This is a genomic window from Dolichospermum compactum NIES-806 (assembly GCF_002368115.1).
Lineage (GTDB): Bacteria > Cyanobacteriota > Cyanobacteriia > Cyanobacteriales > Nostocaceae > Dolichospermum > Dolichospermum compactum.
The window spans coordinates 144,561-202,231 of sequence record NZ_AP018316.1 but is presented as its reverse complement, the minus strand read 5'-3'; the positions used below and the strand labels follow the sequence as shown (position 1 = coordinate 202,231).

Genomic DNA, 57,671 nt, shown 5'->3' with positions numbered 1-57,671 from the left:
AGGGGTTCTGGTCTAGCGGGAAGAATGTAGAAATCACTGGTAGCTAAAGCACTTCGAGTCAAGAGATTATAACCGGGAGCGCAATCTAAAAGAATAAAATCATATTCATTCCGTATGGGTTCTAAAATATCTCTAATTAAGACCCTTTCAAAGCGATTCCAGATAGTTTCAAAGTCCTGTTCTCCTAATGCTACTGATTGATTATGCAGCATTTCTGAAACCAAAAATTCATCATATAAATCTATGTCTCCTGGTAATAAGTTTAATCCAGTCAGGTTACAAATTTGAGGTTGAATGATGTCCCCAATTGTAAATTTTGCCTCTGGTTCAGGGTTGATAATTTGATCTAGTAAATATCTAAATGTCTTTCTTTGTTTGCGACGTTTGGCAAAATCAACAGGTGACATTAAACTCAGTGTGGCACTGATTTGACTATCTAAATCTAAAACAAGTACCTTTTTTCCGTGATTTTTGGCTAAACAGGTGGCTATATTCACGGTAATGGTGGTTTTACCGACTCCACCTTTCATGTTTGCGGTTGCAATTACATATCCCATTTTAATTCCTCTACTGACGCTTTCCCAATGATATAGCGTTCATATTATCTAATAAATTTTAACTTTGGTTATGTTACTTAGATCCCCGACTTCTTAGAGAAGTCGGGGATCTTTTTAAGGTAGTTTAATAGTTTGTGCTAATAAGCTTTGAAGACGTTGTCCGTGCGAACCACCTTGGTAAACTAAATCACCTTTGCCTAATAAATAGGCTGCTGTTGTTTCTTTTCCACCCAGAATAATACATGAGTCTGCTTGGCTGGAGGTACGCAGGGCGACTCGTCCAGGTAGGTTAGAACGGATAATTGGGGTGACAATACTGGCTTCTGGACGTTGTGTGGAAATAATTAGATGAATACCGGCGGCTCTTGCCATTGCGCCTAAACGTTTGATACTTTGTTCTAAGATGGTGCGAATTTCTTTTTCTGCCATAAAATCGGCATATTCATCAAATATACAAACAATACGCGGTAAAGCTGGGGAGGAACGTTGATTATAGGTGGTTAAATCTGCACATTTAGCTTTTTCAAATTTCTGATAACGAGATTCCATCTCTGCAACTAGTTCCTGCATTAATTCTACGGCGCGATCGCTATCTTTGACAACTGGTGCATATAACGACGACATTTGTTCAAATTCGGGAAATGTTACCCGCTTGGGGTCAACTAAGGCAATTTTAAGATGTTGGGGAGAATGACGATAGATTAAACTGAGAAGTAAGGATCTCAAAAACTCACTTTTTCCGCTGCCTGTTGTTCCCCCAACCAAAAAATGACAAGTATTCGGATCTGATAAATCAGCCTCTAACAACTTCCCATCAATACCCACTCCAATAGCAATTTTTACGGGTGCTGTTGGGGGTAAAAATTGCTTTTGAATAAAATCTTCAAATTTGGCAATTTGTCTATCTTGACGCGGTAAATCAACACTGACATAACCAGCTTGGGGAGCAATTAAAGGGGGATTTTCTAACCCTAATTGTACTTGTAAATCTGTGGATAATTTCAAAATTGAAGGAACTTTCACACCTAAATGTGGTTTAATTTTCACCCGAATAAATGCCGGACTTACATCAGCACCATAATAATCTACATTAACCTTAAAAGATTCTAGAATTGCCACTAAAGATGCGCCAATTTCATCAGCATTAATAGATGGCTCGGGCTTTTTTCTAGGAGGTTCTGTATCTGAATTTTGATCATGATTAGATTCAACACCAAAAAAAGTCTGACACTTTTGTTGTTGGGGGCAAATTTCACACAAATGAGGTTGAGTTGTCGCAGGTGGTGGGTTAGGATTGGGAGATTCCCAACTCAACCATTGTTGCATTTGTAATAATTTATAGGGAATTAATTGATGAACCGTATTTTCTAGTTGTTCCCAAGAATATTTGTATTCTTTAAATTCTGGTAAAACACAATAAACAGCAGAATCAATAGGTGGTTTTTTCCGCTTCGATAACATATAACTATAGAGAGAAACTTGCGCTAATTGTGCTGCTGAATCTACAGGTTGATAGGTTTTAAATTCTACCATACAAAGGCGTTTAAGTTCAAAATTAAAAACCAGACAATCAAACTCACCTCTAATTAATTGTTTTGTCCCATTAGGTAAATCAAAGTAATATTCTAAACTGCGTTCTTCAGAAATAAAAGTATTCTGAATAACCGTTTCTGCACTGCAATAACGACGATTGATGATCAACAATTCAGTAAACTTTTTAATTAATCCTTGTAAACCTTGCCAAACTTGTAGTAATACAGGTGCTTTACTCGCGTCTTTTGCAATTGCATTTTGTAAATAGGGAAAGAACTTAATTTGATAGAATAATTGTTGAATTTTTGATGTTAGTTCATCTACATTTAATTGTGTTGCAGATGGATTTAATAAAGTTTTAAATCTGGGTTCAATTAGCAGTAAATTAATAAAATTATCCGCTAGTTGGTGAAAGATATTACCAATACCAGTAATGGTATCTTTAGAAGAGAATATTGCTTTACAATTAAAATTATGATTTAGATAAAATAGTCGCGGACACTCAAAAGCTAATCTAACTTTAGTAGGAGTTAAAGAAGAGTTTTCAGATTTATTATTTACCATATTAAATATCTGATTCATAACATCAGGATTGGATATTTCCAGTAAGCGACGATGAACAGCAGCGAGATAAACTGTATCCATTGCTGCATAGTTTAACTGTTTTTGACTCAGGGGACGTTTTCCCCAATCACCTTTTCCTTCTTCTGCGTCTACATTAGAAAAATGGCAGAGTTCAGCAGCTAGAGTTTTTAGTTTTAAGTTGGTAGTTTGTAAAACTTCTTTGGTGATTTTTCTAGCTATTTTGAAGGTACAAGTCACATTTTCTGCTAGTTCTTTTCCTAGATATTTTAAATCAAAACCAGCATTATGAAAAACTTTCTCAATTTGGGAATTAACCATGATTTGGTTAATGAAATATGCAGCCAAATCAGGTTTATCTAAAACATCAAAAATATAAGCAAATTCACCAGTTAAGTCTGTATAATCAGCCAATACCTGAATTAGTGCTAATTTTGGTTTATCGGTATACCAATCAGCAATTTCCGTATCTATCCATAGAGTTTTAGATAGGGACAGTTGGAAAATTTGCTTGTAAATTTCAGAAGATTCTGTCAGGTAGTGCATTGGCTGATCATTTTATAAAAAACAAGTGAATTTAAGCAATTAAACAAATTAATCGATCTGGTAATTTAGCTTTTGGGTTCATAATCTTAACTTTCTTTTCTTGACATAATAGATCAATTAAATATTGAATATCAGTTTCTTTCACATCAGGAAATTGGCTAACTGCTTGTGAAATTAAAGTAGGTACTCCCATAAATGCTTGAGTTTTCACGAGATTTAATAGGAAATTTTTAACAGGTCTTAAATCTTTTCCTTCTTTACCATTTGTTTCTGACTTTCGATTTGATTTAGCAACAATATCTAAATCCTGTAATAAAGTACATTGATTCAATATCTCAGATTCATTAATTAAAGTTTCTAGTCTTTGTAAATTAATCGTTTTTCCACCAATTACTAACTCTTGAGATTTGGCAGAATTTACCAAACTTTGATATGTTGCCAAGTAGTGAATAGAAGACAGACTTGGTTTAATATGAACATGATTAGTATTGGTAAAAATCTGTCTATAGAGTTGATTTCCAGCCAGATTTGGTTTTCCTAAATCTCCAGCACGAATTAAGTGCATAGTTTGACAGAGATTTTTTTGAATTACTATTTGACAAGCATTCATTACATGATAAAAACTGGTCATATTGGAGTCTTCTGTCCAAACCATACCCAATTTTTGCCGATTTGTAGGATGTTGATAACTCAAGGAATAACTAGCATATTTTCCGCTTAAAAGTTTAGACTTAACTCCCTGTATTTTTAAAGTAGATATAGACTGCTGCAACATCTGAATTAAATCAGGTGATGATAACAAAGAAATCTTGGTAATTTTCCCCTGGCTTTTTGTATATTCGTGCTGCCATAATAATTGAAATTCTGCTTGAATTGTATCTTGATTATCTTGATGTCGTGGTGGAACAATAATTATAGGTTTAGGAATAGTTTTTTCATTGGGTGTTGTCACCTTTATTTGTATTGTAACTGTTTCGGGCTTTGGTTTTTCATCTAATAATGAACCTTTATATTTTTGATATTCATCACGACCTAGAGTTAGTGCATTTCTAGGTTTAGTTTTACTACCGGGGTAGTTTTTCTCCAACATTTCCCGATTTAGTGGAAAAATAGGAGATTCAGGTCTGGGACTTGCTAGTTGATGTAATGGTTTTAAGTGATAAGTCCAGAGTGCTTCTGCTTGTTCTAGTGTAATATCTTTTAGCCTAGTTTTTCTATTTATTCCTACTGTATCAGCTAAGAAAATTCGGTCAAGATGCCGATTCCAATTATTAGTAATAACGCTAATTATCACCAAAAAGTTTTTTAAATTATTTCCATGAATTGTTGTATTGACATTTAAAAAAGGTTGTATATCCAGGAGACCTTCTAGTAATTGGGGCATAGTTTCTAAATTGTCAAAACATAAAACAATCGGTTGGGTTTGCGTAGAAATTCTGCCAAAGTTTGCTAAGATATTTTTTGCAGCATCTTCTGTATCAATGAAGGTCTTGACCTTGATTGCCTTCATAGAATCTTCATTTAAATCATCACCACGCAGCCATTCACAAGCTAAATCATATAATTCTGGATTTGCGAGATCATGCAGCACTCCAAAAAACATATCAGGGTTATAAATACCTGCTTTTTTATAAGTATCTTTCAGGTGTTTGATAAATTTTTGCCGATTACTTTGTAATGCTTCCCAAAAATTATCATTAAATATTCTTTGTTTTATATCACTTCTTGTAAATGCGGTTAAACTTTTCAGCCACAACATTAACTGTGATTCCTTTTTACCTTCAGGAACTTGAATTAAACTATCAACAGTACGACGTAAAATATGCCGCCAAATGTGGGTACTATCAGGCCAGTCACAGAGAATATAAGCAAAAAATGCTTTGCTATTAAATGAGCGTTTAATCCGTCTTAGTAAATAAGTTTTGCCAGAACCAGATTCACCTTCTAGTAAAACTGTACGACTACGATGATCTTGACCCACTAAATCTAGTAATTCTTCAATTTCTATGATTGCATTTTTATGAATTGACTCAACCATAAGTAATGAGTCTTCTTCGTCAGACCAAAACTCTAAATGTTTCATTTCGATGTCAAAAGGGTTGACCTCGCGTTTAATGATGTCGTTAATGTCTGTCATAGATACACATTTGTGAGAGGAGGAAGTGATGAAAAAATGAAAAATATTGGAAAACCTGTTAATTAACTATGATAAAGAACAGTTGTCCACCAATATTTTGAGGAATTCCCGCGTCAATTTGTTCTGGTGTATAAGCACTAGATTCTTGTAAGGTACTAAAATCAATTTTGTCACTTTTTTGCAACCGATACAACGCCTGATCTAAATCATCTCGTAATAAAGGCGGTTGTAACTTTTGCCGTAAATGGAAAATTGGTAAATAATTCTCTGTACCCAATTCCCGATCTAATTTCTTGATAGTCTCTAAAATTTCTTCATCACTGATATTGCTAGTAATATCAGAATGTGATTCTACATGATCAGGAGTAGAAACTTGTTCTGACTTCAACCGCAAATTCTTCCGTAAAAACCGCACATAATTACCCAGCAAATTAAAGTCTATATTTGCTTTTCCTTCGGGATTATATTCATCCCGCAAAACTTCAATTCCTCTTTCCGTTAACCAAACTTCAGCTTTAAGTCTTTTCATCTTGATTTCAATAGCAATCAAACCCCGTTCACTCAAGGTTTTTAAAATTGCGTCCCGTTCATCTGATTTTAGCGATGAAACTTTGATTTCACTGGGGGCTATTTTTCCAGAACTCTTACCTATCTTCTCCATTACCTTGAGTTCTTTATCATCAATAGGTAATTGTGCCGAGTCGAGTTTCAGTAGTGCTTGACCAGGAGGTAAAATCTTGACTGTGGCAATTTCGCGGGAATAGTCTACATATTCCAGTTCCCCCAAATCTCGACAAATTTTGTTTTTCTCACTTTTAAAACTATCAAAAGTGCTAGAACTCAAGCCAGTACGATAATTGGGACACCCCAACAGCTTTAAGATGAACTTTAACTCTTTCGTTTCCATACGGTTAGTCTTGCTGTATTCGATACTTGACTACTTTAGCGCGAATCACAAAAAAATAACACACAGTTTCCATATTAACTCTAATAAGAGCGATTTTTCACTAAAAACTCAAAATATTATCCAAGTTTTCACTGATTACGTTCTAAGTAAACGACAGGTTTTTTCTAGAGTTTTTCTACAAGCTTCCATGACAGGAAAAAACTGGGAAGACTTGGATCTTCTATCCATTGGACTTTTTTAGAAAAATTTTATACAGATATTAAATGAATTCCACCACATAAGGTATTATCTCTATTTCCATACCAAAACAATCACAAAATGAATACTGTTTAAACGAATGGTATGAACTGCAAATAAAACATGAAAATCTAAAAAGTAAACATCATACCAAAGACAAAAACTAAAATAGACCTGATTTCTCTCTACACCTCCGCGTCTCTGAGTGAGAAAAAATTATAGAGTAGAATAAAAACCGGCGTTGGTGAATTGGGGTATGAAAGTCGAAAATTCCATCTCTCAAACCCTTACTCTCTGCCCCTGGAGCGTCTCTGCGTGAAATAAAATCATACTTTTACTCAGCAACACCTAAAAACCTACCCTAATCAACAATTTGCTAAAATCAAATTCCACTCATTTTGAGACAAAGGTATTACCTCTATTTCCATAGCAAAACAATCACAAGCTGCGGCTATTAAAGCCTTAATTATTGTTTCTTGATTGATAGTTTCTGGAAATTGGATAGGATGAAAAAACTCTTGATTAAATACCTTTGCAAACAACTCCGGATCTGGATTTAACCGCATAGAACCATGCTGAAGAACTGCGTCACCTTTCCGTAATTGAGCGCTACCAATCAGTTTAGAACCATCTGCTAAGACTAAATCTGCACCTGTGGCTGTTCCAAAACAATTAGGATTGTGAATATAACCGCGTCCAGCTTGACCATAGTACAATTCTATATCGAGCGATCGCCATCCTTGAATCAAAAACTCACAAATCTGCCCATACACATCCAAACGATTTCCCCTCAGTCCAGACGTGACGACAGAGTAAGTTAAATCACCTTGATGTAAAACAGCCCTACCACCTGTAGGACGACGCACCAAATCCAATTTCTCCCCTTTCCACGGCAAATTATGCCAAAATTCAGGATACTGACGTTGATGATAACCCAAAGAAATTGCGGGTGGCGACCAAGTATAAAAACGTAAAGTCGGCGGATGTTGCCCCGACTCATGTTGTGCTAATAACCAGCGGTCTATAGCCATCTGAACATCACCAGCGGCTGCTAAAATGGGAATAAGTCGCCACACCTGCGGATCAGGCATTAAATATCACATCCCTCAACTAAAATTATCGAAACCTAAACTGCACCAAACTCAGATTGCAGATATTCATCATTATCATCAGCGATAGTCGCAACAATAGTAATGATGCGGGAAACTTCCCCTGGTGACAACTCCGCTAAAGTGCGTGTAGAAATCACCACCACCTGATGATCAATAATGCCAAAGCGGGATTCAAAGGTACTTACACAATTTAACTCTAAGAGATATCGTGTTAATCTGGCTTCATCTCGTACAGGTAACTTCAGCACCGCAGCCCAGACCGTGATTGTATCTTCATCAGTAATTCCCGTTAACTGCACAAATACTTCTACACTGCCATATTGGAATTTCCACAGATATTCCCCCTCAGAACCATGACTAACCATTGCACTTTGATCTTGTGCCAGGGTATCAATTACATTTTCAATAACTTCCACATGATTTGGGGCTGTGGTTTCTTGAATAACTTCATCCAGTAACTCATTTGGAGACGGGGTTTCTAGGTAGCTGGCCATACAGATTTTTCTCAGTAATATATTCACTGCTTTAATCTACTATTATGCTACCAAAAATGCCAGCATCTAATCTACCTGTCTTCCCAAGTCAAAATAGAAGAAAACATTGATGAAGATCACAGCCATGCAAATTACTATGACATAGGCTAGACTTATTGTTGCACAGGTAAAACTTGATTAAGTTCTCAATTATTTTTTCCCGGTTTCAGGGGTTCACATCCAGAACCATTAGATGTAAGTCACGTTCACCTTCATTGGGCTTTAACTTTAGGTAAAGATTTGTAGATTTATTATCTATTGTGTCTCATTAATGATGTTAATGCCCATTTTGCTCATTTTACATCATTAAATTTCTGCCGTCGGTTACATAAGCTACTAATTTTAGTTAAAATAGGTAATCCAAAGCAGTTTATTTTGGTGTAGCGCAAAAATTACTCGCTAGTTTAGCGTCACAAGATGTAAAAATCAGGAAAAAGGAACAATTTGCTTATTTTTAGCATCAAGGGATACGGAACTGTGAGTTAAATCGTGAGTTACATAATGTACGCAAATTCATCAAAACTCAAGTTGAGAAATTGGGGTGCTATCTGTTAAAGGGTTCTAGAATCTGACGTAAAAAACCGAAAAAACCCCAAAAACTTTTTTGAGATTTTTCCGGATTAGCCAAAAAATCTGCGATTATTGTTACACTGATTTTAATAAGCACTATGAATATTAAGCTTGATCACAGCACGCCATGTCATTTAACTTCCTTCTTCACCTTACTCATAAAAGAAGGTATTTCCCCTAATCAAATCGTTTTGGGTATTGTTCAATTAGCCACCCAGACCCATGAATTAGATGGCATGATGGCATCAGCAGATTGTCTCCGGTTGCTACTGGTACTGATGCCAGCAAAAACTTGTGCCAAAGGAGTTTCTGAGTATATATCATCTTTAGCCGCAGAAGGTATTACTACCTTAATATTATTAGATGCTCTGAGCCTAGCTTGCTATGTTTGTGGACAATCAGATGAAGCTAACCTAGTTCACTTGACTTACAAACGACTACAAGCTGATGCTATCATCTCCCAAATGCTTCGTGATTAAAAACTAAATTGTTAATTTTTCATCCTTTTTCTAACATTCAACTATTCTCCAGTTAACTTCTACTTGTACATGACAACTTTGTACTTGATAAATTCGTGTGTTCATGACGCAATTAGTCGGATTGATTAATATAATTTTTTGGCAACTGTTATGGAATGGCTATTAGCTTGGCTATGATTTGAATATTGCAATATTTTTTTGAGTTTGACAGCACCGCATCTATCGTTTATCATCTGGGTTGGAAGTCTCTAGCACCGCTACGCAGAAGTCAAAAATCAACAATCAAAAGTCAAAAGTAATATACAGTAGGCTTTTTGGTGATTAATAATTTTTGAGTTATTTACGCCGTGCTGTACTGGTGGTGGGGTAATCCCTGCATCCATAACTTCTCAACCTTCTCTTTCACCCTGTTGATATTCCATTAAAGCTGGAAACTAAAATGGTTATCTGCCAAAATGCCAAAATATGAGATCATGAGGGGAACATTTCTGGAATTCTATATTTTGCAAGTGAAGCGAGCATTTGGTTTGCCTGGTTTGGATTTATAATTTCACCTTGATTTCATCTGGAGTTGGCATCTTGTGAGATGAACAGTATCGAGCTAATCACAATGCTTACTTACTCTCCAAACCCAACCTTCAGAAGCAACTTGCCAAAATCACCCCTATTTGCAAAGGTGACGGACGCATTAGGTAAAGTTCCTATTGTCCGATTAAATCGAATTCACCCAAGTTGTCAACAGCATCATTTATATTTAAAACTAGAATCTTGTAATCCTGGTGGTAGTATTAAAGAAAAAAATGCGGCTTATCTGGTGAATGAAGCCGAAAAACAGGGTTTATTGCGAGCAGGTGGGACAATTGTTGAATCTAGTTCTGGTAACTTTGGTATTGGGTTAGCAATTGTGGGCGCTACCAAGGGTTACAGGGTGATGATTGTGATTGATGCCAAAACCCCTGTCACCATGCGAAGAATGCTTAATGCCTACGGTGCAGAATTGGTAGAAGTGCCTTTAAGTGCGGCTGATGCTCAAGGTTCAATGCAGGTAGCAAGAATGGCAAAAGCTCAGGAATTAGCTACAAATCTTCCTAGCGCTTGGTATCCTTGTCAACATAAAAATCCTAGTAATACTGATGCCCATGAACTTTGGACGGCGCGGGAAATTGAAACTGCTTTTGGTGGTGCGCCAGATGCTATTGTGATTGGAGTGAGTACAGCCGGACAATTAGGTGGTATCAGTCGCTATTTTAAACGGTATTATCCCCAAACCAGAATTATTGGTGTAGATGTGGCAGGATCAGCAATTTTTGGTACGCCCAGACACCCCTATAAGATGACTGGACTGGGTTTATCTTTCGTTCCCCCGAATTTTAACCCACAGGTGTTAGATACGGCTTATAGCGTGGATGATGCTTTGGCGTTTTCTGTTTGTCATGCTTTGGCTAAACAGGAAGGTATGCTTTTAGGTGCTTCCACTGGTGCAATTGTGGCCGCAGCTTTAGCAGATGCTCAAAGATTTACTCAGCCCCAAACTATGTTACTACTTAATCCTGATCGGGGCGATCGCTACCTGGAAACAGTTTACAATGCTGATTGGTTAACAGCACAAGGAATTAATATCCTTCAAAATAGCAATTTGACGGCAGCAATTGCTAATCTTCTACCTGTACCATTGGATATTGTCGGTAGGAGTCAAGTGTGATAGAGAGAATTTTTCTCACGCAGAGGCGCAGAGGCGCAAAGAGTAATAGCTTAAATGGTTTATTTTTGCGCTTGTTGCACACATAGGGTCGTGATGATATGAAATTAAAAGAAATTCAATCTCAATCTGTTAGTTTAGGGAGTTTATGGCGGGAATTTTTGCCTTTATCCCTCAGTGATGTGACTATGGCCTGTGGTGATCCGATGATGACTACTACATTAGCTCATCTTCCTGATGCTCAAGTAAACTTGGCGGCTGTAGGTATTGCTAAATCTTTGGCGATATTTTTTGAAAGTCCTATTATTATGATTTTGCACGCTGCTAACGCTTTAGCCGGTTCTGAAGATTCACGGAAAGCATTATGGCGGTTTACATTATTTGTAGGTGCGGGACTGACTTGTTTATTGAGTTTGTTAGGATTACCGATCATTTTTAACTTTGTGGGGGTGAGTCTGTTAGGCATTCCATTGGCAATGTTAACTACTGTCAGTCAAGTATTATTACTAATGGGAGGTTGGCCGTTAGCGATCGCTTGGCGGCGTTATTTCCAGGGGTTATTAATTTATCATGGTCAGTCTCGTGCTGTAGCCAAAGCCAGTATTTTCAGGTTATTTACATTAGCATTAGTCCTCACGGGTGGATTTTTCTTCCCCATATCTGGTGGTGTACTTGCTGGACTTGCCCTCATCAGTGGGGTGATTGTTGAGGCAATAGCTGTAACAATTTTTGCTCGGCTTTCTGGTGCAACTATACCGCCACAAATAGAACAACCTAATTTACCCCGCAACTTAGCACAGGTGTGGAAGTTCTATCTACCTTTAGCTAATTCTATGATGGTGGTTTGGGGCGGAAGGGCGATATTAGTTAGCATTCTTGCCCGCGCTGAAGATGCGACAATTGCGATTGCTGCTTGGTCTGCGGCTTGGGGATTAGTTCTGGTAATTGCTAATTCTACTCGGATGGTACAGCAAATGGTGATTAAATATCGTCATCAAGTGAGCGATCGCCAACTGCTGAATTTTGCTATCAGTGTCGGTGCTGCTTGTTCTAGCTTACTATTATTAATGAGTGTAACACCAATAGGCGATCGTATAGTTCAAAGTTTCATTGGTAATGATATTATCTTAGCTAACAGCATCAAACCTGTACTTTTAATTTGTACAATTGTGCCATTATTTGTGGCTTTACAAAATGCAACTCAGGGGTTTTTAGTCAGTGAAAATCGCACAGGTCACGTCAATCTATCTACTTGGTTAGGAACAGGAACTTTATTAATAATTGCTACTTTAGCTATTAACAAAGGCATGAATGGGGCAATATCTGCCGCTATTGCCATGATTACATCTATGTTAGTTGAAGTTACTTGTTTACTTTGGAAACGAGCGGCAAAATCACAGTAAATGTACTGCCCTTATTTACATGACTTTGTACTTCTAATTTACCTTTGTGAGTTTGGACAATAGCCAAAGTAATAGCTAAACCTAATCCCGAACCACCAGTATTGCGAGAACGATCTGCATTAACTCGATAAAAGCGCTCAAAGATGTGGGTAAGATCAGAATTAGAAATACCAATACCTGTATCTTTAACAGTAACTACACCTTGATGATCATTAGTCGTCAGACTAATTTTTACTTCCCCAGATTCAGGAGTGTATTTAATGGCATTACTAACTAAATTCAACAACATTCGATAAATTTGACTTTCATTACCCTGAATATAAAAACCAGATTCATCAGGAATATGACTAGATAATAAAACTTGTGCATCCATAGCCATTGGCATTAATTCTTCTTCTACATCTGCAACTAAATCATTCAAACAAATTTGCTGTAACTTAGCTTCTTGTAATCCACTTTCTAATCTAGATAATAATAACAAATCCTGTGTTAATGTTACTAATCTTTTAATTTGTCTCTTCAATGCTTTTTGAGTTTCTGGGTTAATTGAATTTGTTTCGATAATTGTTTGTAAAGATGTAATAGGAGTTCTTAATTCATGTGCTGCGTCAGCAGTAAATTGTTGTAATTGTTGATATGATTTTTCAATTGGCTGCATAGCTAAACCTGCTAACCACCAACCTGCACCACCAATAATGATCATAGAAGAGGGAATACCCAATCCTAATAACCAATGTAAACTATTCATATAATCATTTAATCTTTGTACAGTGCGTCCAACTTGTAAATATCCCCACAATTGATTATTGTTGATTTTTAAGGGCATTAAATGTAAATGATATAGTTCACCATGACGATTTTTGATATCATAAGAATGATTGAGGTAAATATTAGCAGGAAATTCATCTGGATTATTACCAATAGCCGCAATAGCTTCTCCTGATGGTGTTAAAAACCTGAGATAATATCCTTCTGCTAATAAATTCAGTAAATCTGATTCTGATTTAATGGGTAAACAATATTGTTGTTTAAAACAAAGTCCTGGTAAAGATTTTTGAGTAGTAATAGATAATTCTCCAGGAATTTTTAACTCTGTTTTTAATTGATCTTCAAATACCTTACCAAAAACTTCTAATTCTCGATCAACCGTGCGAGTAAAAGCTTGTATCATCACACTGTGAGCGATGCAACCACATAGTAACAAAGTTGATCCCATCACACCAGCATAGGTAATCGCTAATTTAAACCGAGAATGATTAAAGAGTGAATTATTAGGTATCCAACCTTGGATTTTACCTATCTTCTTCCTTTCTTCCTTCGTGTCCTTCGCTGCTTCGTGGTTCATTTAATTAATATTCTTATGTGGTCTCGTTGAACCAAGAATCCCCGTGTCTTTAGATCGGGGAGTGTCAACTTATGCACTATCCACAAAAACGATAACCAAAACCTCGGATAGTTTCAATTGCTTTAGAAAAAACACATTCTGATAATTTGCGTCTTAATAATCTCACTTGTGCAGCAACAACATTACTCACAGTATCACTTTCAAAATCCCACAATCTAGCGCGAATTTGTTCATGAGTTAGTATTTGTTGAGGATGTTGCATAAAATACTCTAAAAGTTGAAATTCTTTAGCAGTGAGAATAATTGGTGAAGAATTTTCCGCTGCTAAATTCACAACTGAAAAATTACTATAATCTAAAATTAAACTACCTACTTGTAACTGCGGTGGTTGAAAATTTGGTAATCTTCTCTGTAATGCTCTTACCCGCGCCAATAATTCTTCCATACCAAAAGGTTTAACAAGATAATCATCTGCACCTGCATCTAAACCCGTAACACGATCATTCATGCTATCTCTAGCTGTTAATAACATAATTGGTAATTGATTTTTTTGCGCTCTTAATCTTTTACACAATTCCAATCCCGACAACTTTGGCAACATCCAGTCTAAAATCGCAATTTCATATCTTAGTGGTATGGTATTTAGGTAATCCCAAGCAGTTTGTCCATCTTCAGCCCAATCTACTATATAATCGCGTTGAATAAGAGCATTATGAATACCACTACCTAAATCATGTTCATCTTCAACTAATAGTAACCGCATAATATTAATTATATATAAATCAGCACAGAATAATTATCATCCATATTTATCCGCGTTTATCTGCGGTTAATTATTCTTAAAATCCTATTATGTGCAGCTTCATTTTAATTTGGTTTAGAAGTGTTTTACGAAATATTTCTAGTACAGGTCGGCGGAAATAAATAGACCATTCCAAACTACTGGAAAGCTCATTGTATATTCGTTTTGACTTTTGACTTTTGACGAACGCCCTGCGGTACTAGTTGGTTGCTGATTATTTATGTCAGAAAATTTTTATTTCCATTAAAAAACGCCTGGGAGTGTTGCCGTGTTTCCACCCCAGACGTTTTTTAAACTTGCTCCTCACACACAAATCTAACTTATCACTCTTTTTTGAAAATAGCAAGTACCCCAGACAACAATTTTAGAAATTGCTTGAAATAGGGAACAGGTAACAAGATTTTTACCACTGACCTAATGTAAAAAGTGGCGTACACCAGTTAGAACCATTAATAAACCGAGTTCGTTAGCGGCTTTGATAGAGTCTTTATCCTTGAGACTGCCTCCGGGTTGGACAATGGCGGTAATTCCGGCTGCTGCTGCGGCTTTGACGGTATCATTGAAGGGGAAGAAGCCGTCACTAGCGAGGAATGCTCCTTGGGCTTTTTCTCCGGCTTGTTCGAGAGCGATTTTTGTCGAACCGACACGGTTCATTTGTCCAGCGCCGACACCTAAAGTTGTGCGATCGCTCGCAATGACGATAGCATTAGATTTAACGTGCTTGCAAACTTTCCAAGCAAACAGTAATTCTGCTAACTCCCTGGGAGTAGGTTGACGTTCAGTAACAACTTGCCATTGACTAGGATCAGCAATGATATCATCAGCAGATTGGACTAAAAACCCACCTGCTACAGCTTTCACAGTTTCTTTCGGTCCAGTCAGCAAATCTGGTAAAATCAAAACGCGGACATTGCCTTTTTTAGTTAAAATTTCCTGAGCTTCCTCGTCACAACCAGGAGCAACCACGCACTCTAAAAACGTCTTTGTTAATTCCATCGCTGTCGCTGCATCAATAGGACGATTTAAAGCCACAATACCGCCAAAAGCCGAGATAGAATCAGCATTAAAGGCTTTTTGATAAGCGTCAAAAATTGTGTCTGCTTCCGCAGTTCCACAAGGATTAGTATGTTTGATAATTGTCGCCGCAGGACTGGTTGTAAATTCAGCAATTATCCGCCGTGCAGCTTCCAAATCTACCAAATTATTGTAACTGAGTTCCTTACCTTGCAGTTTTGTCGCTGCTGTCCAACCTGTAGCTTCACTCCCCGTTTGATACCATGCTGCGGGTTGGTGAGGATTTTCCCCATAACGCAAAGATTGGAGTTGTGTACCAGAAATGGTAAATTCTTGTGCTTGTGTGCCAGCTAAATAGGCTGCTATGGCATTATCATAACTAGCAGTATGCAAAAATCCCTTTAAAGCACATTTTTGGCGAAACTCTAAAGATGCCTCTCCATTTTGGCGTAATTCTTGCAAATACTCACCATATTGAGCAGGATCACATAATACCGTCAAATGGGCGTAATTTTTGGAAGAAGCCCTTAACATAGCCGGGCCACCAATATCAATTTGTTCCACCGCGTCAGCTAAAGTCACACCTGGTTTAGCAATGGTTTCCTCAAAAGGATAAAGATTAACAACGACTAAATCAATGGGACGAATTTGATTATTTTCCAAATCCGTGACATCTTGCGCCACATCTCGCCGTGCTAAAATCCCCCCGTGAATGCGAGGATGAAGAGTTTTCACCCGACCGCCTAAAATTTCCGGTGAACCCGTATAATCAGAAACCTTAGTAACTGGTATTCCCGCATCTTTCAGGGTTTTGGCTGTTCCCCCACTGCTGATGATATCAAAGCCAAATTCTTCAACCAAACTCCGGGCTAAATCAATTACACCAGTTTTATTAGATACACTCAGCAGGGCTAAACGCGCCATAATTCCCTAGATTCCTTTGGACTAAATTGCAAACAGAAGAACATTTTACCGAAAGGGTGTTAAAAGTTCATACCAAATTAAGATGAAACTGCATGGAATCAGATTTATAAGATAATTAAACGCAGATGAACGCAGATAAACGCGGATGAATGAATTTGATGATTCTATGCCGCCTCACATAAAAATCATCTAAAATAATTAGGGCTTTAACCTCAGAAAACTGGATAATTCGGGCAGAATCCAAACAAAGTTATGATTAGTAGTGTATAGAAAACCGGACTTGTACTAGCTTCGGTCTCAATAGCAAAGGTTTAGAGATGTTTACTTCATCGGAAACTCCTATAATTGCAGCCATTGTGCTGATAGCGTCCGGCATTTTAGGCTGGGGCTTTTATCGTGCCAGACCTTTTGGTAAACTAGGCATCCTCGCCTGGTTACAATCAGTTGTCTTAATGACTCCCTGGCTTTTGTTCTTTGGATTATTTGCCGCTGGGATTTATATCAATATTGTTGGTATCTTGTTCCTGGTGGTAGCTTCCGCTGGATTGTATATTTTCCTGGGTAGAAAATTACGGGAAGCAGGTCAAGATGCTATTCTCAAGCAACGGGCAACAGAGCGACTTGCAGCCCAAGGTGATAAAGATAGTTCCGTTAAAGTCCCAGAACTACAATTAGAACCAACGCCCATACCCGAAGCAGATTTAAGTCTGATTAGAGGTATTTTTGGCATTGACACATTTTTTGCCACAGAAACTATTCCCTACCAAGAAGGAGTGGTTTTTAAAGGCAACTTACGCGGAGAACCAGAAGCCGTTCATAACCGACTGACAAAAAGTTTACAGGAACGCTTAGAAGATAAATATCGCCTATTTTTGGTAGAAAATACTGACGGAAAACCTGTCATCATTATTCTCCCTAGCCGCACAGACCCTCAACGCGCCCAGTTAGCACAAAAAGCTTTTGCAGTGATTTTGTTGATAGCAACTATCGCCACAAGCTTGGAAGTGGGGGGTATATTACAGAATTTCGATTTATTTAGCAACCCTGAACGCTTTGCAGAAGCTTTACCTATTGCTTTGGGTTTATCGGTAATTTTGATCTCTCACGAAGTTGGACATTGGTTATTGGCGCGTCGTCACCAAGTCAAATTAAGTTGGCCGTTCTTTTTACCAGCGGTGCAAATTGGTTCTTTTGGGGCAATTACTAGGTTTGAATCCCTTGTCCCTAGCCGTAAAGCCTTATTTGATATTGCTTTGGCAGGACCGGCTTTTGGGGGGATTACTTCTTTGTTATTGCTGGTGATAGGGTTGCTACTTTCTCACCCAGGGAGTTTATTCCAATTACCCAATCAGTTTTTTCAAGGTTCAATTTTAGTCGGTAGTTTGGCACGGGTTGTCCTGGGTTCGGCTTTACAGTCTCCGGTGGTGAATATTCATCCTTTAGTGGTTATTGGTTGGTTGGGATTAGTTATCACTGCGTTGAATTTAATGCCCGCTGGCCAACTAGACGGGGGGCGAATTGTCCAAGCGATTTATGGACGCAAAACCGCAGGGAGAACCACTTTTGCGACGATAGTGTTACTGGCTATTGTATCTTTGGGTAATCCTTTGGCGATGTATTGGGCAATTGTGATTTTGTTTTTACAACGCGATTTAGAGCGCCCTAGTTTAAATGAAATTAGTGAACCAGATGATGCTAGGGCGGCTTTATGTCTTTTGGCGTTGTTTTTAATGATTGCTACTCTTTTACCTTTAACTCCGGCTTTAGCTGGGCGTTTGGGTATCGGTAGTTAGAGACTTCCAAATAAAAAAATACCCCCTCAACGAGGGGGTAGGGAGCAGGGGGAGGAAAAAAGACAAGGAATGGTATATTTTATGAATATTTCTTGACTTAAAACCTTTCCAATTAATCATGTATAAAAATAATGGTTTCGCTTTTCAATTACTACTTTTATTGCTGTGGATAGTAATTGGGGTAATTTTGCGCTTTACTAACTTGACAGCTAAACCGCTGTGGATAGATGAATTTGCCACTTTAGTTTTTAGTTTAGGTAATTCTTTTCAAACAGTACCCTTAAATCAAATAATTTCTGTTGATACTCTCTTGCAACCACTACAACCTCATCAAGATAAAGTCATTGGTGATGTAATAAATTCATTACTTACAGAAGATACTCACCCCCCTTTATATTTTGTACTAGCACATCTATGGGTGAAATTATTTTCTAGCGAAGGTGGATTAGTTTCATTATTTGCTGAACGTTCTTTTTCAGCTTTTTTAGGAGTGATTTCCATTCCTTGTACTTATCTATTAGCTAGGTTTAGTTTTTGTTCTCAAATAGTGGGACAATTAGCAGCAACAATGATGGCTATTTCACCTTTTGGTATTTCTCTTGCTCAAGAAGCTCGTCATTACACTTTAGGAATTTTATGGGTAATTGCTAGTTTAGCCTGTTTGGTAATAGCGATTAAGCAAACGTTAAAACGCCAACCTTTATCTTTGTTATTAATCCTCCTCTGGATAGGGGTAAATAGTTTGGGTATTGCTACACATTATTTTTTTATATTCACTCTTTTATCTATAGTTATAACTATAGTAATTTTTGTGTGGTTACTATGGAAGGAAAATCAACCAAATTCAAATTATCCTACATCAAATATTATCAAATCTATTTTTAATAGCTTACCTCTGCATTTTTGGCAAAGAATTTCTCTGGTAACTTGGGGAACATTAGCAGGGATATTAGTTTGGCTACCAGCTATCTACCAAAATCGAGAATATGGAAATTTAAGTTCATGGTTAAAAATCAATGATGGAAATTGGTTTTCATATATTAACCCCCTCTTTCAAGTTTTAGCTGCTTGGATACCAATGATATCTTTACTACCTGTGGAAGCATTACAGCGAGAAGTAGTAATTATTTCCGTGATTTTAATGTTGGTATTTTTAATTTGGGCAATTCCCATTTTATGGAGAGGATTACAATTTTACCAAAAACAATTAGCTACTACTAAGATAACTCAGGCTTTTCTTAGTGTGGTTATAGGAGTTAATTTATGCTTTTTTATAGTTACTTATTTATTTGGTACAGACTTAACACGCGCACCTAGATATGCCTTTGTTTACTTTCCAGCAGTCATGGTTTTATTAGGTGCTAGTTTGGCATTTTCTTGGCAAAATCCCGACCATTTTCATAAGTTTGGCATAAAGGGTAAACAAGCTGTAGTCATAATTTTGTTAATGGGTTTTTGTAGTAGTCTGACAGTTGTTTGTAATTTAGCTTATCAAAAAAGTTATCGTCCGAATATTTTAGTTCCCATTATTACTGAAAATTCAACTTCTCAGCCGTTAATTGTCACTATCCATCATAATTTAACAGAAACAGGAGAAATGATGGGCATTGCTTGGCAATTTAAGTTTAATAATAGGCAAGTTAAGCCATCTTTTTTACTCATTCATCCTCATAAAGATGATAAACAATTCAATATTTTGGAAAATACTATTCAAAATTTATCTAAACCTTTGGATGTATGGTTAGTCAATTTTGAAAAAGAGACAGGTTTAAATAAATGTGTAGCTGATAATAAATTATTACCACCTGTTAATGGTTACAAGTATCAACATTTCCGTTGTTAATAAACTGATAGTATCTAGAGTGCTGGCAATATTCTAAATGAAACAAGAGGCAGAGCCTCTGAATAGCATTCCCAGTCGGAGACTGGGAACGAGATTATTACCAATTTTCTAGGGTTTCCAATTTGCTAATAGGTTGGGGTAATTTGTGGGTGTGGGGAAGATTTTTTGCCATGTTTGTTGGCGTTGTTGGGGGTTTTCTTGGCTCATGTTCCAGAGGGTTTCGTAGAAGAAGAAGGAAATACCAGCAAATTTTCTCTCTCGTACTTTTTCTATTTGGGTTTTGATTTGTGCCATTGGCACTGTACGGTTTTTTAACCCACTTAAAATGCCGATGCTGACGGGAATATGGGTTTGGGCTTGTTTGACTTCGGGATATTCTAATTCGCTGATAAAGACGTTTAAATCATTGCGATAAATCTGTAAAACTAGGTCTTCGACTATTCCCATTCTTTCCCATTTTTGCCAATCGGCAAGGAAGTATTCGTAGGAAAACCGCTGGGGATTAGGAGCGACAGAAACGATACAATCTTTTTTATTTGCTTTAATTGCTGTAAATACTCGCTTCATGAAATCGGTGATTTTGTTGGCTCGCCAATTTACCCATTCTGGATTTTTGAAGTCTGCGGGGGGAAGTTTTCCTTGGTGTTCTTTTTTGTATAATGCTGTGGTGTAGGCATCATATCCTAGTTCTGATGGTAAGCCGAAATGGTCATCAAATTGAATGCCATCAATGTCATAGTTTTTGACTATTTCTACTATCAAATCTTGAATAAATTGTTGCACTTCGGGACGAAAGGGATTTAACCAAACTCGGTTATGTATGCCTTCTTTGACTATTTTTGTGCCATCTCTGCGGTTGGTGAGCCAAGTAGGACGATTTTTTGCTAAAAGGGAATCAGCAGGTGCCATGAAGCCAAATTCAAACCAGGGAATGACTGTTAAATTTTGTTTATGTCCCTCGCTGACTATTTCTTTGAGCATATCTCGCTTTTGCAGTCCGGGGGTGGGGTCTACTGCTTTACCGATGATTTTGGCGGCGATTTTGCTAGGATAAAGGGTGTATCCCCAATTCCAGACGGCGGGATAAACGGTGTTAAAGTTGAGTTGATGTAATGTTCGTAAACTTTGTTTTAGTCTGTTACTCTCAAATAAAACGTCACTATCAATATTTGTTAACCATACTCCCCGTAATTCTGTGGATTTAGGAATTTGAGCATTTAGGGGGAATGATAGTATGAGGAAAGCAACCATAATCACGGCCATCATAGCTGCTAAAAATCCCAGTTTTCTAGTTTGACGTTGCCATTTTAGAAATATTTTTTTCATTGGTTATACTATTTTAGATTGTTAAATTTACTGTATTATGCTTTGTAATGTAATGCACCATTCTAAATCTTGACCTACTACATCGTTATAAGTCTCACAAAAATGCACAACCGGGCTTAAAAAAATGGCGTGTGATTTGTCTACGCAAATATAGTGTTTATTTATGACCCACAGTTACACAACGAAATACCAATGTATTTCCAAAGAAAATAAGCTAGAATCGGGACGACACGAAAAGACAGTGGGTGGAAAATATAAATATGGCAATTACAGTAGAAAAATCACTTAATTTGCAAAATGGTCCTAATTGGCCATCCTTTGAAAAGTTTCGCACAGAAGGTGGAAAAGCTCTTGAATCTGTAAAAAGTGGGACAGTTGCCACATTAAATACTAAAACTGGACAATACCGCATTCTTGAAGAACAGGATTTTCAAAGTCTATTAGGTTTAGCTCGTGATGTTGATCGTTTGCGCGGAGGGTTGCGTGTAATATCTCACTCTGTGCGTGTTGTACAAAAACATCGTGATGTTGAGAGCATTGATTTATTAATAGAAGCAATTGCTATGTTAGGAGGTTTACCTGAACTTCCTACTCGTAATAGTTTCGAGCCTTTAATGCCAGAAGATGGTATAGATGTAGATGAGGATGATGAAGTAAATCTCGATCCTACTACAATTAAAAGACCTCTTAATTATTAGAGGTTTACTCATGAGTACAATTCTCATTGATAGATATTAGGGTCGTTATCAAGTTATCAATGACCCTAATATTATTACTATATAGATGACCGCATTTTTACTTCATCTTCACCAGCACGAACTAGAATTGAGCGAACCATTGAGCCAAAAATACGCCATCCTACTAGACTTAAACTTGCGTGTCGTTGCGCTAACAACAAATCATCTAAATGTATTTGTACTATTCCATCAAATAGTAATGAATTTCCAACTATATCAGATGAATCATCCGCAAAGGGTGGAAGATACATCCGCTGTGTGGATGTAAACTGTAACAATTGCGAAAGAGTTGTTTTGGCTTCTGAATTTTGATTACTTATGGGTTGAACGCGCAGTAATGCTGCATATTTGCGTCTATCTTTCACGAGATCGCAAGTAGAACTAGCTATTGCAAACTTGGTATTTTCAATACGCTCTCCTAGAAAGTAAGCTGCATTTGTACTTACGATGTCACCTTGTAAAAGTGTAAAGGAGTCTTTTTCTGGATCTGCCAAACCCCTTGCAACAACATCCTGATAATAAATTGGCTCACGAATAAGTGCCTGATTAAATACATCTTGACGATATTTTGTCTTCTTGAGATTTTTAGAAAATTGTTGGATAGTTTTAATAGCCTGATCATCATGAGAATAATTTTGTAAATATCTTTCTAGTTCTGGTAAATCTTTTGGTATGTTTGTTTCTGCTTCTGAAAGCAATTCATTTTGACTATTATTTGTAGTTTGATTCATATTTTTATATTTAGAGATTTCTACGGTATAAAATCATCTTCTATATCCTATCATAAGTAGGTGAACACAATAAAACCAATCTGTGTAAAGAAAAGTAAAATCGCCCAAACCCTCTTCAATCTTACCTCTTGCCTTGCTATAACGACAATTTTCAACGCCAACCTACTTAGGCAGAGTAATTTATGGTAAATTCCAGAAGAAATTGACAATTAAGTATTTCAAACCCATGCAAGTGGGTTTTGCTTAAAAAAATCAAACAAATAATGCGCCATTTCTAACTTAGAACAAGCTGGAATTTCTACCTCTCTTCCTTGCTTATCTAAAAACACAGCTTGATTATGATCACTCCCAAAACCACTATCAACTTTATCAATAGGATTCGCTACAATTGCATCTAATTTCTTTCTTTGCAATTTCTCTTTCGCTGGAGTAATAATATCCCCAGTTTGTGCTGCAAAACCAATTAAATATTGATGGGGTTGTTTGCGTTTTCCCAGTTCAGCGACAATATCCGGTACTGCTGTCAGAGGAAGATTTTCAGGAAGCGATCGCTTGGGCAATTTTTCGCTACTATAATCTCTAGGCTTTACATCTGCAACTGCGGCTGACATGATAATGATATCTGCATTGGCTAAATGGTTGAACATCACCTGCTGCATTTCCTCCGCACTGACAACCGCAATTGCTTCTACTCCCAAAGGTACATTCCAACTCGCCGGACAATGGACTAATATTACTTTTGCGCCTCTGTGCAGTGCTGCCTGTGCCAATGCTAAACCCATTTTACCAGTTGAGGGATTGCCAATAAATCGTACCGGATCTAAATATTCTCGCGTTCCCCCAGCACTGATTAAAACCTGCTTCCCAGCTAAATCTCTGTTTCCTTGGGTGTGTAATAAAGATTGAATATAAACAAATATTTCTGCCGCTTCTGCCATTCTACCAGCACCAATGCGATCGCACGCCAATAAACCAGAACCAGTTTCCATACCATAAAATCTACTATCTGTCAATAGCTGCCGCCAATTTCTTTGTACCGCCACCTGTTCCCACATATCTGTGTTCATGGCTGGTGCTAACAATACGGGACGGGTAGAAGCGAGGACTGTATTTGTTAGTAAATTATCTGCCATACCATAAGCTAACTTAGCTAAAGTATTAGCAGTTAAAGGCGCAATCACAATCAAATCAGCCCATTCACCCAACTCAATATGTAATGGACGAGCATAAATTGGTTGCCAAAAATCATCATCTATATAAGCTTGATGACGGGATAGAGTGGCTAAAGTTAAAGGAGTAATAAATTTTTGAGCAGATTTAGTGAGAATAACTCGCACTTCTAGCCCAGACTTAAACAGTGTAGAAACCAATTCACAAACTTTATAGGCGGCGATACCACCGCCTATAGCAATTAGGACTCTTTTTGATTGGGGATTTATAGATGATGGCATTATCTCTTTATTTTAATTAGTATTTTATGAGGAACTTGATTTTCAGTAATCGGAAATCCATGATAGGTAGGATAACCCTGTTCATCAAAAGTATTATCTGAATGAAACACATAGAATTGATCTGTTTCTTTATGAAATCCATAACGTTTTTCACTATTTTCATTACTATTCCCCACAGAAATATTTAAAACTTTTTGAGCTTCTTTATCTGTTAAATTCATAGGAGTAGCATTTTCCCAATATCCTTTAGGATCATGTTTAGAATGAAGTTTATAACGAGGACATATTTTTCTAGCTTGTTTAATTTCAGTTAAATTTTTTATGCTTCTATTTTCTAGAGAACTTGTATCTTCTTGAAATTCAACTTCAATATTTTCTTGAATAAAATCAGGATTGTTTTGTAAACTAATTAATATTCCTTGAAGTTGAGCAGCACCAGACAATGAAGTTGATGAAACACATTTTTTTTGATAAAAACATTGACAATCATCTATTAAATTTTGTAAATCTATAAAAGGACCTTTACTTAAAAGTCTCAGTAAAATCATTGCGATTTTTTGCTGCTCAGATTTTTTGGATTTAATTGTGGTTAAAATCCATTCATGTACTGTTAAATTTGCAGATAATTTTTGAGAAGCAAAACTACTATGAGTTTGGATGGGATCACCATTTTGAATCACACTGATTTCTTGAATGATTTCTAAAATATTTTTTATTAATTCATCAGCTTCATAATCATTTGCAGCTTGTCCAATAAAAGAAAGCTCATTAATCAAAAAGTGCATTTATAATAACTCCATTAAATCCTTTTCAGCTTGATCAAAAAAACCATCCGGCCATTTATCAATTCCTCCATCTGGATAAATTCGAGGTGTAATGATCTCTGTTATTGGTTGTCCTTTTTGTAGATATCTTTCAAAGTAGTTAATTTGCACTTTTTCAGCATCAAGTTTCTTATATTTTACTGCTTTACGAATACCATTGAGAACATGATCGCTATGAGTTTCTAAGATTATTTGAATACCACAACTTGCTGCTAAAGCAATTAATTCTCCCATCTTAGATTGTCCTCTAGGATGAAGATGAGCTTCTGGGTTCTCTAACAAAATCAATGTGTCTGAAGTAGCAGATAATATAGCGACAATAATTGGTAAAGTGTAGGTAATTCCAAAACCTACGTTAGTTGAACGATAGGAATTGTTATCTTCATAATAATACTGTAAATTTACTACATCCATTGCTGAATGTAATTCTATATCAATTCCTGTTCCAGGACTAATTTCGCCAAGCCAAGCTTCTACTTGATTTCCTAACTGATGAGACTTTATTGATTCATGTGATAGTTCACTATTTGGAATTATTTTACCTTCATTTATAAACAAAAAATGAGCAGTAAATTCACCTTGACTTCCAACCTGTTGATGTTGTCTGACTTGAAAATCAGACATTTGGAAATAATTTCTAGGTGCTATTCTTTCTGCTTTTAAATAATGAAATTTATCGGTAAAAAGACTTGAATTATAAATTTTTTCATCAATATTTGACAATGAAGATATTTGCATTACATCTGATGGACGATCATAATCAAAAACCCAAGTACCTTGAATGGTATTATCCATCACAATTTCCAAAGTCATTGAATCTTCTTTTGCTCTCTTAAATAGAGCATCTTGGGCTGTACCTATAGAAACTAAATCACCATTTAGTGCTAAACCTACATTATCTAATAAATTTTGTTGAGAAGATTGACGAAGTAGTAATAAAGATTGCAGTAAAGAAGATTTACCAGTGCTATTTAATCCAGAAAGTAATGTTAATGGCTTTAAAGAAAAAGACTGATTTTCAAATGGTTTAAAATTTTTTAAAGTCAAAGAACTTAACATGATAAAACCTCTTGAACTATTTGATCAATTTGTTCAAACCGATATTGAACTTTACTAGAAACTTGAGACACAGATTTAAGAAAATTAGAATCCTCTTTCATCTTTTGTATAAATTTTTCTTTTAATATTTCTTTATTTTTGATTAATATTTCAATTTGTTCTGGATTTAATTGACTTAATGTTACTGACCAAGCCTCAAAAAGAGATTTATTTACAGGAGAGCTTAAATATTTCCGAAAAGCAGCATTTTCAAAAATATTATAAGCTGCTTGCATTGCAATAGTAAACTGATTTTCTATTGTTTTTATCAAATTAGAGTCTATTTTGTTTAATCTTTTCATAGTTTCATGTAAAAAATAGTTGCGACCTTTATTTACTGGATAATCTTTATAACTGGTTAAAATAAAAGCAATAAAACCCAATACAAATTCATGATCATCCATACGTTGTTTTTTCTTTTTGCTTAGATTTATTACTCTTTTAAATTCTGGTAAATTAGCAAGGTTTTTGAGAATTTGTATCGGTTTACCAGGATTCATAGCTTGGCGGAGTTCTTGATTATTAAGAGGTAATCCACCCGTATTAATTCTTTGAAAAATATTATATTTAACTTCATCAGGAGTTCCGGGTTCAATTAAATAAACTGTTAATTCTGTTTCATCTATTCGTCTTTGATAATGACGAGGTAAATCATCATATTTTTTATTTTCTAAATCTTTAAGAAATTGTAATCCAGTTAATTTAAGCGGTTTATTCTTCGTATTTTTATCTTCTTCTTTATTAAGAAGAAACTCTTTAAATGTGCTGATTCTTTGTAAACCATCTATAATAATCCATTTATCATCATCTGTTGCATCTATATAAAATGCTGGAAGTGGAATCCGAATTAAAAGAGACTCGATTAAACGGCTTTTTGCTATATTTGTCCAAATATCTGCCTGACGCTGAAAATCAGGAGCTAAATCAATTTCATCATGCTTAATTCTTTTAAGAAGCAGATCCATTGTCATCGGTTTAGTTTTAACCCTAATTTTAGTCGGATCAAATGGTTCTAAATTTTCATCATCATCATCTTCAAATTTAAACTCATTTTCATCATCATCTTCTTGATCTAGCAATTCCATCTGTTGATTATTGAGTTTATTTGTTTCCATATATGACAAATGCTCCTAAAAATTTACTTAGGCAGGATTAGATATCATTAGATGATAATACCAAACAAATCATCTGGGCGTTGATTGAATAGAATTTTCAACGACTTATGAACAGTAATCTCACTGAGTAGTAAAAGTTTTATTAAATTGGCTATCGAGGCAAAACGCATCTAAATTAAATTATGAACGCAAAATCAGGATTTAGCATGGCTAAACCCTGAGCGACTCCTGAATTTTTCCCTACAATCTTTAGGCTTCGTCGTAAGCTTCTAAATCTAAGAGGTGGATATAGGCTTCAACTAACTCTGGACGCTGAAAAGCGATCGCCCGCAATAGATGCCAATCATTCAAACCCTCAAAAGCATTACTATAGTTATCTAATTCCAGACGTGTAGCCAAATCTTTTACCTCTGTCGCCGTCATAGCAGAAATTTCTGTTTTGGAAATGCTTAGAGTTTTCATAATGCTTGCCCCTCCCTTTTGCAGCGCTTGAATTCAGCTTAGGGTGGAGTTGCTTCCACCTGTTCTATCTTACTCATTAATGAGCATTAAATTTGTAAAAATTCTTGTGATTTTTACCAGATTTTGGAAAATTTTTGTAACTAAACCTAACTAATTGTGTTCAGAACAAAAGTTCGTAGCACTTCTAGCATTTGTAAATTAATTTCATGTCCCGTTGCAAATTCATGATATTCCACTGCTACGCCTAGAGATTGTGCCATTTCTCTGGACTTAATCGCCGCTTGCAGGGGAACAACTTCATCCCTTGTACCGTGCATGATTAATGCTGGCGGAAAATTGCCTTGATTCAGCGTTGCCACACTAGGATGTAAATAGCCACTCATCACTACTAATCCAGCCAAGGGTAAGCTTAATCCTACATCTAAAGTCATCGCCCCACCTTGAGAAAATCCGCTCAAAATTGTGCGTGATAACGGTACACCCGTATTACTTTCTAAAGAGAGCAACCAATCTATGAGTAGTTGTTTACTTTCATTTAATCCATCATACATATTTTCTGTCCGCAGATCATACCATGCCTTACCCGTATCAGCATAAGGATAAGGATAGGGAGCATTGGGGAGGAGAAACTCGTAATCAGGTAAATTGACATAAGGAATCAAAGATGCCACATCTTGGGCATTTGCACCCCAACCATGTAAAGTGACGATTAACGCATCAGGTGTTTTTCCTGCTGGTGGAGAAACTCTGATGAAGTCTAATGTTTGAGTCATAGGTAATTGAGTTAAGAATTAATGCAGATACAGTATACCGTGTCTTAATCCAGTACAGATTTCCTAACTTTTTTCGTTGTTCTGGACGTTTTTATATTTTGCCGTAAGTAGGTGAACAGAAAAATTTAAAGGTATGTGAAGAAAAGTAAAATCACTCAAAACTCTCTTCCTGTTCCCAGTTAAGAGTTCCCTGTTCCCTTGCCCCAACGACAATTTTTAACGCCCACCTACTTACTCACACAGTAACGTTGCATAATGACGGCATGAATTATGTTTCGCGCCAAGAGGCAAAGAAGCAAAGACGCAAAGTTTAATACGAATTATGAAATCTATAAATTCATCCGTCTTTATCTGCGTTTGTCTGCGTTTATCTGCGGTCAATAATTTTGGAAATTTCATTCTATGCAGTTTCATCTTAATTAGGTATATATTAAGTAAGAAAGTAGCATAAGAAATAATATTGGGATGGGGATATGGTGACATTAAATATTGATGATTTACAAAAAGTTGACAAATTTCGGAATTTACAATCAACATTACGCGATCGCTGGCAAACTAGCGAGTTATTCGACAATAGTGAAGCGGATATTTTAATTATTCCTTCTTTGAGTATAGATCAAGGAGAATTACTCAAGGTAGAAGGATGTGAGCATTATGAAGAAAGATTACTTTTCTCCTTAATGCGGTTAAGAAATCCCCGCACTAGGTTAATTTATGTGACATCAATGCCACTTCATCCTAGTATTATTGATTATTATCTGCAATTACTTCCGGGTATTCCTTTCTCTCATGCTCGTCATCGCTTATTATTACTTTCTACCTATGATGCTTCTTTAAAACCCCTCAGTCAAAAAATATTAGAACGTCCTCGATTATTGGAAAGAATTTACAAGGCTTTGCGCTTAGATAAGGCTTTTATGGTATGTTATAATTCTACTTTTTGGGAAGCAGAATTATCTTTAAAATTGGGTGTACCTTTATATGCGGCTGCACCAGATTTGCAAATTTGGGGAACAAAAAGCGGCAGTAGACAGATTTTTGAAGAAAGTGATGTACCCTTTCCTGACGGTAGCGAGTTGGTCAAGAATTGCGAAGATCTAGCCAATGCTGCGGCTGATTTGTGGGAACGTCAACCGACACTAAAAAGAATAGTAATTAAGTTGAATGAAGGTTTTTCTGGAGAAGGGAATGCACTGTTAGATTTACGAGAAATAATGGATGTTGCACCGGGAAAGGCTGATCATAGTCAAAGAGTAACAGCAATTAGCGATCGCTTCCTGCATTTACGTTTTCAATCTTTACAAGAAACCTGGGCAAATTTTTCTCGACGCATTCCCGAATTAGGGGCAATAGTGGAGGCTTTTATCGAAGGAGAAATCAAACATTCTCCCAGTGTCCAAGGCAGAATTACACCCAATGGAGAAGTGGAAATTATTTCTACCCATGACCAAATCTTAGGCGGACCAGACGGACAAATTTATATAGGTTGTCGCTTTCCTGCGGATGCAAATTATCGCTGTGAATTACAGGAATTAGGTTTAAGAGTTGGTAATAAATTAGCAGAAAAAGGGGCTTTAGAAAGATTTGCAGTGGATTTTGTCACTGTTGACAAAGGTGATAGTGACTGGGATATTCAAGCCATTGAAATTAATCTTCGCAAAGGAGGAACAACCCACCCATTTATGACTTTAAAATTCCTTACTAATGGTCGTTATGATTTAGCCACTGGATTATTTTATAGTCAACAAGGCAGACCTAAATACTATATTGCTACAGACAATTTACAAAAACCTAATTATCAGGGATTGTTACCTAATGACTTAATGGATATTATCGCTCACCACAGATTACATTTTGATAGTGGCACAGAGACAGGTACAGTTTTTCATCTTATGGGTTGTCTTTCCCAGTTTGGTAAATTAGGATTAACCAGTATTGGTGATTCACCCCAAGAAGCGGAAGATATTTATAATAAAGTTATTGAAGTTCTTGATCAAGAAACTAGCGGTGATCATAGCAATCATGCTATCTTTTCTGATTATAATTTTCCGATGACTGGGGATGGATATAGTTGTTAAATCAAATATAAATTCAGCTTGATATTCCTGATGCTCTATTTCTCTATCAATCAAGCATCAGGAATATTCACAAAATTTTGATGATAGGATATCATCTCTGACAGGAAAGAGTTATACCTAGAGATAGATTTGTTAGGAAGATAGCAAACTGTATACTATACCGTGTTTAGGTTCACAAAATTTGTATTATCATATATATAAATATGATTTTATGAAAAATGCCCGTAAATTTTATCAATGAACCAATCATTTCTTTCACGATTCTCCTTATAGCTATTTTCATTGTTCCACCGCTATTTGAGAGACTAAAATTACCTGGATTAGTGGGTTTGCTACTAGCAGGTGTATTACTGGGTCAAAATGGACTCAATCTCCTCAACCCTAAGTCGGAAACTATAAAACTGCTTTCAGATATTGGTAAAATTTATTTGATAGTCAATACAAATATTTTAACAATTGTTGGTGATGATATTGCCAAAGTCATTATTGAGCAAGCACAGGCATTTGACTTAGTTGTTTTGCGTTCTGTCCGCTATCGCACCGCTGGAGGATTAGCGGTTAGTGAAGTGACAACCCAAGTGATTAATAATTTGAAATGTTCGATTATCATGCTGGGAGAACCTCAATAATACCCGTAATTCCCTCCTCCGACAAAAAAAAGCTCGATAGTTGGGACAAAGACTAATGGCAATGGAGAGTTAGAGTTATTTAGACGAATATCTAGAACTAAAGTTAAATAGACGCTAAAATCGATCCAGCCTTTGTATTTTCGTGGTTTTGACCCAGATAACTCAGAGTGCGGTTCACTGCATAAATCCCCATTGTCAACGTCCCTATCCTCAACCCTGGGGAAACAAATTCTGTAACAGTTGTGGCGCACCGCTGCATCTGTTAGATCGCTATTTCTCTCTTAAACCTCTCGGTGCGGGAGGATTTGCCCAAATTTACACAATTTGGGATGAAAAGACACAGACAGAAAAAGTGCTAAAGGTGTTGGTAGAGACTTCACCCAAGGCGCTGGAATTATTTATTCAAGAAGCGGAAGTTTTAAGTAGTTTCCGCAATTCTGGTGTGCCTAAAGTTGATAATGACGGTTATTTTCAAGTCAATTTGATTAATCCTAAACCCCATCAATTACCTTGTTTAGTGATGGAAAAGATTAATGGATACACTTTAGAGGAAGTATTAATAAATTCTCCTCAAGGTTGTTCCGAAGATTTGGTAATTGGTTGGTTTATTCAAGCTGTGTTGATTTTGCAGGAGTTACATAAACGCCAAATTATTCACCGCGATATAAAACCTTCTAATTTGATGTTACGGACTTCCACGCCAGTATCTCCTGCCAAAAGTGATCAATTGGTGCTAATTGATTTTGGTGGTGCTAAACAATTTAATGGGTCAGTTTTGCGATCGCACCCCACATCTACACGCTTGTACTCTTCCGGTTATAGTCCCCAAGAACAAATTCGCGGCAGTAATATTGGACCAGCAGCAGATTTTTATGCGTTGGGACGAACTATTATTCAACTACTTACCGCCAAATATCCGTCCGAATTGGAAGATAGTTTAACTGGAAAATTGCGTTGGCGGAATTATCGGCAAATTAAACCAGATTTAGCGGATTTAATTGATGAAATGGTAGAAGATGATGTGCGATTACGTCCAGCCAATGCAGCTATTATTCATAAACGGTTACTAAGTATCGCCTCGTCATCTTCACAGCCAGGTTTATTCAGCAGTCCGGGTAAATCTCTTGTCCAATCAATAACTGAAGTTACTCAAGCTATAAGTAATACTACTTTATTAATAATTCAGGGAATATACAAATTTTTATCTGCCTGTTTGGCAACTGTTTGGGTAATGATACTGACGAGTATCTGCGCGGGAATCGGGACAATGACGGGGGTTTTCCTGGCTTACCATACCAGTTTAGGCGATCGCTGGTTAGAATTACTAGTCTATCCATTACCAACATTAGTCGAAAAACAACCTTATATAGCCGCAGAAAGTATAGTTTATGGTTTTGCAGGTTTGGGAACAGGTTGGGGATTAACCTTATCAGGCTGTTTTGGACAAAAGCGGCGGTTTCTGATCACAGCTTTAATGGGCTTAATTGGCTATAGTTTAGGCTGGATAGCTTGTCAATTCATCACCACACCAAATCCGGCTGAAAGCTTAGTCACATGGATTTTAATCTCATTTCCCCTATTGACCCTTGGTTTAGGTCTTCGCAGTCATCAAATCGCTTACGCAGTCATTGCAGGTTTAGGAAGCGCCAACCTCATAGCCATTTTCGTGCGTTTAGGATTGGGACTACATTTATTCCATTTTTCCAGCCAACCACAAGGGCTGGATGTATTTTCACCCATAGGTTTTTTTAGTTTAGTCAGCATCTTAATCAGCTTTTCCCTGAGTATAAGCCATTACCTCATTGTCCCCTGCTTACGCCGACTAGGTTGGCGATAAGAAGGAGTCAGGAGAAAGAAGAAGAATTTTCTCAATGACCAATGACCAATGACCAAAAACACAGATGCCCCCAGTTCGTTTGAGTTGTGAACCAGGGGCATCCCATAATTGGTAGACTATAAATGTTTCGGTATACTGAAGTTGAGACTAATATACACTCTTTATTCTCATTTGCATAGTTCTGTAATAACAATTTATTTAAGTTTTGTATATTTTTAATTATTTCTTCATATTTAAGATTTAAAAACCTAGCAAATATACTGTCATTTTCTGAAATCACCAGTATTTTAGTCAAAAAACACAGCTTAACTCAGCCAATGCGGCACTTAATACCTGAAATTAAGTTACTCTGAAGCTTATTTGCTGGAAATATGGAAACATTGAATATGGAACGCACTATTTCATTTTTAGGCATTTGCGTCTTTATTAGTATATCCTACGCCCTGTCCGTGAATCGTCAAGCTGTGCGGTGGCGTACAGTTGCTTGGGGGTTAGGGTGGGAATTTATTTTGGCTATAGTCATTCTCAAAACCGCTTGGGGTTTGAACTTATTTAAATCCTTGGGAAATATTGTTGGTAACTTTTTGGCTTTTTCTGATGTTGGTGCAAAATTCGTCTTTGGTGAAAACTTCAAAGATCATCTGTTTGCTTTTCAAATTCTCCCCACAATTATCTTTTTCTCATCATTTATCAGTATTCTTTATTACTATGGCATTTTGCAAAGAGTTGTCAATGCCCTAGCATGGTTCATGATGAAAACCATGAAAACATCAGGTTCTGAATCTTTATCCTGTGCGGGAAATATCTTCTTGGGACCAACAGAAGCAGCACTCATGGTCAAACCTTACCTAGCAAACATGACAAAATCTGAATTGCACGCCGTCATGACTGGTGGTTTTGCTACCATTGCTGGGGGTGTACTAGGTGCTTATTTGTCCTTTGGGATTCCACCAGAACATTTAATTGCTGCTTTTTTTATGACTTCTCCTGTTGCCTTGATAGTATCAAAAATAATGTATCCAGAAACAGAAGTATCGGAAACTACAGAAAAAGTTAATATAGACATCAAAAGTAATTATGTTAATGTTCTCGATGCAGCCACATCTGGGGCAATTGATGGGGTAAAATTAGCAGTTAATGTTGGGGTAATAATAATTGCTTTTTTGAGTTTATTAGCTGCTGTGAATGCTAGTTTAAGTTGGTTGGGAACGTTGGCAGGTTATCCGCAATTATCTCTAGAAGGGATGTTATCTTTAATTATGTTTCCCGTAGCCTGGTTAATGGGTATACCTTGGGCTGACTGTGGACAAGTTGGAGCATTATTAGGTAAAAAGACGATTCTTAATGAATTTATCGCCTATTTGGATTTAGGAGAACTGATTAAGAAACAAGAAATTTCTCAACGTTCAGCTATTATTACTACCTATGCCTTATGTAATTTTGCTAATATTGGCTCAATTGGCATTACTATTGGTGGGATGACAGGAATAGCGCCGAACCGCCAACAAGACTTAGCCCGTATGGGTGTAAGAACTATGATTGGTGGATTATTAGCGGGTTTTATTACTGCGGGAATTGCAGGAATTTTAATTTAATAATATAAAATGATGCCTTGCTGTTGTCCTAAAAATAATTTAAATCAGGTTGAAAATAAACTATGAAATTGGCAGCAATCAATTCTATCAAAACATCAATTAAAGTTATTACTTTAGGCATTTGTTTAGCTGGAGGTAATGTCTTTGCCCAAACATTATCACTTTCCCCAAACTTGATTGGTTTTGATACTCCTGAAGGTGAAAAGTTATTAATTGCCAGTAAATCAAACAATGATTTTTTTCCATTAAGTACACAGTTTGTCACCCAAATTAATCAGGCATACTGTGGCGTTGCTAGTATGGTTATGGTGTTAAATAGTTTGAAAGTTCCTGCACCAGAAGCACTACAATATAAGCCATTTCGGGTATTTACCCAAGATAATTTTTTTAGTAATGCAAAAACTAGAACTGTGGTAAGTTCTGAAGTTGTTGCCCGTCAAGGTATGACTTTAGATCAGTTAGGAGGATTATTGGAAAGTTATAATGTGCAAGTTAAGGTGTATCATGCTGGTAATACGAATTTAGCAGAGTTTCGCAAGTTAGCAGCAGAGAATTTAAGGCAACCAGGAAATTTTATTATTATTAACTATTTACGTCAGGAAATTGGTCAAGAACGAGGTGGACATATTTCGCCTTTAGCGGCATATAACGAGTTAACAGATAGATTTTTAATTATGGATGTTTCGCGCTATAAATATCCACCTGTTTGGGTAAAAACAGCGGATTTATGGAAAGCAATGAATACAAGTGATGTCGGTGCGGGGAAGACGCGGGGGTTTGTATTGGTGAGTAAGAATAATTGATGTTTATCTACAGGGAACAGGGAACAGGGAATAGGGAATAGGGAACAGGGAACAGGGAACAGGGAACAGGGAATAGGGAATAGGGAATAGGGAACAGGGAACAGGGAACAGGGAACAGGGAACAGGGAACAGGGAACAGGGAACAGGGAACAGTTGTTACCAAAACTGTAACAATTGAGGATTTATGAATCTGTGGATGAGATAGTGAACAATTAGGAGATTAGCAACGTCTTTTGCAATAGACACCTGAAAATCTGGAGTAATTGAGGTAAAAGGATGAATTCTGTCACAACCAATTTTCTGCAACGACGTTATGGGGTAAGTTTGGGTAGACGTTATGTTTTAGCAGCCGCTGGTGTTATGCTATTAGCTGCGGTTGCTTGTTACCCGATAGATAACAGCAATAACGTTTTTACTAAATCTTATCTACCCAATACAGAACTAGGCTTTTTACCGGACGATAATCTACTTTGAGAGCAATATGGCGGATGAGTGTGTCATGAAACACTCAAAGAATTATTAGGCTCTATTTTCGGAGATGCTTCTGGTGTCATGGGTGCAGATATCTCATCAGGGTGAGAGTCTTCTGTGTCCAGGTTAAGTGTTGAGGGACGAATGGCGTTGATGATGCTTTTAATAACCACAGCGCAGGGAACAGCAACAATTACGCCTAAAAGTCCGCCAATTCTCGCTCCAGTTAAGACAGAAATTAAAATCCACACCGGGTTTAATCCTGTAAAACTGCCTAATATTCTCGGTGCGATTAGATTTTCGAGAATTTGCTGGACTATTATGGCTGCTATTAATACCCTTACGCCCATAGAAACATCTTGAAGTGAGACTAAAGAGGTGGTAAGGGCGATACCGACAGAACCACCAAAGGGGATAAGTGCCATAACTCCAATCGTTAACCCAAATAATAGACCAAAGGGAACTTTTAGCCATAAAAAGGTGGGAATTAGGGCAGAAGCCATGCAGGTTGATAAAATTAATTGGGTGATAAAAAAGTTTTGAAAGCTTAAACGAACTGTTTTGGAAAAGGGGGCGCGAAATTTAGCAGGTAGCCATTCTACTAAACTTTGCCAAAGTTCGCCGCCATGCTGTAATAAATAAAAGGTTAATACCATTGTCAGGAGGAAATCGAGCAGACTGGTGACAGTGATCACAGCTAGATTTAGTACCTGTCCGGCGATCGCCTGTAATTGTCCTTTGACGCGATCGTTGATTTGTGCGGCTAAAGCATCGAGGTTGATTGGTAAACCAGCGCCTTCTGCTTTTTCATTGAGGATCATTAATTGAGAACGTCCTGAGTCTATTAAGTCTGGTAACCGCGCCACCAGTTGTTGGGCTTGAGTCAGGGCCAGAGGAAACAGGGTGACACCTAGAGCTAATAAGATGGATAATGCTAACAAAAATACAAGAATGGCTACTTGCTCTCGTTTTGCTCCGTGATTTTCCATCCAACTCACGGGGTAGCTGAGTAAAAATGCTAATACGGAAGCTCCGACTAAAATAACAATCAGGGAGTGAAAATAATTGAAAATTGCGGCAATAGCCCAACCATTCAGAACTAATAGGGGCGCAAGTAGGGCGATCGCTAAAAATCTGGCTATAGGTGTCAGTGTTTGCCACCAATTGAGTAGCTTGCGTGTCTGCATTTTTAAGTAATTACACTATAGAACTAAGGCGATTTCTGCTTGACTAAATATTAATCCCGTTGAGGCAGATAATAGGTAATAAAAATTATCAATTATTAATTGCCTCCTGCCTCACAAGTAACTTAGGTTATTATCTCTAACTTAATGACTATTATTCACCATCTCTAGTTTATGATCACATCAACCACTATGGATAACTTGCCCCCAAAAGATACAGATATCTCAAAAACACAACTTGTTCTATATTTGATTCCCATTATCAGCTTTTTTCCCTCCCTGTGGACTCTCTACCAGCGGCAGGGTAGTCGGGAACAACTGGCAATCAGTTGTTTGTCTATTACCTTGGCTTTTATCTGGATGTTGGGTTATTTATTATTAACTACTGGATCAGCAACGGATTTTTTGACACTTCGCCTGTTAATCCTCAATAGTTTCCTGACTTCTGGTTACTTTCTGGTGAGTATTTGGTTGATTTATCGGGTCATTCAAGGCAAATCTTCCCGTTTACCGGGATTTAGCAACTTGGCAGAACGAGTATGGCGGAAATATTAAACAGGGAACAGGGGGCAGGGAGCAGGGGTATAAATTTACTTCCTTCTTCTTTCTTCCTTCTTCTTCTTTCTTCCTTCTTCTTCTTTCTTCCTTTTGACTCCTTGACTCGGTGACTCCTACCGTAATTAAAAGGAATTTAGTTGAAGATTACCATATTTAGCAGTTTTTTATAGCAAACTGATGAAGAGTTGGCTATTATAGTCTGATTTGTTTTAGATGTGTTGATCGGCAAATTTAGTTTATTTAAAATCGTAGGTGAGAGGAAGTCTGTGACTAGTCAAAAAACAACAGCAGCACAACAAAAAGCCGCAAAAGCTAAATATAAGCGTCAAGGGAAAAATTCTCGCCCGTCAAAATCGGGACGGTGGCTATGGTTTGCGGTGGGTATGGGGGGGATTGCCATAGTATCAGGACTTGCAGGGGCATTATTAGCGGTTTCTTGGGAAAGTACCCCTTTACAACAAGCTCAACTCAGTGCCCAGGAAGAAGCAGTATTTGATGGTGATAGTATTTCTGGCAATGGCTTACAATTTTCTCAGCTAACTCGTCCTGTTAATATCCTCTTAATGGGCATGAGTGTACTACCTCCAGATGTCCAAAATCCCCCATCGGAAAGTAAAAATCTGCGTTATTTGCCCCAAATTAATTCCTTTGACGGTCTTTCTGATGTGATGCTGTTGATCAAATTTGATCCAGAGACAAAAAAAGTAGTCATGCTTTCTGTTCCTAGAGATACCCGTACACAAATTGAAGGGTATGGAACTAAAAAAATTAATGCTGCTAATGTAGATGGTGGTCCAGCTTTGACGGCGAAAACCGTTAGTAATCTTTTAGGTGGAGTTGGAATTGATCGCTACGTCCGTATTAATGTCTTAGGTGTTAGTAAGCTAATTGAAGCTTTGGGCGGAGTGAATATCTATGTCCCCAAAGATATGAAATATCGGGACGATTCCCAGCATTTATACATTAATCTAAAAGCGGGTCAACAACATCTCAATGGTGAACAAGCGTTGCAATTACTCCGCTATCGTCATGATGAATTGGGCGATATTGGGCGGATTCAGCGGCAGCAAATGGTGTTGCGGGCTTTAATTGAACAGACTCTTAACCCAACAACCATCACCAAATTACCAGATATTCTCAATGTGGTTAAGGAAAATATTGATACTAACTTATCCGTTGAAGAATTAATAGCATTGGTTGGTTTTGGTTCAAAAATCAATCGCGCAAATATGCAAATGTTAATGCTGCCTGGACGCTTTAGCGAAAATCACGAATTTGATGCCAGCTACTGGGTTCCAGATGGGCGGAGTATTGCTAAATTAATGACCCAGCATTTTGGTTTAGAAGCGAAGACCACAGAAACATCGCTCAGTGAGCCTAGTGGGTTGCGTGTAGCTATTCAGGATAGTACAGGAGGCGATCGCAGCGATAGCGAAGCGCGACCTAGAAATCGCTCTCAACTGCGTCCCCTGATTAAAACATTGGAGAAAGCCGGATATACCAATATCTTCGTCTCTAAACCCTGGGGACAACCCTTAGACGTAACCCACATTGTCGCCCAACAAGGAGACGGAGACAGTGCCGAATCAATTCGTAGTTTGTTGGGATTTGGAGAAGTGCGCGTAGAAAGCACAGGTAATATTGGTTCAGATATTACTATCCAAGTAGGTAAAGACTGGTCTCAAAACCAAGCCATTTTCCAAAACTCCACCAATCCGTAGGCGCGCAATTCCTGCGCCCTATTCCCTGAATTGTGGGCGCAAAAGCAGAAAAAATGCCAACGTAAACAAACCTATAAAACTATTTACAATCAAACAACAACATAGTAGAATCCAACATTCTGCTCATACAGATCCATTAGTTAGTTTTGAAAGATTTACTCCGGAAGAGTTCGGGTGGATATCAGAATGCTGTCAGCACGTTGATTTAACTCCCAGAACTGCAAAGCGACTAATTAATATTTGCAAAATCATGAAAACTATCTGGACTCCAGCACCTCATGATACAACATGGAAGCAAGAACCAAAAAAAGAATACAAACAAACATTAATTGCATTTCTGGCTTTAGCTGGGAGATATCCCAAGGAAATGCGGAAAGTATTAGAAGAGATTTATTTAGAATTTGAAGAAACCGATGAAAATACGGTCATAATTAATAAAGATAATTGGCTAAATCGCTTACAAAATTTAGATATATTTATGGATAGACATCACCAAAGAGAGTGGAAAAAGTTTAAAAACGACTTTCATAAAATGCCACCACAAGCAGAATTTGTGTTTGAAAAAAAGAACCTTTAACTTAGCAGTTTCTTTCTGCTTTGTTGGCGATCTTGGTTATGATCCAGATGATAACTATAATCGTGAATATAGATTTGAAGATCGTCAAAAACAATATGGTTTCAAGAGTATTTAAACCAAACTCTTAACTACTTTGTGCGCCTCTGCGTGATAAAACACATAATAAAGGGCGGGGAAACCCCGCCCCTACAATTACATATCCAAACGGTAATTCTCCTGTTCACGTTCCACAAAATACTGGACACGAGCGCGGTAGTCTCTGAGAGTTTCATCCACCCAATCGCGATCGCTACTGTTAACATAGAGATGGACTAAAGGTTCACTGGCATCAGGTAAAACCAATAGCCAATTGTCATCATAGGGTTGACGAATTTTCACACCATCAATTAACTCCAAATTTTGCGCCGGGTGGGTTTCCACCAAATAACGCATTAAGGACCCCTTAGCAGTCCAAGGACAGCGGACTGTGTAGGTTCTGTGAATGACACGGGGTAATTCCGAACGCACGCTTGCCAGCGATCGCTCTTGAATGGTTAACATTTCAATTAGCTTGGCAATACAGAACATCGAATCAAACCCTGGATGTAATTGCGGAAAAATAAACCCAGTTTCCCCACTCCCACCCAAAACCACATTGGAATTCTTCTGACAAGCCTCCATTAAAGCCGTAGGATTAGCCTTAGTCCTAATTACATTACCATCATGACGATGGGCAACTAATTCCACTGCACTAGAAGCATGAACCGGCACAACCACCGAACTTCTAGGATTAGCAGTTAACATCATATCAACCATCAACGCCGTCAGCATTTCCCCCCTAATAGGAAAACCCGATTCATCAACTAAAATCAGTTGTTCCCCATTAGCTGATACCTGCACGCCAAAATTAGCGTTTACCGCCTCCACAACATGACCTAATTGAGTTAACAGCAACTCTCTATCAGCATTAGAAATTGCCGTTTTATTCAAACTAGCATTTAACACCACTGCATCCGCCCCAAATTTATCCAACATTTGCGGCAAAATAGCCCCAGATACAGCGTAAACATAGTCAATGACCACCTTTGCCCGACTATTACGCAGAGTATCCACATTTAATAACTTTTCAAAAGCCTTCCCATAGCAATCCATCAATTGACTAGAATATACCACATCACCAATTTCATGACTTTGGGAACGGCGCATATCTTCCTTAAAATACGCCCCCTCAATTTTCTTTTCTTGGGCTTTAGAGATATTAATGCCCTTCACGTCCATAAATTCAATCAAGATATAATCACGGCGTTCTGGGTGAACTCGGACATGAATACCCCCTGCTACCTGCATAGTAGGAATCACCGTCCTAGCGATAGGAATAGCCGTAGTATCGAGATTCTGGACATCCACACCTACAGACATTAAACCCGCAATTAAAGACCGTGTTACCATGCGGGAAACATTGCGTTGGTCACGGGAAACTGTCACCATTGAACCAGGTTTCAACGTCGAACCATAGGCAGCCCCCAACTTCACCGCAAATTCTGGAGTAATATCAATATTGGCTAATCCTTGTACTCCCCGCTGTCCAAATAAATTGCGTTGGGCAGTATTTCCCCAAATTAAATTAATATTTAAAACTGCACCAGACTCAATCTTTTTACTCGGCCATACCCTCACCCCAGGGCTAATTTGCGCCTCTTCTCCCACCGTAGACAGCGAACCGACTACAGCCGCTTCTAAGACATGAGCGCGTCTATCTACACGAGTACCGCGACCAATTACACAAGCCGATAACTGAGCCTCATCGCCAATAATTGCCCCATTCCAAATAATTGGTCTTTTTAAATGAGCATCAGCCCCAATTGTCACATTATCACCAATTACTGTCCCATCCTCAATTTTTACCCTCGGGCCAATGCGGCAATTATTCCCAATTACGGCTGGGGTTTCAATTTTGGCGGTAGGATCAATATAAGTATTTTGTCCTACCCACAAACCGGAAGCAATTTCTGGATAAGCCACTTTTAAGTTAACTTTCCTTTGTAAAGCATCATACTGGGCTTCTCTATAGGCATCTAAATGACCCACATCACACCAGTAACCATCAGCAACATAACCGTAAATCGGCTCGTTTTTGGCTAGTAAGAGGGGAAATAAATCTTTAGAAAAATCGCATTCAGTATGTTCTGGTAAATAGTCTAAAACTTCTGGTTCTAAAATATAAGTTCCAGTGTTGACAGTATCAGAAAAAATTTCGCTGGTGGAAGGCTTTTCTAAAAATCGGTTAATACGCCCTTCTGTATCCGTAATTACCACACCGAATTCAATGGGGTTAGGCACACGGGTTAAAATTAAGGTGGCTTTTGCTTGTTTTTGTTGATGAAATTCAATGGCGGCACTCAAATCAAAATCTGTGATACTATCACCGCTAATGACTAAAAAAGTTTCATCTAAAAGTTCAGTAATATTTTTTACGCAGCCTGCCGTACCTAATGGTTGATCTTCTTCGATAGCATAGGTCATTTGTACTCCAAAATCACTGCCATCTTGAAAGTAATCACGGAGAACATCTGGTAAATAATGCAATGTGGCAATTACTTCATAAATCTGGTGTCGTTTGAGGAGATTGATGATATGTTCAGCAATGGGACGATTTAAGATCGGAACCATTGGTTTGGGTAAATCACAAGTCAAAGGACGCAACCGCGTTCCTGAACCACCTGCCATTAAGACTGCACGCATAAATACTCCTAAACTTGAATAAAAACATGATGTTTTTCCTCCTTTAGTTTCCTATAGATATTGAGATCTAAGGAACTTCCGCAAGAAATATCTATTAAAGAATGTAAGAATTCAGGGGTCAGGCTTTACCGTGAGCGTCAGTCGGACGGAGTCAAGAGTCAGGAGGAAAGAAGGAGGAAGAATCGAGAATATTTTTCTCTTTTGTTTCCTGCTCCCTACTATAGCCCTCTTTTGTCACTTTCCGGGAGGGCAATCTCTGAAAGCTTTATCAGTCCATCCATACAAGCTATCCTATTAGAAAAAAATGGGTGTTGGATTTGTGATTAGCAAAAAATTGTGCGATCGCTTCCTATGCAAAGACTCTAGAATTCAGAAATGGCAAATGTTTTCGGAGAGTGACAGAACAGGGATAAATAGCAGCAATCTGTTATCCTCATTTAAACTAGAATCAAGTAACGCCAGTGCCGATAACTTAAAACCTAAGTTATAACTTTCTTATAATCGGCAATGAAGTTGCTTGAGATAAAATTATGTCAGTTATTAACGGAGTTGATGGTAATCATGAATTTACTTGTTTTCGGAATCATCGTGGTTTATGTCGGTGGTGTGTGGAAATTTTGGACTGGATTTGGTAGGACTAATTTTAATCAAACTTTACCTAATCGGATCGGTTTAGCTGTGCTATGGCCTGCTTTGTTTTTAGCTAATTCATCCTATCGTCGCAATTTTCAAAAGGCACTGAAGGGATAATTAAGTAGGTTAACAGAAAAATTCAATGGTATGTAAGGTTGTCTTAATGTGAGGTTCTGATTGAGTTTCAGCCATTTTACAAAACGCAGTATCCCTCATTTTTATTTTGTTCACCTACTTAATTCGTAATGGGTAATTACGAATTAATTATAAGTTGTGTCAAGGGGCTAAAAAGCCTGAATCCATTCTTTAACAAAATACTCTGTCCAAATGCCGTTTTGCCAATAGGGATCTGATTCCACTAATTGACGAACGGTGTTTTCGTCTTCGGCTTCGTAAATGGCAAAAACTTGAGTTACATCTTTTGTTGGTCCAATCGTAATTAAAATTCCAGATTCTTTCTGTTGTGCTAATCCGGCTAAATGGGCTTGACGATAGGGTTCGCGTTTGGTGAGAACGTCTTCACAATAACTTCCCCACATAATGTATTTTGTCATAATTTCTGATTATTGATACTTATTAAAAAATATAGCAACATGAGGTTTTTTAAGATAGAGATTGATGATCAAGTTTTTAATTTCACCAATATCCCTGCATACTTAATAAAAACCTAAAATATATACTAGTATTTCCAAAAATATAAGTACATTACAGTCCCCTCATCCCTTGCGCGGGGAGGGTTTGGGAGTATGATTATTATACATCCTAACACTTATGAGTGCTATATCAGTATATTATTCCTTAACTTGTGCATAAGTCCTAGTAAATATAACAAAAATGATGTTAAATCCCCTGGAGATATAGGGTTGAGGTTATTTCATTGGTGTTTTTTACACAAGGAAGAGGGGAAGAAATTATATATGTCATCTATCTTAAGATAGAACCTTATTAAAATAAATTACAATTTTGTATAAGAAATCACAGTTTAATAGTTAAATATAGAACTAATATCTCAGTTTAAAAAGATAACTAATCAAAAATATGTCTAAGGAATTTAACCGACGTAAGTTTCTGCTTTACAGTGCTGTAGGTGTTGGTAGTAGCATTTTCTTAAAAGCTTGTGGTAATAACTCTCCAAATACTGCGAATAGTCCAGCAGTATCCAGCAGTACATCTCCCGTAGCTGGTACTGCTGGTAAAACCATCAAGATAGGTATTTTACATTCTCTCAGTGGCACAATGGCTATCAGTGAGAAGAGTGTGGTAGATGCGGAAAAACTAGCAATTAAGGAAATTAACGCTGCTGGGGGTGTTTTAGGTAAACAAATTGAAGCAGTTGTTGAAGATGGCGCTTCTAATTGGGATACCTTTAGAGAAAAAGCTACTAAATTGATTGATCAGGATCAAGTAGCTGTAGTTTTTGGTTGTTGGACTTCTGCTAGTCGTAAAAATGTGAAGCCAGTTTTCGAGAGCAAGGATCATATGCTCTGGTATCCTGTGCAGTATGAAGGTCAAGAATGTTCTAAAAATATTTTTTACACTGGTGCAGCCCCAAATCAACAAATTGAACCTTCTGTTGATTGGTTGTTGAAGAATAAAGGTAAAGAGTTCTTTTTAGTCGGTTCTGACTATGTTTTCCCCCGCACTGCTAATAACATTATTAAGGCTCAATTAGAGGCTTTAGGTGGGAAAACTGTGGGAGAAGATTACTTACCTTTGGGTAATACGGAAGTGACAGCTATTATCACGAAAATTAAGCAGGTTTTACCCAAGGGTGGTGTAATTTATAATACTCTTAATGGTGATAGTAATGTTGCTTTCTTCAAACAGCTGAAAGGAGCGGGATTGACACCAGATAAGTATCCTTCCATGTCTGTGAGTATTGCGGAAGAGGAAGTTAAAGCCATTGGTGTAGAGTATCTAAAAGGACATTATGCTGCTTGGAACTATTTTCAAACAGTAGACACACCTGCGAACAAGAAATTTGTGGCGGCTTTTAAGAAAGAATACGGTGAAGATAGGGTAACAAATGACCCAATGGAAGCGGCATATATCGCCGTGTATTTATGGAAACAAGCGGTAGAAAAAGCAACTACAACTGACTTGGCGAAAGTCCGGGCTGCGGCCTATGGTCAAACTATAGATGCACCTGAAGGAAAAGTAACTGTTAATGCTAATCATCACATATCAAAAATTGTGCGGATTGGTCAAGTCAGACAGGATGGCCTGTTTGACATTGTTTATGCTACCCCCGCACCAGTTGAACCAGTTCCTTGGAATCAATTTGTGAAAGAGACTAAGGGATTTGCTTGTGATTGGTCAGATCCTGCAAAAGGTGGCAAATACAAGAAGGGTTAATTTGGTGGTCAGTTGTCAGTGATAAAAACAAAATAGAGGTTGGACAATGGTATTATGAATTATCTTGGGCGCAAAGGCGCAAAAATTCACCGACGTTACAGAATAACTGACAACTGACTATTAGGAATAAATTGATAATTGCAGGGATAAAATGTTAACAGGGTTCTTGGAAGCTGTATTTAATGGTGTTAGTATTGGCGCTGTTTTATTAATTGCTGCTTTAGGATTAGCTATCATATTTGGCTTAATGGGTGTCATTAATATGGCTCATGGTGAGCTAATTATGTTTGGTGCTTATACAACTTTTGTTGTGCAAAATATTTGTAAGCAATTCGGTGGGTTTTGGTTTGAAGTTTATATATTTTTGGCTTTGATTATCGCTTTTATTTTCACTGCTGGTGTGGGATTAATTCTGGAAAAAAGTGTAATTCGTTATCTCTATGGACGACCTTTAGAAACTCTGTTAGCAACCTGGGGAGTAAGTTTAATTTTTCAGCAGTTTGTCCGCAGTGTGAATTTATTATTGATCATCGGGATAGCTTTGTTTTCTCTTCTGTTTTTTGGGGGTTTACGGATTTTAAATTATCGGAATAATTTACAGAAAATTCGTAACTGGGTTGTGGGAGTTTTACTATTTTTGTCTTTAGGATTGACAATCACAATTTGTAATTTATTAAGTAAAACCTATCAGCAAGCGGTAACTTTACCTTGGTTTGGCGCTCAAAATGTGGATGTTACAGCCCCTAGTTGGTTACAATCTGGTGTATCTTTAGCTGGTGTACAATTACCTTATGCACGGTTATTTATTATTGTTTTGACGATTATTTGTGTGGGAGGAATTTATCTATTCTTGCAACGTTCTCATTGGGGATTAAGAATTAGGGCTGTTACGCAAAATCGCAGTATGAGTGCTTGTTTGGGTATTCCCACTCAAAAAGTTGATGCAATTACTTTCGCGCTGGGTTCAGGGTTAGCTGGTGTAGCTGGATGTGCAATTAGTTTACTCGGTTCTGTTGGACCAAATACTGGACAAAATTACATTATTGACACCTTTATGGTGGTGGTTGTCGGTGGTGTGGGTAATTTAGCTGGTACGATTTTGGCAGCTTTGGGAATTGGGACAATTAATTATTTGATTGGTTCGGGAACTTTGGCTTTGTTGTTGGGTGCGGTTAAGCCTTTGGCTGATTTATTTAGTTTTTTTGCAACTACAAGTATGGCTAAGGTGATGGTTTTTGCGTTGATTATTGTGTTTTTACAATGGAAGCCGGGAGGGATTTTTCCTCAAAAGGGTCGTCATGTTGATGTTTAAGTCATGGTTAAGAATTCAGGTGAGGTAAAAAGATCCCCGACTTCTGTGATCAATTTATCATTTATGGACACAATTAATAAAAGAAGTCGGGATCTAGTACCGCAAGGCGTTCGTCAAAAGTCAAAAGTCAAAAGCAATATTGGGCAAGCTTTTTGGCGATTAAGAATGGTTGATTTATTTACGCCGTGCTGTACTAGGTATGAACGGGCGCTATAGCTGAATACTTACAAGTCATGGGAAATTAACCGCAGATGAACGTGGATTTGAGAAAATGGATAAAGCAGGAATGATGAAAATTAAAACGGGGCGAAGTTTAATATTAGTTGAGGTTGGGGTAGTTTGTGCGATCGCTTTAATTTTGATTTTGATTATGCCGGTTTTACTTTCAGATTTTCGTCTGAATTTATTGGGACGATTTTTGTCTCTGGCTATTGTGGCTTTGGGAATTGATTTAATTTGGGGTTATGCTGGTTTATTGAGTTTGGGACATGGGATTTTCTTCGGTTTGGGTGGATATGCGATCGCTATGTACCTAAAATTGCAAGTCCCCACGGGGGAGTTACCAGATTTTATGTCCCTTTATGGTGTTATGGAACTTCCTGGATTTTGGCAGCCTTTTTCTTCTTTTCCCCTGTCTATGGCTGCTGTAGTCATGATTCCGGGTGTGTTAGCAGGACTACTAGGATATTTAGTATTTCGTAATCGCATTAAGGGGGTTTATTTTTCGATTTTGACTCAAGCTGCAATTATTGTATTTTTCAATTTTTTTAATGGACAACAACAATTTTTTAATGGCACAAATGGGTTGATAGATTTTACCACTTTTCCGCCTTTGTCTTGGGGAGTTAATGGCAGTGGTGCTATAGTTAGTGATAGCAAAACTCAATTTGTTTTTTACGTCTTGACGGTGGTATTTTTGGCGGCTACTTATGGGCTTTGTCGCTGGTTAACTAGTGGACGTTTTGGTAGATTATTAATAGCTATTCGTGATGATGAAAGTCGGGTACGATTTTCTGGTTATGACCCCACAGATTTTAAAGTCTTAGTATTTGCAGTTTCGGGAGCAATTGCTGGTATAGCTGGGGCATTTTACACGGTTCAAAGTGGTTCTGTATCCCCTAGATCCATGGATATTGGCTTTTCTATTGAAATGGTGATTTGGGTGGCTGTGGGGGGAAGAGGGACATTAATCGGGGCAGTTATTGGGACTTTATTAGTTAATTATGCCCGGACTTTTTTAAGTGAACAATTCGCGGAAATATGGCTATTTTTTCAGGGTATACTATTATTAACTATCGTCATTCTGCTTCCTGATGGCATAATGGGATGGTTAAGTAAACAAAATATCCCTTTTGGGAAACGTCAGCAATTAAAACCTTCTGATACCTATCCTAGTTTAGAAGAAGATATGGAGGTGAAACATGAACGCCAAAATCTTGGAAACTGAAAATGTCACCGTTAGTTTTGACGGTTTTAAAGCATTAAATCGTCTAAATTTTAGTATGAATGTTGGCGAATTGCGCGTAGTAATTGGTGCGAATGGGGCTGGGAAAACTACTTTTTTGGATGTGATTACAGGTAAGGTGCAACCAACTATAGGGAAAGTATTATTTAAGGGTAAAAATTTACGTTCTTTAGCTGAACATCAAATTGCACGGATGGGAATTGGTCGCAAATTTCAAACTCCACGCATATATCTTAATTTAACGCCTTTCGAGAATTTAGAAATCACTAGTAATCGTCATAAAAATGTCTTTTCTACCTTGTTTAGTTCTATCACTTATGCGGAAAAAAATAGTCTTAAAGGCTTATTAGAAACAATTGGCTTAACTGCAAAAGCCAATATTCCAGCGGCTTTATTATCCCACGGAGAAAAGCAACGTTTGGAGATTGGAATGTTAGTAGCGCAATCTCCTGATTTATTACTTGTTGATGAACCAGTGGCTGGTTTAACAGATGAAGAAACCTATAATATTGGTAATTTGCTATCAACATTAGCAGAAAGTCATTCAATTTTAGTCATTGAACATGATATGGAATTTGTGCGACAAATTGCTAAGAAAGTGACAGTATTACATGAGGGTTCAGTATTGTGTGAAGGTGATTTTGAGCAAGTCAGAAATGACCCCCGCGTTATTGAAGTATATTTGGGAAAACAGGAAGAGAATCATACCTCCCTTAATCCTCTCTTCTAAACGCATCACTGACTTCAAAAATAGTTACAATTTGGTGATAAAATAATCCTAAGTTTAGGCTATTTAAGTGGTAGAATAGCAATAGTAATCTAGTAATTGGTGCTTTGAGAAATACTTTTAATTTCTAAGTCCCAAATTAGATTAAAGTTGCTAAGAATAATTCTTAATAGCTCCAATTATTCGTGAAAAACCAGGTGTCAAGAAAAATGCAAAAGCTCTTAACATATTTACTTGCTAGTTCGACTGTTATCAGTGCCATACTATGCACAAATTCTGGAGTCTTGGCTGAAGAAATACCAGCAAATAATCAACTCCAGACTAATACTAATTCTCAACAATTAAATATAAATAATCAACAGGAGGTAATATCTCAAGTTACCTCCGTGTCTCAGTTATCTGATATCCAACCTAATGATTGGGCATTTCAGGCATTACAATCATTGGTAGAACGCTATGGATGTGTTGCGGGTTATCCTAACGGGACTTTTCGGGGTAATCGGGCGTTGTCACGATACGAATTTGCGGCTGGTTTGAATGCCTGTTTAGATCGAGTTAATGAATTAATTGCTACTGCTACGGCTGATTTAACGACAAAACAAGATTTAGCAACAATCCAAAAGTTGCAAAATGACTTTTCCGCAGAACTAGCAACCTTAAAAGGTCGTGTAGACGCTGTGGAAGCCAAAACTGCTGATTTAGAAGCTAATCAATTTTCAACTACCACAAAACTGCAAGGACAGGTTGTTGCGGTTGTTAGTGGTGTTGTTTCTGGCAATAAAGTCGGTAATAATAACATTACTAACAAGAATACGACATTAGGTGCTAGAACTAGATTGGAGCTTGTCACCAGTTTTACTGGAAAAGACACACTGTTTACCAGGCTAGAAAGCAACAATATTAACAGTTTTGGTCTTAATACTACAGAAGGTAAATTGTCCTTTGCCAGTGGCACACCTAATAACAATGTTTCTATAGGTGCGCTTTCCTATGGATTCCCCCTTGGTAAAAACACTTATGCCAACATCATAGCCAATGATGGTATAATTCTCGACCTTGACAGCACATTGAATCTGTTTGATGGGAATGGTGGATCTGGTGCTGTGTCCGCATTTGGAACCAGAAACCCCATCTATGCCCAATTGGGTGGAGCAGGACTAGGTGTAAAACAAAAATTAGGTAAAAATTTAACTCTCAGTTTAGGTTACTTAGCTAGTGGACACAATAACCCTACTCCCGGAAATGGGTTGTTTGATGGTCCCTACGGCGGTTTAGCACAATTAACAGTCAAACCAAGCGATCGCATTTCCCTTGGTTTAACTTACATCAATTCCTATAACAAGTCACTGGCTACAGGTAGTAATAACGCCACATTTACCGATCTTGCCGCTGGTACAAACTTTTCCAGTAATTCCTACGGTGTGGAAGCATCCTTAGGTATTACGAAGCAACTTGTTTTAGGTGGTTGGGCTGGATATACCAATAGTCAAGTTTTGACTGGTACCAAAGGAAAAGCGGAAATTTGGAACTATGCTGTTACTTTAGGTTTACCAGATTTGGGTAAAAAAGGTAACTTAGCTGGTATTATATTTGGTATGGAACCAAAGGTTACGAATTCTAGTATTACTGGAGTTACGAAAGATCCAAATACCTCCTATCACGTTGAGGGATTTTATCAATACAAGGTCAGCGATAATATCACCATTACCCCCGCTGTAATTTGGCTAACAGCCCCAAATCACGATGATAGCAGTAGCAATTTAGTAATTGGTGCTTTGAGAAGTACTTTTAGTTTCTAATCATAGCAATTAGTTGATACTCCCCGGTCTAAGAGGATGTTTGAAAAGTCTATGGCTAACGCCACGCTATCGGCGAATATAATAGAGCCTACGGCTCCCGTCAGGGATACGCTACTACACAAGCGAAGTCCACGAAGGTGGACTAATGAAAAATCAAGGCTTCTGAACCCACGTATCCCTTACGGGACTGAAGGAATAGGTGGGTTTTGTCTGTGTAGCCGCGATTTATAATCGCCCTGAGAGTATGAATTTAGACTTTTCAAACACCCTCTTACAAGGGGAGGGTTAGGGAGGGCTAAAGTTAGGAAAAATTAAAATAGTTAATCAGGTTAATTTTATAATGCTAAAAATTTCTAATCTTAACGTTCATTATGGTGAAAGTCATATTCTCAGGAATGTGGATTTGACCGTATTACCAGGACAAATGGTATGTTTAATTGGCCGCAATGGAGTGGGAAAAACAACCATGCTAAAAACAATTATGGGACTACTCAAACCCAGCAGCGGAATTATTAATTTTGCAGGGGAGATAATTAACGGTAAACCAACTTATGAAAGGGCGAAAATGGGGATTGGTTATGTAAGTCAAGGAAGGGAAATTATACCGCGATTAACAGTTAAAGAAAATCTGCTTTTGGGATTAGAAGCTAGACAAAAACCAGTCAAAAAACCAGAAATTCCTCCAGAAATTTTTAGTTTATTTCCGGTGTTAAGAACTATGCTGTCTCGTATGGGTGGAGATCTAAGTGGTGGACAACAGCAACAATTAGCGATCGCTCGTGCTTTAATGGGAAAACCACAACTACTCGTATTAGACGAACCGACGGAAGGTATTCAACCCTCAATCATTTTGGAAATTGAAGCCGCAGTCCGTCAGATTATTGAAACCACAGGGGTTTCCGTCTTATTGGTAGAACAGCACTTGCATTTTGTCCGTCAGGCAGATTACTATTATGCTATGCAAAAAGGCGGGATTGTTGCTTCCGGTCTAACTCATGAACTTAGTCAAGATGTGATTCAAAAGTTTTTGACGGTTTAGTGATAATTGATAAAGCCAGGGAATAAATTCCCTGTCTCATAGCAAAATTCGGTTTTAACCGAATATTTTGGATTAACTTCTCAAATTCACACCAAATTTTTCAACTAAGGCTGTCCGCACTTGATTATGAACTGGTTCAATTTCATTTTCAGTGAGAGTGCGATCGCTGGCACGATATACTAAACGAAAGGCTAAACTGCGTTGTCCTGTGGGGACATTTTCACCACGATATTCATCAAACAATTCCACAGAGTTTAACAATCCTTTCCCAGCTTTATTAATGACTTTTTCAAGTTCGGAAACTGTCACTTTCACAGGGGCAAAAAACGCCAAATCTCGGTCACTAGCTGGATAGGTAGAATAAGAACTGAATTTGGGAACTAGTAAATCATCATGATCCCAGGCATCCAACAGAGCATCTAAATCTAATTGAAACACATAAACGGCTTCTGGCAAATCCTTCTCTCGACGTAATTGGGGGTGAACCTGTCCGAATGTTCCCAGTCTATTACCCTTTACCCACAACGAAGCTGTACGTCCAGGATGTAAGCGAGAATCTCGATTTTCGGGTTGAAATTCTACCGTTAATTTTAGTTGTTTAAAGACACTTTCTAAAATGCCTTTGGCTTCAAACCAAGTAATCGCTTGTTCCTTACCACCTCTAGACCATTTACCGGAAGTTGTATCACCACCGATAATCCCAGCCAGGATTTCTGCTTCTTGTAAACCCTCTTCTTCGCGCCAGAAAATCCGCCCGATTTCAAAACCGTTTAACGCCCCATTTCCCTGTTCTATATTATATTGAAATGCGGAAATTAAACCGGAAATTAAATCAGTGCGTAAAGCTGAATATTCTGCAAACAAAGGATTACTTAAAACAATTTGTTTATCTTCACCTGGTTTGACCAAAGAATAATGAATTAATTCTGTTAAACCTTCAGCGCGGAGATAAGCGCGTAACCTGCGAATTAATTCTTGTTCTAAAGATAGATAACCAGCTTCGGATTTTTCTGGTAAAGTATCACAGAATTTATCATAACCATATAAACGGGCAATTTCCTCAATTAAATCAATTTCCCGTTCTAAATCCCGGTAACGATAGGGAGGTACTGTGACTGTCCAATTTCGGTCATCAATTTTGACTAATTCACACCCTAAAGCTGTGAGAATTTTTTCGACATCTGACCTTTGTAATTCTCCTGTTTCAAGTCCTAATTCAATGGGACCTAGCACTTCATTAACTTTATCCAAACGCAGGTTAATAGAATGTGACCAAGTAGAAGCATCTGGACGATAATCGGAAATTTCTTGTTGAACAATCACCCCTGCGGCTAATTCACTAATTAAGGATAAAGCGCGGTGACAAGCTATTTCTAATTCGGCTCGATTTACGCCCCTTTCGTATCTACCAGAAGCCTCACTTCTTAACCCCACACTGCGAGAAGAACGGCGAATAGCCACAGAATCAAATAACGCCGCTTCTAAAACTAAACTTTGTGTACCTTCATGAACTTCTGTTTCTGCACCACCCATAACACCTGCTAAAGCCACCCCTTGATTATTAGCAGTAATTAATAAATTTTGGGGTGATAAATTGCGAATATTTCCATCTAAGGTTTTTAAAGTTTCTCCAACTTCCGCAAACCGCACACCAATAATTAAATTTTCTCCTCCACCTACAGATTGTAACCGCTCTTTATCAAAAGCGTGGAGAGGTTGTCCTCTTTCTAATAAAACGTAGTTAGTGATATCAACTACATTATTAATTGGTCTGACTCCAGCAGCGCGTAAACGTTGTTGCAGCCATTCAGGAGAAGCCGCAATTTTGATGTTTTCGACAACTGTACCAATATAAGCAGGACAAGCTTGGATTTCAGAAATTTTTAAAGTGATGCTTTTGGCAGTCTTGATATTTTCTACTTCTGCAACTGGGGGAATTGATAATTTTCCGCCAGTTAAAGCCGCTACTTCCCGGGCAATACCCACCATAGATAAAGCGTCAGCCCGGTTAGCAGTAGCGGTGACATCTAAAATCACATCTTCCAAACCCAACAGGGGACGAACATCACTACCCACCACCATGTTTTCTTCAGGGAAGATATGAATACCGTCAATATCAGTGGGTAAACCTAGTTCTTTTAAAGAGCATATCATCCCATTGGAGGGAACACCCCGCAGTTTTGCAGGTTTGATTTTTAAATCAATGTTGGGTAAATAAGTTCCTGTGGTGGCGACAGGGACATAGATATCTGCGCGGACGTTCGCAGCGCCGCAAACGATATTTACAGTCTCAGCAGCCCCAATATCTACGGTACAAACGCTCAATTTATCTGCATTGGGGTGGGGTTGACGTTCTAGCACTTTTCCCACAACTACACCATTTGCCCAAGTGCGGCGGTCTTCTATATCTTCTACTTCAAACCCTGCCATTGTCAAGGTTTCCGCCAGTTCTTCTGGGGTGAGTTTGATTTCTACAAGTTCTTTTAACCAGGTTAGAGAAATACGCATGGAGTCTGTTTGTTTAGATTTGTCTTTCGCTCTAATTTTATATATTAGGTGAAAATTATGAGATTTTTTGACTTTGCTAATTGAATGTATGAATTAGCCTCACGCCAAGGCGCAAAGACGCAAAGAATAAGAGTTAAAGAAATCTAATTTTTTCGTTTTACAGTACAGATGCGATATGGAAGGTCTCTACATTTTTTTTCACCGGATGTCTATTATGATTAATTAATGGGTGGATAAGTCCGAAATTGGGTATCCGGTTTCAATTTGTACTTGATAATTTAGAAATTTGGCGTTGCTGATTAAGGGTATGAATTTTAGTCTCACCCAAAGGCGCAAAGGTAAGAGTTTTAAAGATTCAATTTGGGAATTTCATACCTCAATTCAGCAACGCCAGAAATTTATTATCCTGATGGTAACAAGTTTCTCACATCTGTGGAATTTGATCAACTTGCTAAACAAGAACGTCAAGAAAAGGAAGCAGCTATTCAGCAGTATCAAGAATTATTAACAAAGTTGCAAGAAAAGAGCATTGATTTAGGTGGAATATGAACCCCACCCCCAACCCCCAACCCCCTCCCCGCAAGCGAGGAGGGGGCTATGATATACCTCATTTAACTCGCAACTGTTGTATAATATGGTGTGTTATCTAGCGGTATCCACTAAATTCTATTACATCAAGGGCGATCGCTGTTATGGCGGTTCTCGATTGAGTGAGATACAAGAACCCCACCCCCAACCCCCTCCCCGCAAGCGATGAGGGGGCTATGATGTATCTCATGCAAGTGCATACCGCTATATACTAAATACCATTAGGGAGCATGGATGATATTTGCAAAATTTTAAGATAATGGAGCGTTACACCGTCGCTAACACATCCTAAGTATATCTATAAATATTATTTTGGAGTTGGAATTATGACAGATGCAAAAAATATCAATAAACCATTATTTTCTCAACATTATTTAGACTATCGGCTTCAAGAATCTCCAGAATGGCAATTAGATATTAAACTAGATTTTGAAAAATTAAAAAATCTGTATTTATCAAAAAAGGCGATTTTACCGACTCTCAATGAAGCGCAAACTGAAGATGTATTTATTAAACCCGTATTAGATATTTTAGGGTTTTCTAATATTCCTCAAGTTGTAACTCGTGGTAAAGGTAGAGCCGAACGTCCTGATTATGCGTTGTTTGCAAATGAAACTGAAAGGGATACAGCTTACTCTTTTCAAAATAATGAAACTGCTTTTTATGGTAGGGTATTAGTTATCGCAGAAGCTAAATATTGGGAAAGACCATTAAGTAAAGTTTCTGCTAATGATAAAAGAGATATTTTTAAGAATGAAAACCCATCTTTTCAGATTTCTAGTTATTTGACTGGTACGGGAGTTGATTGGGGAATTTTAACCAATGGGAGAGAATGGCGTTTATATTATCGTCAAGCATCTTCTACCGCAACGGAATTTTATCCTATTGATTTGGTAGAATTATTAGAAACTGAAGATTTGGAAAAGTTCAAATATTTCTGGTTGTTTTTTAGAAGTGCTGCTTTTGAAAAAGATAGTTACAACAAAAACTTTTTAGAAAGAGTCAGAGAAGGAAGTACAACCTATGCAACTCAAGTAGGAAACGAATTAAAAACATTAGTATTTGAGCAGATATTTCCTGACTTAGCAGGGGGTTTTGTTGCAGACGCTATCAGAAGGGGAAAAACTGGAGAACCAAAACAGATTTATGCAGCCACTTTATCATTTTTATATAAGTTGTTATTTCTATTATATGCCGAAGCGAGAAATTTATTACCAATTACCACAGCTTACCGTGATTATAGTTTGATTAAAATCACTCAAGAAATAGCGGAAAGTGTTGATAAACAAAGAACATTAAGTCAAACTTCGACAAAGATTTATAAGAGTTTATTAAGTCTATTTGAAATCGTAGATAGAGGTGATTCAGCTTTAGAAGTACCTCGTTATAATGGGGGTTTATTCCATTTTGATTTTCATGAAGCTGAGGATATCAAAGATTATCCAGATAATTATTTTTTGTATGAATATCAATTATCTGATGCTGTGTTATTTCCAGCTATAGATAAATTAGCACGGTTTGAAAAATTACCCATTGACTACAGTTTTTTAGGTGTGCGACAATTGGGTTCAATTTATGAAGGTTTATTAGAATATCGCGTGGTTATTGAAGATGGAAATAATGGAAAAGTCCATTTAGAAAATGATAAGGGTGAACGAAAAGCTACAGGTTCTTATTACACACCTGATTACATTGTTAAATACATTGTTAGTCATACTCTCAAGCCAATTTTAGAGGAGAGAAAACAAAAATTTGCTGATTTGATGACGCAAATTAGCCAATTACATGAAAAAATAGCAGATGGTAGATTGGGGGTACAAAGTCGTAATGGTTTACAAAAAGATTTACAACGTTTAGAAAGAAAAAGTACAAATACCTTACTGGATATTAAGATATGTGATCCTGCTATGGGAAGCGGACATTTTTTAGTGGAAGCTGTTGATTATTTTACAGATGAATTAATTACTATTTTAAATGAATATCCTCAACATAATCCGGTTTTAGAGATGTTGGAACAAACCCGCGAAGGGATTTTAGCAAATTTACAACAGCAGGGAATTACTATTGATGTTAATAAGTTAGAAGATACTCAACTTTTGCAACGGGTGGTAATGAAACGCTGTATTTATGGTGTGGATTTGAACCCAATGGCTGTAGAATTAGCAAAGGTGAGTTTATGGTTACATTCTTTCACAATTGGCGCACCTTTGAGTTTTTTAGATCATCATTTGCGCTGCGGAAATTCCCTTATTGGTACGACTGCGCGAGAAGCAGAAGCAAATATGATGAAGGAAGAAAGTGGACAATTAAATTTATTAACTGGTCCCTTTGTCGGGTTGTTACGTGCTGCGGAAATTATGCGCGGTGTGAGTACGTTAAGTGATGCAACTTTTGCGGAAGTGGAAACTAGCGAAAGGTTATTTAAGGAATTTGATCAAGCTGCAAAACCTTATAAACGGTTATTAGATATTTATGTTTCTAAATATTTTGGTTTGAAACGTGCTGATCATTTTTTACGGGTTTATGGTACAAATGCGA

The 57,671-nt window shown here is 37.5% G+C and carries 47 protein-coding genes (2 of these 47 cut by a window edge); 26 read left to right on the top strand and 21 right to left on the bottom strand.

Going from position 1 to position 57,671, the window contains the following annotated elements; genetic code table 11:
• The 6 genes from CA730_RS00875 to CA730_RS00845 all read right to left on the bottom strand — a co-directional run.
• Window positions 1–557: the 5' portion of a ParA family protein gene (locus CA730_RS00875; protein WP_096662806.1), read on the bottom strand. Its footprint begins 328 nt before the window's first position; only the first 557 of its 885 coding nucleotides appear in the window; the start codon lies at window positions 555–557; its stop codon lies beyond the left edge, outside the window.
• Between the two features lie 114 nt (window positions 558–671).
• Window positions 672–3,218 (bottom strand): DNA translocase FtsK, encoded by a 2,547-nt coding sequence (locus CA730_RS00870; RefSeq protein ID WP_096662803.1) that lies wholly within the window; start codon window positions 3,216–3,218, stop codon window positions 672–674.
• A 31-nt stretch (window positions 3,219–3,249) separates the two neighbouring features.
• The gene (locus tag CA730_RS00865) at window positions 3,250–5,355 is read right to left on the bottom strand and encodes an ATP-binding protein (protein WP_096662800.1); all 2,106 of its coding nucleotides are present in this window, start codon (window positions 5,353–5,355) and stop codon (window positions 3,250–3,252) included.
• A gap of 58 nt (window positions 5,356–5,413) precedes the next feature.
• The gene (locus CA730_RS00860) at window positions 5,414–6,262 is read right to left on the bottom strand and encodes a transcription factor RcaD (RefSeq protein ID WP_096662797.1); all 849 of its coding nucleotides are present in this window, start codon (window positions 6,260–6,262) and stop codon (window positions 5,414–5,416) included.
• 602 nt (window positions 6,263–6,864) lie between these two features.
• Window positions 6,865–7,590 (bottom strand): lipoate--protein ligase family protein, encoded by a 726-nt coding sequence (locus tag CA730_RS00850; protein ID WP_096662790.1) that lies wholly within the window; start codon window positions 7,588–7,590, stop codon window positions 6,865–6,867.
• A 35-nt stretch (window positions 7,591–7,625) separates the two neighbouring features.
• Complete coding sequence (locus CA730_RS00845; RefSeq protein WP_096662787.1) at window positions 7,626–8,105, bottom strand: YbjN domain-containing protein; 480 nt, start codon at window positions 8,103–8,105, stop codon at window positions 7,626–7,628.
• 707 nt (window positions 8,106–8,812) lie between these two features.
• On the opposite strand from CA730_RS00845, the gene CA730_RS00840 reads away from it, so the two are divergent.
• The 3 genes from CA730_RS00840 to CA730_RS00830 all read left to right on the top strand — a co-directional run bounded on the left by CA730_RS00840 (window position 8,813) and on the right by CA730_RS00830 (window position 12,295).
• Complete coding sequence (locus CA730_RS00840) at window positions 8,813–9,193, top strand: hypothetical protein (RefSeq protein ID WP_096662784.1); 381 nt, start codon at window positions 8,813–8,815, stop codon at window positions 9,191–9,193.
• A 610-nt stretch (window positions 9,194–9,803) separates the two neighbouring features.
• Window positions 9,804–10,895, top strand: a complete 1,092-nt coding sequence (locus CA730_RS00835) for a cysteine synthase family protein (RefSeq protein WP_096662781.1) — start codon at window positions 9,804–9,806, stop codon at window positions 10,893–10,895.
• A 98-nt stretch (window positions 10,896–10,993) separates the two neighbouring features.
• Window positions 10,994–12,295 (top strand): hypothetical protein, encoded by a 1,302-nt coding sequence (locus tag CA730_RS00830; protein WP_096662778.1) that lies wholly within the window; start codon window positions 10,994–10,996, stop codon window positions 12,293–12,295.
• On the opposite strand, the gene rppB is transcribed toward CA730_RS00830, so the two are convergent.
• The 3 genes from rppB to purH form a co-directional block, all read right to left on the bottom strand.
• Window positions 12,255–13,640 (bottom strand): two-component system sensor histidine kinase RppB, encoded by a 1,386-nt coding sequence (gene rppB / locus CA730_RS00825; RefSeq protein WP_231939942.1) that lies wholly within the window; start codon window positions 13,638–13,640, stop codon window positions 12,255–12,257. The genes CA730_RS00830 and rppB overlap by 41 nt on opposite strands.
• A 76-nt stretch (window positions 13,641–13,716) precedes the next feature.
• Window positions 13,717–14,403 carry a two-component system response regulator RppA gene (gene rppA / locus CA730_RS00820; protein WP_096662775.1) on the bottom strand — a complete coding sequence of 229 codons (687 nt, stop codon included), beginning with the start codon at window positions 14,401–14,403 and terminating at the stop codon, window positions 13,717–13,719.
• A 453-nt stretch (window positions 14,404–14,856) separates the two neighbouring features.
• Complete coding sequence (gene purH / locus CA730_RS00815; RefSeq protein WP_096662772.1) at window positions 14,857–16,380, bottom strand: bifunctional phosphoribosylaminoimidazolecarboxamide formyltransferase/IMP cyclohydrolase; 1,524 nt, start codon at window positions 16,378–16,380, stop codon at window positions 14,857–14,859.
• 317 nt (window positions 16,381–16,697) lie between these two features.
• Here purH and CA730_RS00810 point away from each other — a divergent pair, with 317 nt between their 5' ends.
• Both CA730_RS00810 and CA730_RS00805 read left to right on the top strand, forming a co-directional pair.
• The gene (locus CA730_RS00810) at window positions 16,698–18,173 is read left to right on the top strand and encodes a site-2 protease family protein (RefSeq protein WP_096662769.1); all 1,476 of its coding nucleotides are present in this window, start codon (window positions 16,698–16,700) and stop codon (window positions 18,171–18,173) included.
• A 118-nt stretch (window positions 18,174–18,291) separates the two neighbouring features.
• Entirely contained in the window at window positions 18,292–20,016 is a 1,725-nt protein-coding gene (locus CA730_RS00805) for a glycosyltransferase family 39 protein (protein ID WP_096662766.1), read from the top strand.
• A gap of 108 nt (window positions 20,017–20,124) precedes the next feature.
• Here the strand turns inward: CA730_RS00805 and CA730_RS00800 are convergent, their stop codons facing one another.
• Entirely contained in the window at window positions 20,125–21,342 is a 1,218-nt protein-coding gene (locus CA730_RS00800; protein ID WP_096662763.1) for a glycoside hydrolase family 10 protein, read from the bottom strand.
• 260 nt (window positions 21,343–21,602) lie between these two features.
• Between CA730_RS00800 and CA730_RS00795 the strand changes: the two genes are divergently transcribed.
• Window positions 21,603–22,040 carry a hypothetical protein gene (locus CA730_RS00795; protein ID WP_053539244.1) on the top strand — a complete coding sequence of 146 codons (438 nt, stop codon included), beginning with the start codon at window positions 21,603–21,605 and terminating at the stop codon, window positions 22,038–22,040.
• 77 nt (window positions 22,041–22,117) lie between these two features.
• Here CA730_RS00795 and CA730_RS00790 read toward each other — a convergent pair whose 3' ends face one another.
• The 7 genes from CA730_RS00790 to CA730_RS00760 all read right to left on the bottom strand — a co-directional run bounded on the left by CA730_RS00790 (window position 22,118) and on the right by CA730_RS00760 (window position 28,533).
• Window positions 22,118–22,810: a hypothetical protein gene (locus CA730_RS00790; protein ID WP_081424215.1), complete on the bottom strand. Its 693-nt coding sequence runs from the start codon at window positions 22,808–22,810 to the stop codon at window positions 22,118–22,120.
• 218 nt (window positions 22,811–23,028) lie between these two features.
• Window positions 23,029–24,261, bottom strand: coding sequence for a bifunctional phosphopantothenoylcysteine decarboxylase/phosphopantothenate--cysteine ligase CoaBC (coaBC, locus tag CA730_RS00785; RefSeq protein WP_096662760.1), 1,233 nt, complete (start codon window positions 24,259–24,261; stop codon window positions 23,029–23,031).
• Window positions 24,261–25,046 carry a hypothetical protein gene (locus CA730_RS00780; protein WP_096662758.1) on the bottom strand — a complete coding sequence of 262 codons (786 nt, stop codon included), beginning with the start codon at window positions 25,044–25,046 and terminating at the stop codon, window positions 24,261–24,263. Before CA730_RS00780 ends, coaBC begins: the two co-directional genes overlap by 1 nt.
• Window positions 25,047–26,144, bottom strand: a complete 1,098-nt coding sequence (locus tag CA730_RS00775) for an AAA family ATPase (RefSeq protein WP_053539247.1) — start codon at window positions 26,142–26,144, stop codon at window positions 25,047–25,049.
• Window positions 26,138–27,298: a DUF262 domain-containing protein gene (locus tag CA730_RS00770; RefSeq protein ID WP_096662755.1), complete on the bottom strand. Its 1,161-nt coding sequence runs from the start codon at window positions 27,296–27,298 to the stop codon at window positions 26,138–26,140. The genes CA730_RS00775 and CA730_RS00770 overlap by 7 nt, the downstream gene beginning before the upstream one ends.
• A 249-nt stretch (window positions 27,299–27,547) precedes the next feature.
• Window positions 27,548–27,760: a protein IsiD gene (gene isiD, locus CA730_RS00765; RefSeq protein ID WP_015078552.1), complete on the bottom strand. Its 213-nt coding sequence runs from the start codon at window positions 27,758–27,760 to the stop codon at window positions 27,548–27,550.
• A 146-nt stretch (window positions 27,761–27,906) separates the two neighbouring features.
• Entirely contained in the window at window positions 27,907–28,533 is a 627-nt protein-coding gene (locus CA730_RS00760) for an alpha/beta hydrolase (protein WP_096662752.1), read from the bottom strand.
• A gap of 473 nt (window positions 28,534–29,006) precedes the next feature.
• On the opposite strand from CA730_RS00760, the gene CA730_RS00755 reads away from it, so the two are divergent.
• The 6 genes from CA730_RS00755 (at window position 29,007) to CA730_RS00730 (ending at window position 35,949) form a co-directional block, all read left to right on the top strand.
• Window positions 29,007–30,611: a peptide ligase PGM1-related protein gene (locus CA730_RS00755; RefSeq protein WP_096662749.1), complete on the top strand. Its 1,605-nt coding sequence runs from the start codon at window positions 29,007–29,009 to the stop codon at window positions 30,609–30,611.
• A 218-nt stretch (window positions 30,612–30,829) separates the two neighbouring features.
• Window positions 30,830–31,240, top strand: coding sequence for a cation:proton antiporter domain-containing protein (locus CA730_RS26310; protein WP_407919763.1), 411 nt, complete (start codon window positions 30,830–30,832; stop codon window positions 31,238–31,240).
• Between the two features lie 148 nt (window positions 31,241–31,388).
• A complete protein-coding gene (locus tag CA730_RS00745) occupies window positions 31,389–33,077 on the top strand; it encodes a serine/threonine-protein kinase (RefSeq protein WP_172891146.1) in 1,689 nt (562 codons plus the stop codon).
• A 386-nt stretch (window positions 33,078–33,463) separates the two neighbouring features.
• Window positions 33,464–34,672, top strand: a complete 1,209-nt coding sequence (locus CA730_RS00740) for a NupC/NupG family nucleoside CNT transporter (RefSeq protein WP_096671191.1) — start codon at window positions 33,464–33,466, stop codon at window positions 34,670–34,672.
• Window positions 34,673–34,734: 62 nt separating this feature from the next.
• Entirely contained in the window at window positions 34,735–35,475 is a 741-nt protein-coding gene (locus CA730_RS00735) for a phytochelatin synthase family protein (RefSeq protein WP_096662743.1), read from the top strand.
• Between the two features lie 276 nt (window positions 35,476–35,751).
• Window positions 35,752–35,949, top strand: a complete 198-nt coding sequence (locus CA730_RS00730; protein ID WP_096662740.1) for a proteinase inhibitor I4 serpin — start codon at window positions 35,752–35,754, stop codon at window positions 35,947–35,949.
• A gap of 23 nt (window positions 35,950–35,972) precedes the next feature.
• On the opposite strand, the gene CA730_RS00725 is transcribed toward CA730_RS00730, so the two are convergent.
• Window positions 35,973–37,133, bottom strand: coding sequence for an AI-2E family transporter (locus tag CA730_RS00725; RefSeq protein WP_096662737.1), 1,161 nt, complete (start codon window positions 37,131–37,133; stop codon window positions 35,973–35,975).
• Between the two features lie 189 nt (window positions 37,134–37,322).
• On the opposite strand from CA730_RS00725, the gene CA730_RS00720 reads away from it, so the two are divergent.
• From CA730_RS00720 to CA730_RS25340, 3 genes are all read left to right on the top strand, one after another.
• On the top strand, window positions 37,323–37,685 hold the full coding sequence (locus CA730_RS00720) for a hypothetical protein (protein ID WP_172891244.1): 363 nt from the start codon (window positions 37,323–37,325) through the stop codon (window positions 37,683–37,685).
• Between the two features lie 269 nt (window positions 37,686–37,954).
• Complete coding sequence (locus tag CA730_RS00715) at window positions 37,955–39,409, top strand: LCP family protein (RefSeq protein ID WP_096662732.1); 1,455 nt, start codon at window positions 37,955–37,957, stop codon at window positions 39,407–39,409.
• A 250-nt stretch (window positions 39,410–39,659) separates the two neighbouring features.
• Window positions 39,660–39,986 carry a hypothetical protein gene (locus tag CA730_RS25340; RefSeq protein WP_231939941.1) on the top strand — a complete coding sequence of 109 codons (327 nt, stop codon included), beginning with the start codon at window positions 39,660–39,662 and terminating at the stop codon, window positions 39,984–39,986.
• A gap of 192 nt (window positions 39,987–40,178) precedes the next feature.
• Here CA730_RS25340 and CA730_RS00705 read toward each other — a convergent pair whose 3' ends face one another.
• The gene (locus CA730_RS00705; RefSeq protein ID WP_096662728.1) at window positions 40,179–42,707 is read right to left on the bottom strand and encodes a mannose-1-phosphate guanyltransferase; all 2,529 of its coding nucleotides are present in this window, start codon (window positions 42,705–42,707) and stop codon (window positions 40,179–40,181) included.
• Between the two features lie 304 nt (window positions 42,708–43,011).
• Here CA730_RS00705 and CA730_RS25335 point away from each other — a divergent pair, with 304 nt between their 5' ends.
• Both CA730_RS25335 and CA730_RS00700 read left to right on the top strand, forming a co-directional pair.
• A complete protein-coding gene (locus CA730_RS25335; RefSeq protein WP_157749891.1) occupies window positions 43,012–43,197 on the top strand; it encodes a hypothetical protein in 186 nt (61 codons plus the stop codon).
• A 71-nt stretch (window positions 43,198–43,268) separates the two neighbouring features.
• Window positions 43,269–43,457 (top strand): hypothetical protein, encoded by a 189-nt coding sequence (locus tag CA730_RS00700; RefSeq protein ID WP_172891145.1) that lies wholly within the window; start codon window positions 43,269–43,271, stop codon window positions 43,455–43,457.
• Window positions 43,458–43,624: 167 nt separating this feature from the next.
• On the opposite strand, the gene CA730_RS00695 is transcribed toward CA730_RS00700, so the two are convergent.
• On the bottom strand, window positions 43,625–43,894 hold the full coding sequence (locus CA730_RS00695; RefSeq protein ID WP_096662725.1) for a YciI family protein: 270 nt from the start codon (window positions 43,892–43,894) through the stop codon (window positions 43,625–43,627).
• Between the two features lie 484 nt (window positions 43,895–44,378).
• On the opposite strand from CA730_RS00695, the gene urtA reads away from it, so the two are divergent.
• The 7 genes from urtA to urtE all read left to right on the top strand — a co-directional run bounded on the left by urtA (window position 44,379) and on the right by urtE (window position 52,037).
• Window positions 44,379–45,695, top strand: coding sequence for an urea ABC transporter substrate-binding protein (gene urtA, locus CA730_RS00690; protein ID WP_096662722.1), 1,317 nt, complete (start codon window positions 44,379–44,381; stop codon window positions 45,693–45,695).
• A 151-nt stretch (window positions 45,696–45,846) separates the two neighbouring features.
• On the top strand, window positions 45,847–47,007 hold the full coding sequence (locus CA730_RS00685; RefSeq protein ID WP_096662719.1) for an ABC transporter permease subunit: 1,161 nt from the start codon (window positions 45,847–45,849) through the stop codon (window positions 47,005–47,007).
• 63 nt (window positions 47,008–47,070) lie between these two features.
• Window positions 47,071–47,223 (top strand): hypothetical protein, encoded by a 153-nt coding sequence (locus CA730_RS23990; protein WP_157749890.1) that lies wholly within the window; start codon window positions 47,071–47,073, stop codon window positions 47,221–47,223.
• A 55-nt stretch (window positions 47,224–47,278) separates the two neighbouring features.
• Window positions 47,279–48,454, top strand: coding sequence for an urea ABC transporter permease subunit UrtC (gene urtC, locus CA730_RS00680; RefSeq protein ID WP_407919762.1), 1,176 nt, complete (start codon window positions 47,279–47,281; stop codon window positions 48,452–48,454).
• Complete coding sequence (gene urtD / locus CA730_RS00675; protein ID WP_096662716.1) at window positions 48,429–49,202, top strand: urea ABC transporter ATP-binding protein UrtD; 774 nt, start codon at window positions 48,429–48,431, stop codon at window positions 49,200–49,202. The genes urtC and urtD overlap by 26 nt, the downstream gene beginning before the upstream one ends.
• A 206-nt stretch (window positions 49,203–49,408) precedes the next feature.
• Window positions 49,409–50,998, top strand: a complete 1,590-nt coding sequence (locus CA730_RS00670) for an iron uptake porin (protein WP_096662713.1) — start codon at window positions 49,409–49,411, stop codon at window positions 50,996–50,998.
• Window positions 50,999–51,338: 340 nt separating this feature from the next.
• The gene (gene urtE / locus CA730_RS00665) at window positions 51,339–52,037 is read left to right on the top strand and encodes an urea ABC transporter ATP-binding subunit UrtE (RefSeq protein ID WP_096662710.1); all 699 of its coding nucleotides are present in this window, start codon (window positions 51,339–51,341) and stop codon (window positions 52,035–52,037) included.
• Between the two features lie 72 nt (window positions 52,038–52,109).
• Here the strand turns inward: urtE and pheT are convergent, their stop codons facing one another.
• Window positions 52,110–54,545 carry a phenylalanine--tRNA ligase subunit beta gene (pheT, locus tag CA730_RS00660; protein ID WP_096662707.1) on the bottom strand — a complete coding sequence of 812 codons (2,436 nt, stop codon included), beginning with the start codon at window positions 54,543–54,545 and terminating at the stop codon, window positions 52,110–52,112.
• A gap of 360 nt (window positions 54,546–54,905) precedes the next feature.
• On the opposite strand from pheT, the gene CA730_RS00655 reads away from it, so the two are divergent.
• Complete coding sequence (locus tag CA730_RS00655) at window positions 54,906–55,094, top strand: hypothetical protein (RefSeq protein ID WP_096662704.1); 189 nt, start codon at window positions 54,906–54,908, stop codon at window positions 55,092–55,094.
• Between the two features lie 365 nt (window positions 55,095–55,459).
• Window positions 55,460–57,671 carry the 5' portion of an Eco57I restriction-modification methylase domain-containing protein gene (locus CA730_RS00650; protein WP_096662701.1) on the top strand. Its footprint extends 1,841 nt past the window's final position, so the window shows 2,212 of its 4,053 coding nt (coding positions 1–2,212); it begins with the start codon at window positions 55,460–55,462; its stop codon lies off the right edge, out of view.

Excerpts from the sequence above, each read along its gene's own strand:
- CA730_RS00725 (WP_096662737.1), bottom strand. The coding sequence starts at position 37,133 with ATGCAGACACGCAAGCTACTCAATTGGTGGCAAACACTGACACCTATA.
- pheT (WP_096662707.1), bottom strand. The coding sequence starts at position 54,545 with ATGCGTATTTCTCTAACCTGGTTAAAAGAACTTGTAGAAATCAAACTC.
- CA730_RS00830 (WP_096662778.1), top strand. The coding sequence starts at position 10,994 with ATGAAATTAAAAGAAATTCAATCTCAATCTGTTAGTTTAGGGAGTTTA.
- CA730_RS00670 (WP_096662713.1), top strand. The coding sequence starts at position 49,409 with ATGCAAAAGCTCTTAACATATTTACTTGCTAGTTCGACTGTTATCAGT.
- CA730_RS00740 (WP_096671191.1), top strand. The coding sequence starts at position 33,464 with ATGGAACGCACTATTTCATTTTTAGGCATTTGCGTCTTTATTAGTATA.
- CA730_RS00790 (WP_081424215.1), bottom strand. The coding sequence starts at position 22,810 with ATGAATCAAACTACAAATAATAGTCAAAATGAATTGCTTTCAGAAGCA.
- urtC (WP_407919762.1), top strand. The coding sequence starts at position 47,279 with ATGGATAAAGCAGGAATGATGAAAATTAAAACGGGGCGAAGTTTAATA.
- rppB (WP_231939942.1), bottom strand. The coding sequence starts at position 13,640 with ATGAACCACGAAGCAGCGAAGGACACGAAGGAAGAAAGGAAGAAGATA.
- CA730_RS00805 (WP_096662766.1), top strand. The coding sequence starts at position 18,292 with ATGTATAAAAATAATGGTTTCGCTTTTCAATTACTACTTTTATTGCTG.
- CA730_RS00720 (WP_172891244.1), top strand. The coding sequence starts at position 37,323 with ATGGATAACTTGCCCCCAAAAGATACAGATATCTCAAAAACACAACTT.
- CA730_RS00730 (WP_096662740.1), top strand. The coding sequence starts at position 35,752 with ATGAATTCTGTCACAACCAATTTTCTGCAACGACGTTATGGGGTAAGT.
- CA730_RS26310 (WP_407919763.1), top strand. The coding sequence starts at position 30,830 with ATGCCCGTAAATTTTATCAATGAACCAATCATTTCTTTCACGATTCTC.
- CA730_RS00795 (WP_053539244.1), top strand. The coding sequence starts at position 21,603 with ATGGCAATTACAGTAGAAAAATCACTTAATTTGCAAAATGGTCCTAAT.
- CA730_RS00860 (WP_096662797.1), bottom strand. The coding sequence starts at position 6,262 with ATGGAAACGAAAGAGTTAAAGTTCATCTTAAAGCTGTTGGGGTGTCCC.
- purH (WP_096662772.1), bottom strand. The coding sequence starts at position 16,380 with ATGGCGCGTTTAGCCCTGCTGAGTGTATCTAATAAAACTGGTGTAATT.
- CA730_RS23990 (WP_157749890.1), top strand. The coding sequence starts at position 47,071 with ATGGACACAATTAATAAAAGAAGTCGGGATCTAGTACCGCAAGGCGTT.
- CA730_RS25340 (WP_231939941.1), top strand. The coding sequence starts at position 39,660 with ATGAAAACTATCTGGACTCCAGCACCTCATGATACAACATGGAAGCAA.
- CA730_RS00840 (WP_096662784.1), top strand. The coding sequence starts at position 8,813 with ATGAATATTAAGCTTGATCACAGCACGCCATGTCATTTAACTTCCTTC.
- CA730_RS00755 (WP_096662749.1), top strand. The coding sequence starts at position 29,007 with ATGGTGACATTAAATATTGATGATTTACAAAAAGTTGACAAATTTCGG.
- CA730_RS00700 (WP_172891145.1), top strand. The coding sequence starts at position 43,269 with ATGAATTTACTTGTTTTCGGAATCATCGTGGTTTATGTCGGTGGTGTG.
- CA730_RS00870 (WP_096662803.1), bottom strand. The coding sequence starts at position 3,218 with ATGCACTACCTGACAGAATCTTCTGAAATTTACAAGCAAATTTTCCAA.
- CA730_RS00770 (WP_096662755.1), bottom strand. The coding sequence starts at position 27,298 with ATGGAAACAAATAAACTCAATAATCAACAGATGGAATTGCTAGATCAA.
- CA730_RS00695 (WP_096662725.1), bottom strand. The coding sequence starts at position 43,894 with ATGACAAAATACATTATGTGGGGAAGTTATTGTGAAGACGTTCTCACC.
- CA730_RS00800 (WP_096662763.1), bottom strand. The coding sequence starts at position 21,342 with ATGAAAAAAATATTTCTAAAATGGCAACGTCAAACTAGAAAACTGGGA.
- CA730_RS25335 (WP_157749891.1), top strand. The coding sequence starts at position 43,012 with ATGGGTGTTGGATTTGTGATTAGCAAAAAATTGTGCGATCGCTTCCTA.
- CA730_RS00865 (WP_096662800.1), bottom strand. The coding sequence starts at position 5,355 with ATGACAGACATTAACGACATCATTAAACGCGAGGTCAACCCTTTTGAC.
- CA730_RS00850 (WP_096662790.1), bottom strand. The coding sequence starts at position 7,590 with ATGCCTGATCCGCAGGTGTGGCGACTTATTCCCATTTTAGCAGCCGCT.
- CA730_RS00780 (WP_096662758.1), bottom strand. The coding sequence starts at position 25,046 with ATGCACTTTTTGATTAATGAGCTTTCTTTTATTGGACAAGCTGCAAAT.
- isiD (WP_015078552.1), bottom strand. The coding sequence starts at position 27,760 with ATGAAAACTCTAAGCATTTCCAAAACAGAAATTTCTGCTATGACGGCG.
- urtE (WP_096662710.1), top strand. The coding sequence starts at position 51,339 with ATGCTAAAAATTTCTAATCTTAACGTTCATTATGGTGAAAGTCATATT.
- CA730_RS00810 (WP_096662769.1), top strand. The coding sequence starts at position 16,698 with ATGTTTACTTCATCGGAAACTCCTATAATTGCAGCCATTGTGCTGATA.
- CA730_RS00845 (WP_096662787.1), bottom strand. The coding sequence starts at position 8,105 with ATGGCCAGCTACCTAGAAACCCCGTCTCCAAATGAGTTACTGGATGAA.
- CA730_RS00760 (WP_096662752.1), bottom strand. The coding sequence starts at position 28,533 with ATGACTCAAACATTAGACTTCATCAGAGTTTCTCCACCAGCAGGAAAA.
- urtD (WP_096662716.1), top strand. The coding sequence starts at position 48,429 with ATGAACGCCAAAATCTTGGAAACTGAAAATGTCACCGTTAGTTTTGAC.
- CA730_RS00775 (WP_053539247.1), bottom strand. The coding sequence starts at position 26,144 with ATGTTAAGTTCTTTGACTTTAAAAAATTTTAAACCATTTGAAAATCAG.
- coaBC (WP_096662760.1), bottom strand. The coding sequence starts at position 24,261 with ATGCCATCATCTATAAATCCCCAATCAAAAAGAGTCCTAATTGCTATA.
- CA730_RS00705 (WP_096662728.1), bottom strand. The coding sequence starts at position 42,707 with ATGCGTGCAGTCTTAATGGCAGGTGGTTCAGGAACGCGGTTGCGTCCT.
- urtA (WP_096662722.1), top strand. The coding sequence starts at position 44,379 with ATGTCTAAGGAATTTAACCGACGTAAGTTTCTGCTTTACAGTGCTGTA.
- CA730_RS00685 (WP_096662719.1), top strand. The coding sequence starts at position 45,847 with ATGTTAACAGGGTTCTTGGAAGCTGTATTTAATGGTGTTAGTATTGGC.
- CA730_RS00735 (WP_096662743.1), top strand. The coding sequence starts at position 34,735 with ATGAAATTGGCAGCAATCAATTCTATCAAAACATCAATTAAAGTTATT.
- rppA (WP_096662775.1), bottom strand. The coding sequence starts at position 14,403 with ATGCGGTTACTATTAGTTGAAGATGAACATGATTTAGGTAGTGGTATT.
- CA730_RS00835 (WP_096662781.1), top strand. The coding sequence starts at position 9,804 with ATGCTTACTTACTCTCCAAACCCAACCTTCAGAAGCAACTTGCCAAAA.